Origin of the sequence: Nocardiopsis sp. EMB25 (assembly GCF_026797795.1) — a bacterium.
GTDB classification, from domain to species: Bacteria; Actinomycetota; Actinomycetes; order Streptosporangiales; family Streptosporangiaceae; genus Nocardiopsis; species Nocardiopsis lucentensis.
In genome coordinates, this window is sequence record NZ_JAMTDN010000001.1 from 5905398 (window position 1) to 5962937 (window position 57540).

Here is a 57540-nt window from a genome sequence, read left to right on the forward strand (position 1 = left end):
GTGCGGTTAGCGTGGAGGGGACCCGCAGAGAGGACCTTCATGATCGCGATCATCGGCGCCGGAAAAATGGGCGAGGCGCTCCTCGCCGGGATGCTGGCCACCGGCCACGCGCCGGAGGACGTCCTGGTCACCGAGCCGCGCGTAGAGCACGCCGACGAGCTTCGCCAGCGGTACGGGGTCGAGGTGGTCCCCTCGGCGGACGCCGCCAAGCGCGCCGACACGCTGCTGCTCGCCCTCAAACCGCAGGACATGGTGGACCTGCTGGAGGAGCTCTCTCCCCACCTGTCCCCGGACCGCCTCGTCATCTCCGTCGCGGCCGGGCTCACCACCTCCGTGATGGAGAGCCACCTGCCCGTCGGGGTTCCCGTGGTGCGCGCCATGCCGAACACCCCCGCGCTCATGGGCCGTGGCATGACCGCCATCGCGGGCGGCGCCAACACCGATCAAGCACACCTGGCCCGCGCCGAGGACCTGCTGGGCGCCGTCGGCGAGGTGATCCGCGTCGGTGAGCAGCACATGGACACCGTGACGGCGATCTCCGGGAGCGGACCGGCCTACTTCTACTTCATCGCCGAGACGATGGTCGAGGCGGGGGTGGCGATGGGTATGCCGCGCGCCACCGCGCAGAAGCTCGTCGAGCAGACGATGACCGGGGCCGCCGCCATGCTCACGGACTCCGGTGAGCACCCCGTGGTCCTGCGCGAGGCCGTGACCTCGCCGGGCGGGACCACGGCGGCCGCTCTGCGCGAACTGGAGCGCCACGGCGTGCGCACCGCGTTCACCGACGCCATCGAGGCCGCCCGCGACCGCAGCCGGGCGCTGTCCGGGAGCTGACCCAGAGTCACGATTGGCCGGGTCCGGCCGGGGTTCCAGGGGTAGGACGTCCCCATGCGCGGATAGTGTCGGGATAAGGGGACATCGGTCCCCGTCTCGGTCCCGTGCGCGGGACGTCCCATCCCCTCCCGATCCCAGGGCCCCATGACTTCACCACCTCCTCCCTCCGACCCCTCCCAGCAGCCTCCCGGACAACCTCAGCCCGGCCAGCCGCCGTACCCGGGTCAGCAGCCCCCGTCGGGTCCGCAGCAGCCCCAGCCCGGCCAGCCGCCCCAGCCGGGGCCGCCTCCGCAGCAGGGGCCGCCGCAGCCGCCCGGCGGAGGCTTCGCGCCCGCTCCGGGCGGACCGCCCTCAGGCCCCCAGTTCAGCTCGCCGCCCCCCGGGGCCGTCGGCGCGGCCGGGATGGGCGGTCCCCCGCCCGGTGGGATGCCCCCCGGTGGGATGCCGCCCGGTGGGATGCCCCCCGGGCAGTTCGGTGCTCCGCCGCCCCGGCCGCCCCGGATGGGGCTGTTCGCCTCTCCCACGGCGCTGCGGGCAGCGCTGCTCAACCTCTCCGGGGTCGGCGCCGGATACCTCTACCTGCGGCAGTGGATCTTCTTCGGGGTCGCGCTGGTCGTCACCATCGGTCTCCTGGTCGGTGCCGCCCTCCACGGAGCCGCCGACCACCTGCTGATCTGGGTGCCCGTCCTCCTGGTGTGGTTCCTGGCCGCGGGTGTCCACGGCCTGTTCGCCGGACGCTCCCACGACGAGCGCGCCACGGCCGCGGGCGGCGAGCCCGCGAGGAGGCTCGCCCCCGTGCTGACCGCCGTCGGTCTGGTGGTCGCGGTGGTCGCGGCGCTGGCCGGTGTGTGGCAGGCGGGCGAGTGGCGGCTGCGTGTGGCCGACGCCGCCCACGCCCGGGGCGACTGCGACGGGGCCGTCAGCATCTACGAGCAGGTCGAGGGCGGTTTCCAGCTCTCCATGTCGCCGTCCCTGATGGACCGCGCGCGCTCCGGCGTCGAGGCGTGCGGGATCCTCACCCGGGCCCAGGGACAGGTGTCGTCCGAGGACTACGACCAGGCCCTCGACACCTACAACAGCTACTTCGCGCACCCGGCCTCCCGGTGGGAGGACACCGACGGCGAGGTGGCCGACATCCACCTCTCGCACGCCGCGAGTCTGGCGAACGCGGCCGCCGAGGCCTACACCGGAGAGATCACCGACGAGATCCGGAACGACTTCCAGCGGGCCCACGAGATCTACAGCGTCATCCCCGTCGACTACGAGGGGACCGAGGCGGCCGGGCGGGTGCCCGACGCCATGGTCGACCTGTACGAACTGGGCACCTCGGACTACGCCGAGGAGCTCTGGTGCGACGCGTTCGACCAGATCGGGGTCTTCGCCGACCTCGACTGGTCCCTCGCGCCCGCGGTCGCCGAGCGGATCGACGCCGAGGCCCCCGAGGCCGCGCGCCAGTGCGGTTGGGCCGAGGTCGACGGCGGGGACGCCGACCGCGCGGAGGAGATGACCGACTTCCTCGCCGCGGAGTACCCCGACCACGAGGCCGACGACGTCGAGGACCTGGTCCGCCACGTGGGCGCCGCGCAGGTCGAGGCGGAGATGGACCTCCTGCGCGCCGGCGGGGAGAGCACGCTCGAGGTGCAGTCCACCGGCAGCGCGGGCGGTGGTCAGGCCGTCCTGAACTTCACCAACGACAGCGCCTACGACATGCGTCTTCTCTACGTCGGCCCGGACGGTGTCCATGACGACATCACCGCGGCCGGATGTGAGGACTGCGAGGACTACAGCTCGCCGCCGTCCGGCAACTCGTGCTTCGACCGCGGCGGGGAGGCCGTACGGGTCGAGCTGGAGCCGGGTGAGTACCGGGTCCTGCTCGTCCTGGTGGGCAAGACCCGGCCGATGCACGGCACGGTGAACCTCAGCGGCGGCAACGAGTACCAGAGCTGCTTCTACCTCGTGGAGTGACGCGTCGGTGGCCCGGGGCGGACCGAGCGTCCGTCCCGGGCCGTCCCGTACGCGGATAATGTCGGGGAAGGGGATGTCGCTCCCCCTTCCGGTTCCGTGCGCGCCGGACGTCCCATCCCCCGACCCCAGATCCCCCATGACTTCACCACCTCCTCCCTCCGACCCGTCCCCGCAACCGGAACCGGATGAGCGGCCCCCGCAGGATCCGCGGCCGCCCCGGATGGGGATGTTCGCCTCTCCCACGGCGCTGCGGGCCGCGCTGCTCAACCTCTCCGGGTTCGGCGCCGGATACCTCTACCTGCGGCGGCGGGTCCTCTTCGGTGCCACGCTCGCCGTCACGGTCGGCCTCCTGGTCGGTGCCGCCCTCCACGGAGCCGCCGACCACCCGCTGATCTGGGTGCCCGTCCTTCTGGTCTGGTTCCTGGCCGCGGGCGTCCACGGCCTGTTCGCCGGACGCTCCCACGACGAGCGCGCCACGGTGACCGGAGGCCAGCCGCCCAGGAAGCGGGGCCCCGTGCTGTTGGCCGTCGGTCTGCTGCTCGCCGTGGTGGCGGGTCTGGCCGGTGTGTGGCAGGCGGGCGAGTGGCGGCTGCGTGTGGCCGACGCCGCCCACGCCCGGGGCGACTGCGGCGAGGCCCTCGGCACCTACGAGCGGATCGAGGGCGGTTTCCAGCTCTCCATGTCGCCGTCCCTGATGGACCGCGCGCGCTCGGGCGCCGAGGCGTGCCGGATCCTCGACCGTGCCCAGGGCGAGGTGGCGGCGGAGGAGTACGACCAGGCGGTGGACAGCTACGGCGGCTACTTCGCGCACCCGGCCTCCCGGTGGGAGGACGCCGACGGCGAGGTGGCCGACATGCACCTCTCCTACGCGGGAACCCTGGCGAACGCCGCGGCCGAGGGCTACAACGGCAGGGCCACCGGCGACTTCTACGTCGGTCTCCGGCGGGCCCACGAGATCTACGGCCTCATCCCCGTCGACTACGAGGGGAGTGAGGCCGTCGGGCGGGTCCCCGACGCCATGATGGAGCTCTACGAGCTGGGGACCTCCGACTACGCGAAGGAGCGCTGGTGCCCAGCCTTCGACCAGATCGGGGTCTTCGCCGACCTCGACTGGTCCCTCGCGCCCGCGGTCGCCGAGCGGATCGACTTCGAGGTCCCGGACTCGGCCCGCCGGTGCGGTTGGGCCGAGGTCGACGGCGGGGACGCCGACGGCGCGGAGGAGATGGCCGACTTCCTCGCCGCGGAGTACCCGGACCACGAGGCCGACGACGTTGAAGACCTGGTCCGCCACGTGGGCGCCGCGCACATCCAGGAGGAGATGGATCTCCTGCGCGACGGCGGGGAGACCGAGTTCGACACGCGGGCCACCGGCGGCGCGGGCGGTGACGTGGCCGTCCTGAACTTCACCAACGACACCCGCTACGACATGCGCTTCCTCTACGTCGGCCCGGACGGTGTCCACGGTGACATCACCACACCCGGGTGCGACGACTGCGAGGACTACAGCTCGCCGCCCTTCCTCAGCTCGTGCCTCACGCGCGGAGGGGAGGCCATGCGGTTGGAACTGGAGCCGGGTGAGTACCGGATGCTGCTCACCATGGTGGGCGAGACCCGGCCGATGCACGGCACGGTGAACCTCAGCGGCGGCAACGAGTACCAGGAGTGCTATTTCGTCGGGGGGTAACGCGTCGGCGGTCCGGGGCGGACCGGGTGCCCGCCCCGGACCGCCCCGGACGCCCTCCCGGCGCCGGGTCCTGTCGCGCCCGCCTCCGACCCCGGGGTCCCGCTGCCGAACGGCGGTGCGTACTGTGTGCAGTGGAGCACGCGCACCTGGAACGGGGGTCACGGCATGGGAGGGCGCACGTCCTGTTCGCTCCGACTGGCGTGGGACGACGGACTGACCGCCTACGACTTCGGACCGCAGCACCCGATGGCGCCGGTCCGCGTCGAGCTGACCATGGCGCTCAGCCGTGAGCTGGGGGTCCTGGACGCTCCCGGTGTGAGCCTCCTGGACGTGGAGCCCGCCTCCGACGAACTCCTGTCGCTGGTGCACGATCCGGCCTACATCCAGGCGGTGAAGCGGGCCGGGAAGACCCTGGAGCCCGACGACGCCCACATGCTCGGCACCCCCGACAACCCGGTCTTCCCCGACATGCACGACGCCGCCGCGCTCATCTCCGGCGCGTCCGTCGCCGCCGCGCGGGCGGTGTGGAGCGGTGAGACCGCGCACGCCGCCAACATCGCGGGCGGGCTCCACCACGCCATGCGCGGCCACGCCTGGGGCTTTTGCGTGTACAACGACCCGGCGCTGGCCATCGCCTGGATGCTGGAGCAGGGGGCGAAGCGCATCGCCTACGTCGACGTCGACGTCCACCACGGCGACGGCGTGCAGCGCGCCTTCTACGACGACCCCCGCGTCCTCACCATCAGCCTCCACGAGTCGCCGACCACGCTCTTCCCCGGCACCGGCCAGGCCGCCGAGACGGGTGGACCGGGCGCCGAGGGCTACGCGGTCAACGTCGCCCTCCCGGCCGGGACCGGGGACACCGGGTGGCACCGCGCCTTCGACGCGGTCGTGCCCCCGCTGCTGCACGAGTTCCAGCCCGAGATCCTCGTCACCCAGCAGGGCTGCGACACCCATGCCCTGGATCCCCTGGCCAACCTCACGCTCAGCCTCGACGGGCAGCGCCGCGCCTACACCGAGCTGCACAAGCTCGCCCAGAAGACCGCCGGCGGCCGGTGGCTGCTCTTCGGCGGCGGTGGATACGGTCTCGTGCACGTCGTGCCGCGCGCCTGGACCCACCTGTTGGCCGAGGCCGCCGGGATGCCGGTCGACCCCGACGCCGAGACGCCGCAGAGCTGGCGCGACTTCGTGCGGCGGCGGACGGGGGAGCAGGCCCCGCTCTACATGACGGACGGGCGCGAGGTGGACTTCGCCCGGTTCGAGGACGGCTACGACCCCGGGGACCCGGTCGACCGGGCGATCAACGCGACGCGCACCGCCGTTTTCCCGAGCCACGGAATCGACCCCAGTCTCTGACCTCCCCGGACTCTTCGGGCGTTTCTCCGCGTGCCTGTGCAGGTGTACGTACACGGTGGAAATCACCAGGTTTGGGCGTGGCGCGCGTTCAGTGGGTAGGAAGAGGTTGAATACCGGGCGAACGGGAGCAGGCGTCGTGGTGGCCGCACAGTGTGGCGCATGCTTGCCGCGCATTCGAGGAAGGGGAACGCCGGTGACGCCGCCGACACGCGCTGAACTCATCACGTATCTGGTTCGCAAGGGAATCGCCGGGCACGTCGACACCCCGCGCCAGAACAACCTTCGGCACTACCGGCGACTCGTGGACGGCGATCCCTACCACCGGTTCGGTCTGACCTTCTCCCACGACTGGACCTACTCCGAGGTCCTCGCGCTCATGAGCAAGCGGTGCGGCGTGGTCGGGGACGAGGAGTACGTGTGGGGCATCGACACCATCGACCCGGACCTGACCGTCGACGCGCTGGAGGGGATCGCCGACCGCCTCGCCCTGGCCGCCGAACGCCGCGAATCGGTCATGTTCGCCACCGGACACCCCCTCAAACTGCGTGAGATGTACGCCGCGTGGAAAACCGCGCTGGCCGAGCACGGGTGCCCGGTCGTGACCGCTGCGGGCGGGTACACCTACGAGGTGCCCGCGGAACGCCCCCCGAGCAGCCGGATCGTGGTCTGGGAAGACGATGTCGCGATTGTCACGGACGGCCACCACCCCCGTCACAGCCATCACCCCTTCGCCATGCGTGCCATCCTCGGGGACCTTGAGAACCGGGGTGAGGCGTGGCCGCAGTTGGTCATCGCCGACCACGGTTTCGCGGGGGCGGCAGGGGAGGCCGGGGTGCCCGCGATGGGCTTCGCCGACAGCAACGACCCCGCCCTGTTCCTCGCGGAGCACGAGGGAAAACTACTGGTCACCGTGCCTTTGGACGACGGATATCCGCCCGAGGACTACGTGCCTCTGCGCGATTACGTTCTCGCTCGGGCGGGACTCATGTGATCAGGGTCGACCATTTATACCCAGCGCTAAACCTCTTTGGGGGCGCCGGGGAGGCATGTCGTCGAAGACAGGACAAACGCCCTTTCGCTCCGGCGAACTCCGCCCTACTCTGAAAACGGACGTGTCAGTAGTGACGGTATGACACACCGGCGTGGCGGTGGGACGGGCGCATACCGGGGTCGCCCCTCCGTGAGCTTCCGCGCCGGGCCGAAGGGTAGACAATGCTCACGTCCGGGAATGAGGGCGTCGGAAGATGAACGGGAGCAAGCCGCCTCTCGATGAGGTCAGGTTTTTGACCGTGGCGGAGGTCGCCACGATCATGCGTGTGTCCAAGATGACGGTTTACCGAATGGTGCACTCGGGGGTTCTCCCCGCGATTCGCGTGGGACGTTCCTACCGGGTCCCCGAGCGTGCCGTGCACGACTATCTCCGTGAGGCCTTCGTCGAGGCCGGCTGACGGCGGAGCGGCCGACCGGGGCGGGGCCGTGGGCCCGGCCCTCGGTCTGCTGACCGGGTGATCGCCGGAAGGGGCGGCGCGTCCCCACCACCGCCCCTTCAGGGCCCTCTCCTGCGCTGGGCGAACATCGGTTCCGTCGGGGCGCCGAGGCGGGGTGCCGGGTAGCTACTACACTTTGTCGTTGTTGTAGTCCGCCCTGCTCAGCCCCCTCCGTGAGGATCCTCGATGCCCAGTGCCAGAGTCGGCGCGCGGCCGTGCGTGCCGCGTCTCGCCGTGACCGCGATCGCCGCCGCGCTCGTCCTCACCGGCTGCGCCGGGGGGACCGAGATCCAGAACACCGACGACGCGCGCTTCATCTCCGGTGACGGCAGCGCCACCGCGTTCGACCCGGGGGAGAGGCTGGAGGCGCCCGACGTCACGGGCACCACCCTGGACGGCGAGGAGATCTCGCTGAGCGACTACGAGGGCGGCATCCTCGTCCTCAACGTGTGGGCCAGCTGGTGCGGGCCCTGCCGGGCCGAGCAGCCCGTCCTCGACGAGGTGCACACCGAGTACGCCGACCTGGGCGTGGACTTCCTCGGTGTGAACATGAAGGACGACGACACCGCCGCCCAGTCCTACACCTCCGCCCAGGAGGTGCCCTACCCCAGCCTGTTCGACCCGCCGGGCGAGGTCCCGCAGGCCTTCCGCGACACCGTCCCGCCCCGGTCCATCCCCACCACCATCGTGATCGACCCCGACGGCCGCATCGCCGCCCGCGTCATCGGCCCCACCACCTACGGGCAGTTGACCGAGCTGCTCAACCCGGTGGTGGTCGAGTTCGACCTCGGCGACCCCGAGCAGCGTCCGCGCGTCGCCGAACAGGAGGCGCGGGCCGAGGCGACGGCTGGGGAGAGCGCGCCGCCGGACGCCGACGCGGAGCCCTCCGAGGACACGGACTCCGGTGACGGGGCCGAGGACGGCTCCGACGGGGACACCGACTGATGGACACGATCGGTACCACCGTCCTCAGCGGATCACTCCTCCTGGCCGCGCCCCTGGCCCTGGCCGCCGGGCTCGTGTCCTTCCTCTCCCCGTGTGTGCTGCCCCTGGTCCCGGGCTACCTGTCCTACGTCACGGGCATGAGCGGCACCGCCGTGCGCGAGCGGCGAGCCGCGCCCGGCGGAGGAACGGCCACGGCCGCCGACGTCGACACCGAGCTGGCCTCGCGCCGCTGGACGATGGTCACGGGCAGCGCCCTGTTCATCGCCGGGTTCACACTGGTGTTCGTGGCGGTCGGCGGGTTCGTCGGCTGGCTGGGTGACGCCTTCCTGGAGTACACCGACGTCATCACCCGGGTTCTGGGCGCGCTCACCGTCGTCCTCGGGCTGGCCTTCATGGGCCTCGTCCCCGGACTCGGCCGCGAGTTCCGGTTCCACCGCCTGCCCCGCGCGGGCCTGGCCGGCGCGCCGCTGCTCGGGGTGCTGTTCGGACTCGGTTGGACGCCGTGCATCGGACCGACGCTGGCCGCGGTGCAGTCGCTGGCCTTCGTCGAGGGCGGCGCGGGGCGCGGCATGCTCCTCTCCCTGCTCTACTGCGTCGGGTTGGGACTACCGTTCATCCTGGCCTCGCTGCTCTACCGCAAGGCGCTGGGCGCGTTCGCCTGGCTCACCCGCCACACCCGGGCGGTCACCGTGATCGGGGGTGTCATGCTCGTTCTGGTCGGCCTGGCGATGGTCACCGGCCTCTGGAACGAGCTGACCACCACCATGCAAGGGTGGACCGCCGGATACCAGACGGTGATCTGATGACCCAGACCGAGACCGGAACCCCACCCGCGGAGTCCGCGGACGAGCCCGCCGCGGCCCAGCCGAAGGGCATCGGCGTCGTCGGATGGCTGCGCTGGACCTGGCGGACCCTGACCTCGATGCGCACCGCGCTGATCCTGCTGTTCCTGCTCGCGGTCGGCGCCATCCCCGGATCGATCCTGCCGCAGAACGTGGTCAGCGTCGACGAGGTCAACACCTACGTCCGGGAGCACCCCGACCTGGCCCCGTGGCTGGACCGGTTCTCCCTGTTCGACGTCTTCTCCTCGCCCTGGTACGCGGCGATCTATCTGCTCCTGTTCGTCTCCCTGGCGGGCTGCGTCCTGCCGCGCGCCGTCGCGCACGCCCGCGCGCTGCGGGCCCGCCCGGTGCGCACCCCGCGCCACCTGGGCCGGATGCCGTACGCGGCGCGGTTCTCGACGGACGCGGACCCGGACACCGTCCTGGAGCAGGCGCGGAAGGTTCTGCGCGGCTACCGTGTCGAACGGTACGGCGACTCCCTCTCCAGCGAGACCGGCTACCTGCGCGAGGCCGGGAACGTGCTGTTCCACCTGGCGCTGCTGGGGCTCCTGCTGGCGTTGGCCGCGGGCGCGTTCTTCGGGTACCGGGGCAACGTGCTCATGGTCGAGGGGACCGGCTTCGCCAACACGCTGCCCTCCTACGACGCCATCTATCCGGGGCACTGGACCGACACCGACGACCTTCAGCCCTTCACGCTCGAACTCGACGACTTCGAGGCGACCTTCATCGAGGAGGGCGGCCTGCGCGGACAGGCCTCCTCCTACGTGGCGGACATGGTCTACCGGGAGTCGCCCGACGCCGGGGAGGGGCGGCACCGGCTGGAGGTCAACCACCCGCTGACCGTCGACGGGGTGCAGATCTACCTGCTCGGCCACGGGTACGCGCCGGAGTTCGTGGTCCGCGACGCGGACGGCGACGTGGTCTTCGACCAGGCGGTGCCGTTCCTGTACCGCGAGACCGCCACCTTCACGTCCGACGGCGTGATCAAGGTCCCCGACACCGGTGGCGAACAGCTGGGCTTCGTCGGCGTCTTCCTGCCGACGGCCGCCGAGACCGACACCGGGGAGCTGGTCTCGACCTTCCCCGGGGCGGAGAACCCGCGGGTGACCCTGGAGGGCTACCAGGGCGACCTGGGGCTGATCGAACCGCAGTCGGTCTACCGGTTGAGCACCGAGGGAATGGAGGAGCTCGGCTCCTCGCCCGTGATGGAGGTCGGTGACACCTGGGAGCTCCCGGACGGGGCCGGGTCCGTCACCTTCTCCGGGGTCAGCGAGTACGTCAGCCTTCAGACCAACCGGGACGGGTCCCGGCCCTTCGCGCTGGGGGCGGCCGCGACGGCGGTCGGCGGGCTGCTCATCACCCTGTTCGTCCGTCCGCGCCGCGTGTGGGTGCGCGCCACGGAGGACGCGGCCGGCCGCACCACCGTCGAGGTGGCCGGGCTCGGCAAGACCGAGGTGGCCGGGGACAACGCCGAGTTCCATGAACTCACCACCAGGCTCGCCGACCGGCTCCGTGACGGGTCCGCCGGGACGATGCCGCCCAACACACCATCCGACCCAGTCGACGAACGGAGTGACCGGTGACGTATGCCGGAGTGTCGAACGAGGCGATGGCGTCAGCCAGCGACACGCTGATCATCGGGATGATCCTCGCGTACGCGGCGGCGCTGTTCCTCTTCGCGATCGAGGCCGCCTACGGGCGCCGCACCAAGTTGAGGGCCGGCCGGCTCATGCCGGTGGCCGCCGGGGCCGGGACGGACTCCGACCAGGCCGACGACGGCATCGAGGTCCAGGTCCGCACACGTGAGGGGGAGGCACGGGCCTCCCAGAGCGTCCTCGGCCGGATCGCCCTCGGGGTGACGACGCTCGGCTTCGTGATGAGCGTCGCCCAGGTGGTCACGCGCGGCCTGGCCGCGCAGCGGTGGCCGTGGGGCAACATGTTCGAGTTCGTCGTCGCCCTGTGCCTGGTCGCCGTGGCCGGACTGCTGTTCGCGTCCTTCCGCTACCAGGCGCGGTTCCTGGGGGCGTTCGTCCTCGTCCCCGTGCTGCTGTTGCTGGGGATCGGTGTGCGGTGGCTGTACGTGGACCCGGGACCGCTCATCCCGGCGCTCCACTCGTACTGGGTGCCGATCCACATCACCGCCCTGATCATCGCGGGTGGTTCGTTCATGGTCTCCGGTGTCGCGGGCATCACCTACCTGGTGTCCGACCGGACCGAGGCGCGGCGGGCGCGTGGCGAGGAGGTCACGGGCGTGGCCGGTCGGCTGCCCAGCCCGGAGCTGCTCGACCGCCTCTCGCACCGGTTCATCCTGTTCGCGTTCCCGCTGTGGACCTTCGGCATCATCGCGGGCGCGATCTGGGCGGACGAGGCGTGGGGCCGTTTCTGGGGATGGGACCCCAAGGAGGTGTGGTCGTTCATCTCGTGGGTGATCTACGCGGCCTACCTGCACGCCCGGGCCACCGGCGGCTGGCGGGGCCGGAAGGCGACCTGGATCAACGTGATCGGCTTCGCGACCGTGATGTTCAACTTCTTCGCGGTGAACTACGTGTTCAGCGGACTGCACTCCTACGCGTGACCGGCCGCCGGGCCCGGCGCCGGAACGACGGTGGGGCCGCACCCCCTCGCGGGTGCGGCCCCACCGTCGTGTGAACCGTGCGGTCGTTCATTCGTCCGGATCGATGCGGCGGTTGAGCCGTCGCAGGAACTCGGGATCGTCGTCGGGCCCGAGCGGATGCGGGCTGTCGGAGGGCTTGGCGAAGTCGGACGGGTCGAGGTCGTCAGCGGCGGACCCGGCCTGAGCCGGAGAGGGCGCGCCACCGTGCGCCGGGGTCGACTGGCGAGGTCGCCCCAGGAAGAGCCACAGAATCGCACCAACGGGCATGAACACCGCGATGACGACCAACCACAGGAACTTCGGTAGGTTACGCACATCCTGGGCTGACGTGGTGAGCGCGTCGCAGAACGCGTACACCCACAGAACGATCGTCGCGAGAGTGATCAGGCCACCGAGCCACACCATGCTTCCAGCCTACTCTTGCTGTCGACTCCTCACAGCTGGACACCGACACGGGATTCGGGAGTCCGTACGGGGGTGCCGCGGACCGTGGAGGTGAGCGTCGCGTCCCCGCCCCTCGGAAGACGGGGGCTCCCTCAGCGCGCGCTCTCGCTCGGTTCGCCGAGCAGGAGCGCGCGTACCTCGGACTCCCGGAAGCGGCGGTGGCCGCCGGGGGTGCGGATGCTGCTGATTCGCCCGGAGGCGGCCCAGCGGGTGACGGTCTTGGGATCAACCCGGAAGAGTGAGGCCACTTCCCCGGGGGTCAACAGGCGTTCGCTTGCTCGTTCCACCTTCACATTCCCCCAATCGTGCCCGCCTCGGACTGCGGGGGCGGCGGGCGTTTGATCCCCTAGTGTGCACGAGTTGGTCCGTTTCCTCCCTAGTTTTCGGAGAAATTGCGTTGTTGGGGGGAGGAGTACGGGATATGTGACCGGAACGTGATGTTCGGCCCTTGCTGTCGGGATTGGAAACATCCCATGACCATCCGGGCCCATGGCTGGACCGTCCCGGCCACCCCTGGAGAGACGACACACGCAGCCCTGGTGCGGGCCTCCTCGTGCACGCCCTTAACCTGGAGGTCAGGGCTTCTGGGGCGTCACCCGATCGGCACACGTGCGGGCGGTACGACCGCCCGGAACGCTCCCGGCCCGTCGGGGGCCGGGCGCAATCGCGCGCTGATGGGTGTTGCGACCAATCTAGTCCAGGTAATCGTCTGTTGTGAGGCTTTTCCATGCGTAGCTGGCTGACCTATACCGCTGCCCGCCTCGGGCTGTTCGCCGCGGCCTTCGGGATCGTCTATCTGTTCGGCGCGCGGTCGTGGATCGCGCTGATGCTCGCATGGCTCATCAGCGGACTCATCTCCTACGTCCTGCTGTCGAAGCTGCGGGACCAGATGTCCGCCGCCACGATCGAGCGCCTGAACAAGCGCCGCGACCCGGGGGTGGGCGAGCGGCTGTCGACCGGCGCCGCGCGGGAGGACGACGCCGAGGCCGACCGGGACTGGGAGCGGACGGACGGTCAGCCGCGCGCGTCGGCCGGGGACGCCTGACCCCGCCTCCCGGCCGTCCACGCGCGGGCGGCCGCCTCAGGCGGGCGGGAACATGCCGAGGCGGGCGCGGTACTCGCCGCCCAGCCGCTCGGTGTCGCTGCCGACATAGAGGCCGTCCGGGGTGGCGTGCAGGGCCTCCACGCCGTGGCCCCGGTCGCGGCCGGGGTTCCAGGCCAAGGCACGGCCGGTCTCAGGGTCGACCGCCGCGATCCCCTCGCGCTCGACCGAACCGGGCCCGGCGTTGTGCGCCCCCTTCTCGTTGTCCATCCAGCGCTGGTGTCCGCCGACGTAGACCGCCGCGTCCGTGACCTCCACCGAGTAGACCGCGTCGCCTCCGGTCTTGTTGAACCAGGTGGGAGTGGCGTCCGGAGTGTCGGTGACCTCGAAGCGGACGGCGGCCTTGCACAGTCCGGGCTTGATCCTGGGGCCGCCGGCGGTCACGACGGCGAAGTAGGCGCCGTCGGGGGAGAAGGACATCTGCCGCATGTACGTGTGCATGAGGGAGTAGTCGCAGTCGGGTTCGAAGGCCGAGGTGGACCACGGGGTCAGGGCGCCGCTCGCGGTGTCGATCATGGCGATCTGGTGGCGCTCCTCGCCGTCGACCCTCGTGAAGGTGCCGTTGATGAGGAGTCGCCCGCCATCGGGGCTCAGCGCGAGTTCCTGGAGGCGGGACCCGCCGCGCCGGGGGTGGGAGATCCGAGGGGCGAAGCCGGGGTCGACCGTTCCGGTGCGGGCGTCGATCCGGGCCAGACCGAGGCGCTCCGTGTCGTTCAGGCCGCCGAAGGCGCCGCCGACGTAGACGTCCGTTCCGTCCGTGGCGAGGCGGTTGACCTCACCGTTGTCGAGCCGGGCGGTGAACGCGGGAACGGTGCTGCCGTCGTCGAGCGATATCCGGGCCAGCCCCCGCCTCCACTGACCGTTGACGGAACGGAATTCCCCACCGATGATCACGGAGTCGTCGGGGCCTTCGACCACCGAGTTGACGGTCCCGCCCACGTCGGGGGCGAAGGACTCGATGACCTGGCCGGTGCCGTGCTCGAAGGCGAACAGGTTGCGCACGTCATGGGTGTCGCCGCGATCGTTGTCGGCGACGCGGTTGAAGTCCCCGGCCACCACGACGACGTCGCCGATGCGCAGGATCTCCTTGACGCGCCCGTCCAGGACGTGCGGGGTCCAGGGGACGGGCCGCTCGCCGACGACCCCCTCGGTCGTCGCCGAGGCGGCCGGTGTCGACAGGGCGGCCCCGGCGGGGAACATGAGCAGCGCGCTCATCGCCAGCGCGGTGAATCGGGTGGGCTTCACGGAGGACTCTCCTCGGTCGTGGGCGGCGGCCGGGGCCGGTGTGCCACGGAAATGGGCGCAGCCACATTGTGGCAAAGAGTAGTTCCCAAATCACACATGGTGACATTCGTAGTGTCACATGTGCCCGAGTTCCTTCGGATACGGGCGGGAATCCGACGCGGGCGTTCAGCCGCGACGGGAGAAGGCCCCGGCGCGGAAGTTGCGTGGCGGGGCCGCGTCCGCGTCCGGGCTCGGTTCGCTTCGCTGTGCGGCCGTGATCGCCTGGCCCAGGCGGTTGAGGGACGATTCCAGGGTGACCAGGTCCGCCTTGACGCGCCGGTGCATCGACGCGGAGGCGCGGACGAGCCGTGGGTGGACGCCGGGCCGGACCTGCGGTTCCCCAGCGGCTTCCGGGATCGCGCGTTCGGCGGCGGTCCCCTGCTCGGACTCGGGGAGCATGGCCTGCTCCTCGCCTGGTTCCACAACGTCGAACTTCACGTCCGCCCCGTCTCCTTTCCGCGCGGTGGGGTCTTGCCCCCACACGTCAGACGACCCCCGCGCGCGTTCGGTTCACCGTTGTCCGCGGGGTCCTCCCCCGGCGGCGGACGTCCCGGACCTCACCTCGTGTGACGTCTGACGCCGGCCGCGCGGGGAGGGCTCCAGAACGACGGGGATCGCGACGGCGGCTCTCGCGCGGGGTAGGCGGGGACAGCGGTGACGGGGGCGGTGCGCCCCCGGAACGCGACGCGTGGGAGCGGATCCGGGGGAGGGGCCCGGTGGCCGGGGCGGCCCCCTTAGGCTGGTCCCATGACCCGCGCCAAGCTCGACAAGAAGCCCCAGGACGTCGCGGCGATGTTCGACGGCATCGCCTCCAGGTACGACCTCGTCAACGACGTCATCTCCCTCGGCCAGGACCGCGTCTGGCGGCGCGCCGTGGTGAACGCGGTGGACGCCCACAGCGGCGAACTGGTCCTGGACCTGGCCGCGGGCACCGGCACCTCCTCGGAGTCCTTCGTGCGCAAGGGCGCGCGGGTCATCGCCTGCGACTTCTCCCTGGGGATGCTGCGCGCGGGGGTCGAGCGGCGCGGCGGCGCCTCGCGCGGCGGGGTCACGTTCGTGGCGGGCGACGCTCTGCGGCTGCCGTTCGCCGACGAGACCTTCGACGCGGTGACCATCTCCTTCGGGCTGCGCAACGTCAACGACGTCGACCAGGCCCTGCGCGAGCTCCTGCGGGTGACCAAGGTCGGCGGGCGGCTGGTGATCTGCGAGTTCAGCCACATTCCGGTCGAGGCGGTGGACCGGATCTACTCCACCTACCTCATGGGGGCGCTGCCGAGGATCGCCGGTGCCGTGTCCGGCCGCAGCGAGGCCTACGACTACCTGTCGGAGTCGATCATGGCGTGGCCGACCCAGCCCGACCTGGCGCGCACCCTACAGGACGCGGGATGGTCCCGGGTCGCGTGGCGCAACCTGACCCTCGGCACGGTCGCCCTGCACCGGGGCTTCCGGGAGAAGTAAAATCAGACATTAGTAACTCTTGACCACATAGGTCACACATAACTCAATAACTGGCAAACCCTGAGGAACTTCCTGTTCTTCAGGGTTTTTCGTGTTGCTGGATGGGTTCGTGTGATGCCGGAAACCGCACCTGAGCTGCGTGTCTGTCAGAGAGTGGCGGTTTTCTGGGGTTGGTGTCACTGTCTGTTGCTGTATGTCCCCTTTATTGCCAGAGGGTTCCGAATACCCCCTCAGGGCTCGCCTATGGACCCTCGGAGGGTCTAGACTGCGGAAAAGTGTCCTTGTGAAGCACTTCACAAGGGCGCGAGGTGTATCCCACAAGCCACAAACCGGACATCCCGGCAGGCAGGGCCACCTCACAACAGACCCCGTGAGCGGGTCGGACCCCGCACAGGCCCGCCACGGTGCACCGCGCGAGTAGTCGAGGACCCACCGTGAGCGAGACAGCCACCTCCTCCCCCAGACGCCGGGAGCGGATCGAGTACGACGCCGACGTGATCATCGTCGGCGCCGGACCCTCGGGCTCCACCACCGCGTACTACCTGGCTCAGGCCGGACTGGACGTCCTCCTGCTGGAGAAGACCTCCTTCCCCCGCGAGAAGGTCTGCGGTGACGGGCTCACACCCCGCGCGGTCAAGCAGCTCACCGCCATGGGGATCACCTTCGAGGACGAGGGCTGGGTCAGGAACCACGGCCTGCGCATCATCGGCGCCGGGGTCCGCCTCGACCTCCCCTGGCCGGACCTCGCCGCCTACCCGGGTTTCGGACTCGTCCGCACCCGCTTCGACTTCGACCAGATCCTGGTCAACCGCGCGGTCGCCGCCGGGGCCAAGCTTCTGGAGCGCACCACCGTCACCGGCCCGCTCATGGACGAGCGCAGCAACCGCATCGTGGGAGTGCACGCCAAGGACGCCGACCGCGAACCCGTCACGTTCCGGGCCCCGCTCGTCGTCGCCGCCGACGGCAACTCCTCCCGCCTGTCCGTGGCCATGGGCATCCGCAAACGCGACGACCGCCCCATGGGCGTGGCCGTGCGCACCTACTTCGAGAGCCCCCGCCACGACGACGACTACCTCGAGTCCTGGCTGGAGCTGTGGGACCGCACCGGTGACCGCGACGTCCTCCTGCCCGGCTACGGCTGGGTCTTCGGCGTCGGCGACGGCACCTGCAACGTCGGCCTCGGCATCCTCAACTCCACGTCCTCCTTCCAGGACGTGGACTACCGCAGGCTCCTGCGCCGGTGGACCGACAGCATGCCTGAGGGCTGGGGCTTCACGGAGGACAACCAGAAGGGCGCCGTCCGCGGCGCCGCGCTCCCGATGGGCTTCAACCGCGTGCCCCACTACTCCCGCGGCCTCATGCTCGTCGGTGACGCGGGCGGCATGGTCAACCCCTTCAACGGCGAGGGCATCGCCTACGCCATGGAGGCCGGAAGCATCGCCGCCGACGTGATCACGCAGGCGCACGGGCGCCCCACGCAGCAGACCCGCGAACGGGCCCTCCTGCGCTACCCCCAGGTGCTCGCCGACACCTACGGCGGTTACTACACGCTCGGGCGCTACTTCGTGAGGATGCTCGGCCAGCCCGAGTTCATGAAGTACGCGACCCGCTACGGCCTGCGTCAGCGCACTCTCATGAAGTTCGCGCTGAAGATGCTCGCCAATCTCACCGAACCCACCCAGGGGGACGCCATGGACCGGGTCATCAACGGTCTGTCGCGCATCGCGCCCGCCGCGTAGGGCCGGGACCGGAAGCCACACACAAGCCAGCCCCCCGTCCGCGCGCGGGGGGAATCCCGGGACGAAGGATGGGCCCCCGCTAGTGAAAGCAATCACAAGCATGTTCCACGACCTCCCCGACCAGCCAGAAGGAGGGTGACCGATGGAGCTCTACACACCGATCTTCGTGCTCGGCGGGATCGGCGCCGCGTTCGTCGTGGTGTCGATGGTGGCGGGGGCGGTCATGGGCCCCAAACGCTACAACCGGGCCAAGATGCAGGCCTACGAGTGCGGTATCGAACCCACCCCCCAGCCCGCCGGGGGCGGACGCTTCACCGTCAAGTACTACATGACGGCCATGATGTTCATCGTCTTCGACATCGAGATCATCTTCCTCATCCCCTGGGCCGTGCACTTCGACGCCCTGGGCTGGTTCGGACTGGTCGCGATCGTCCTCTTCCTGGTGAACGTCTCCATCGCCTACGCCTACGAGTGGCGTCGCGGAGGCCTCGAATGGGACTGATTCCGACGACGGCCCGCCCGTCCCGCACCCGGCCAACCCACGGTCCCGAGGAGGTCCGTCACTGATGGGACTCGAGGAGAAACTGCCGAGCGGCATCGCGCTCACCACGGTCGAACAGGTCGTCGGCCTGGCCCGCAAGAGCTCGATGTGGCCCGCGACGTTCGGACTCGCCTGCTGCGCCATCGAGATGATGTCCGTCGGCGGTCCCCACTACGACCTCGCCCGTTTCGGCATGGAGAAGTTCGGCGCCACGCCCCGCCAGGCCGACCTCATGATCGTCGCCGGCCGGGTCAGCCAGAAGATGGCGCCCGTCCTGCGTCAGATCTACGACCAGATGCCCGAGCCCAAGTGGGTCATCGCGATGGGCGTGTGCGCCTCCAGCGGCGGCATGTTCAACAACTACGCGATCGTCCAGGGCGTGGACCACATCGTCCCGGTCGACATCTACCTGCCGGGCTGCCCGCCCCGGCCGGAGATGCTCCTGGACGCCGTGCTCAAGCTGCACGACAAGGTGCAGAACACCAAGCTCGGCGCCCACCGGGAGCAGGAGATCACCGAGACCGAGGAGCGGATGCTGCGCCGTTCGCTGCCGCTGGTGAGCAAGGACTGAGGATGAGCACCGAGAACGAGGCCAACCACAACGGTGACGGCGCGGAGGCCGCGGAGAACCTCCCCGACCGCCGGGGCAGCGAGCGCCTGGCCGCGCCCGTCGTCCGCACCGGCATGTTCGGCGCCACCACCACCGGGGACACCTCCGGCTACGGCGGCCTGCGGGTGCGGGGGAGCGCTCCCGCCGCCAGCTCCCGGCCGTTCACCGACCCGGAGGATGCGCGCACCGCCGACTTCGACCGGGTCGCCGACGACCTGGAGGCCGCCCTGGGCGAGGGGGCGGGGGCCGTGGAGCGGATCGTCGTCGACCGCGGGGAGATCACCTTCCACGTGCGCCGCGACGCCCTGGTCGAGGTCGTCCGGGCCCTGCGCGACGACCCCGCGCTGCGCTACGAGCTCTGCACCGGGGTGTCCGGTGTGCACTTCCCCGAGGACACGGACCGGGAGCTGCACGCCGTCTACCACCTCCGGTCGATCACCCACAACAGCCAGATCCGTGTCGAGACCACCTGCCCCGACGCCGATCCCCACGTCCCCTCGATCGTGTCGGTCTACCCGACCAACGACTGGCACGAGCGCGAGGCCTGGGACTTCTTCGGGATCGTCTTCGACGGGCACCCCGCGCTCACCCGGATCCAGATGCCCGACGACTGGCACGGCCACCCCCAGCGCAAGGACTACCCGCTGGGCGGCGTCCCGGTCGAGTACCGGGGCGCCACCGTGCCCCCGCCGGACGAACGGAGGGCCTACAAGTGAGCCCGCGGACCACCACACCACGGTTCGGCCAGAAGGGAGGCCCGGCGTGACCGTCACCGAGGACTACATCGACGCCTCCGGCGGGGACTGGGACGAGGTCATCGAGAGGGCGCAGGCCACGAGCGCCGAACGCCTCGTCGTCAACATGGGGCCCCAGCATCCCTCCACACACGGCGTCCTCCGCCTGATCCTCACCCTCGACGGTGAGACCTGCACCGAGGCACGCGTCGGTATCGGCTACCTGCACACCGGTATCGAGAAGAACATGGAATACCGGACGTGGACCCAGGGGACCACGTTCGTGACCCGCATGGACTACCTGACGCCGCTGTTCAACGAGACGGCGTACTGCCTGGCCGTCGAACGGCTGCTCGACGTCACCGACCGGATCCCCGAGCGGGCCGAGGTCATCCGCGTCCTGGTCATGGAGCTCAACCGGATCGCGTCGCACTTCGTCGCGATGGCCACGTTCGGCATGGAGCTCGGCGCGACCACGGTCATGACCAACGGCTTCCGCGAGCGCGAGATGGTCCTGGACATCCTGGAGCTCATCACGGGTCTGCGGATGAACCACGCCTACGTGCGCCCCGGCGGTGTGGCCCAGGACCTGCCGCCCGGCGCGGTCGGCAAGATCCGCGAGCTCCTCAAGGAGATGCCCAAGCGCATCCAGACCATGCGCAAGCTCCTCGACGAGAATCCCGTCTACCTCGCCCGCACGAGGGACGTGGCCTACCTCAACCTCCCCGGCTGCATGGCGCTGGGCGTCACCGGACCGCTGCTGCGCGCCTCCGGACTGGCCTGGGACCTGCGCAAGGCCAAGCCCTACTGCGGTTACGAGAACTACGAGTTCGACGTCCCCGTCTCCGACGGCGGCGACGTCTACGCGCGCTACCGCGTCCGCATGGCCGAGATGACCGAGAGCCTCAAGATCATCGAGCAGTGCCTGGACAAGCTCCAGCCCGGTCCGGTGATGATCGAGGACGCCAAGATCGGCTGGCCCGCCAAGCTGGCGCTCGGCCCGGACGGGATGGGCAACTCGCCCGACCACATCGCGCACATCATGAGCGGCTCCATGGAGGCGCTCATCCACCACTTCAAGCTGGTCACCGAGGGCTTCCGGGTGCCCGCGGGCCAGGCGTACGCGGCCGTCGAGAGCGCCAAGGGCGAACTCGGGTGCCACGCGGTCAGCGACGGGGGCACCCGCCCCTACCGCGTGCACTTTCGCGACCCCTCGTTCACGCACCTCCAGGCCGTCGCCGCCATGTGCGAGGGCGGCACGGTGGCGGACGTCATCGCGGCCGTGGCCAGTATCGACCCGGTGATGGGAGGCGTGGACCGGTGACCGAGCACAGCACACCCGACGCCGGGGGCACCGCTCCCGACCGGTTCCCCGACGAGGTCGTCGCGCGACTGGAACAGGACGCCAAGGAGCTGATCAGCCGCTACCCGAAGGAGCGGTCCGCGCTCCTGCCGCTGCTGCACCTGGTGCAGGCCGAGGAGGGCCACGTCAGCCGGGCCGGGATGCGCTTCTGCGCCGACCAGCTCGGCATCACGCTGGCCGAGGTCAACGCGGTGGCCACCTTCTACACGATGTACCGCCGCCGGCCCGGCGGCGACTACCAGGTGGGTGTGTGCACCAACACCCTGTGCGCGGTGATGGGCGGGGACGAGATCTTCGCGACCCTCAAGGAGCACCTGGGCGTGGGCAACGCCGAGACCACCGAGGACGGCCGGGTCACGCTGGAGCACGTCGAGTGCAACGCGGCCTGCGACTTCGCGCCGGTCGTGATGGTCAACTGGGAGTTCTTCGACAACCAGACGCCCGAGAGCGCCACACAGCTGGTCGACGACCTGCGGCTGGGCAAGGACGTCGCGCCCACACGCGGCCCGTCGAGCCTGTGCACCTGGAAGCAGGCCTCACGCGTGCTGGCCGGGTTCGACGACGGCCGCGGAGGCGAGGGCGTCCAGGCGGCGGCCCCGTCCCTGGCCGGGCTGAAACTCGCCCGGCAGCGGGGATGGACGGCTCCCGACCCGGCGAACCTCCCCGCCCCGAACCAGGGTGAGGAGGAAGCCAAGTGACCACCCTGACCCCGATCCTGTCCGAGCACTGGGACCGACCGGACTCCTTCACCCTCGACGGTTACCGGGCCACCGGCGGTTACGCGGCCCTGCGCAAGGCGCTGGCCATGGAGCCCGACGCCATCGTCGACGCGGTCAAGCAGTCCGGGCTGCGCGGGCGCGGCGGCGCCGGGTTCCCCACCGGTATGAAGTGGGGCTTCCTCCCGCCGGACAACCCCAACCCGCGCTACCTGGTCGTCAACGCCGACGAGTCCGAGCCGGGCACCTGCAAGGACATCCCGCTGATGCTCGCCAACCCGCACGCGTTGGTCGAGGGCGTCGCGATCGCCTCCTACGCGATCAAATCCAGCCAGGCCTTCATCTACGTGCGCGGCGAGGTCGTCCACGTCATCCGACGCCTGCGCCGGGCCGTCGCCGAGGCCTACGACGCCGGACTGCTCGGCACGAACATCCTGGGCACCGGCTTCGACCTCGACGTGGTCGTCCACGCGGGCGCGGGCGCCTACATCTGCGGTGAGGAGACGGCGCTGCTCGACTCCCTGGAGGGCTACCGGGGCCAGCCCCGGCTCAAGCCGCCCTTCCCCGCCGTCGCCGGGCTCTACGCCTCGCCGACCGTGGTGAACAACGTCGAGTCCATCGCCAGCGTTCCGAGCATCGTCGCCAACGGCGCCGAGTGGTTCACCTCCATGGGCACGGAGAAGTCCGCCGGGTTCGGCTTCTTCTCCCTGTCCGGGCACGTGAGCAACCCCGGACAGTACGAGGCGCCGCTCGGGATCACCCTGCGCGAACTCCTCGACATGGCGGGCGGCGTCCGTCCCGGGCACCGGCTCAAGTTCTGGACGCCCGGCGGCTCGTCCACGCCGATCTTCACCGACGAGCACCTCGACACACCGCTCGACTTCGAGTCGGTGGGCGCCGCCGGGTCCATGCTCGGCACCCGCGCCCTCCAGATCTTCGACGAGACCACGTGCGTCGTCCGCGCGGTCGGCCGGTGGATCGCCTTCTACGCCCACGAGTCCTGCGGCAAGTGCACGCCCTGCCGGGAGGGCAACTTCTGGATGGTCCAGGTGCTGGACCGGCTGGAGAACGGCCAGGGTACCGAGGAGGACCTCGACAAGCTCCTCGACATCTGCGACAACCTGCTCGGCCGGTCCTTCTGCGCCCTCGGCGACGGCGCCACCAGCCCGGTCACCTCCTCCATCAAGTACTTCCGCCAGGAGTACATCGACCACGTGGAGAAGGGCGGCTGCCCCTTCGACCACTCCAGGGCCACCCTCTGGGGGGACCGGCCGACCTCGACCACCACGGAACGGGGAGGGAACCAGTGACCGTCACGTCCAACTCCTCCGGCGGGGCGGCGCCCGCACCGCCCCCGGAGGACCTGATCACCGTCACCATCGACGGGTTCCGGATCCAGGTGCCCAAGGGCACGCTGGTCATCCGCGCCGCGGAGCTGCTCGGGATCCAGATCCCCCGGTTCTGCGACCACCCGCTGCTCGACCCGGTCGGCGCCTGCCGCCAGTGCCTGGTGGAGATCCCCGACATGGGCAACGGTCGGGGGATGCCCAAGCCGCAGGCCTCCTGCACCATCACCGTCATGGACGGCATGGTGGTCAACACCCAGCTGACCTCCGAGGTGGCGGAGAAGGCCCAGCGCGGGATCATGGAGTTCCTCCTGATCAACCACCCGCTGGACTGCCCGGTCTGCGACAAGGGCGGCGAGTGCCCCCTCCAGAACCAGGCCATGTCCAACGGGCGCGGGGAGACGCGCTTCGTCGACGTCAAGCGCACCTTCCCCAAGCCGATCGCGCTGTCCAGCCAGGTGCTGCTCGACCGGGAGCGCTGCATCCAGTGCGCCCGCTGCACCCGCTTCGCCGCCCAGATCGCCGGGGACCCGCTCATCGAGCTCATGGAGCGCGGCGCGCAGGAGCAGGTCGGCATCGCCGAGGGAGAGGCGTTCGACTCCTACTTCTCCGGCAACACCGTGCAGATCTGCCCGGTCGGCGCGCTCACCGGCGCCGCCTACCGGTTCCGGTCCCGCCCCTTCGACCTGGTGTCCACGCCCAGCGTGTGCGAGCACTGCGCGGGCGGCTGCGCCCAGCGCACCGACCACCGGCGCGGCAAGGTCACCCGACGCCTGGCCGGGGACGACCCGCAGGTCAACGAGGAGTGGAACTGCGACAAGGGCCGGTGGGCGTTCACCTACGCCACCCGGGCCGACCGCCTCACCCGCCCCCTCGTCCGCGACGAGGAGTCCCGCGCACTGGAGTTCGCCTCCTGGCCCGAAGCGGTCGACATCGCCGCCCGGGGCCTGGCCGCCGCGCGCGGCCGGGTCGGCGTCCTGACCGGCGGGCGGCTCACCTACGAGGACGCCTACGCCTACGCCAAGTTCGCCCGGGTCGCCCTGGGCACCAACGACGTCGACGCCCGGGCCCGCGCCCACTCCGACGAGGAGGCCGACTTCCTGGCCGCCCACGTCGCGGGCGCCCCGATCGGGGTCGACTTCACCGCCCTGGAGAAGGCCCCCGCCGTGCTCCTGGCCGGGATCGAGCCCGAGGACGAGTCCCCGAGCATGTTCCTCCGGCTGCGCAAGGGCGCCCGGAAGAACAAGGTCGCGGTCTTCTCCGTCGCCCCGCACGCCAGTCTCGGCCTGACCAAGACCGGCGGGCGGCTCGTCCGCGCGGTCCCCGGCGACGAGGGGCGCGTGCTCAACGCCCTGGAGACCGAGGACTCCGACGCCGCGACCGCCCTGCGCCAGGAGGGCGCGGTGATCGTCGCCGGTGAGCGGCTCGCCGCCGTCCCCGGCGCCCTGACCGCCGCCGCCGACCTGGCCGGGCGGACCGGGGCCCGTCTGGTGTGGGTGCCCCGCCGTGCGGGCGAGCGCGGCGCGGTCGACGCCGGAGCCCTGCCGGGCCTGCTGCCCGGGGGACGCCCGGTCACCGACCCGGCCGCCCGAGCCGAGGTGGCCCGGGCCTGGAACGTGGGCTCCCTGCCGGAGACCCCGGGCCGCGACACCGCCCGGATCATCGAGGCGGCCGCGGCCGGAGAGCTCGACGCCCTGCTCATCGCCGGGGTGGAGCTCGACGACCTGCCCGACCCCGACGCCGCCCGCGCCGCACTGGCCCGGGTGCCGTTCGTCGTCAGTCTCGAGCTTCGGGCCAGCGACGTCACCGACCGCGCCGACGTGGTGCTTCCCGTGGCCGCCGTCGCGGAGAAGTCCGGCACCTTCGTCAACTGGGAGGGCCGCCACCGGCCCTTCGGCGACGCGCTCAAGGTGCCCGGAGCCCTCTCCGACCTGCGGGTGCTCGCGGCGATCGCCGACGGCATGGACGTCCACCTCGGCCTGCCCGACGCCGCGACCGCCTACCGCGAGCTGCTCGAACTCGGCCTGTGGAGCGGCGAGCGCTCCGACGGCCCGTCGGTCCGCCCCGTACCGCCTCCCGAACCAGGGGCGGGGCAGGCGGTCCTGTCGACCTGGCGCCAGCTTCTCGGCACCGGCCGGATGGAGGACGGCGAGCCGTTCCTCGCCGGGACCGCCCGGGCGCCCCGCGCCTACCTGTCCAAGGCCACGGCCGACGAGGTCGGCGTCCCCGACGGCGGAGCGCTCCGCGTCACGGGAACCCGCGGCTCCGTGACCGTTCCCGCGATCGTCACCGACATCGCCGACCGGGTCGTCTGGCTGCCCGCCAACGCCCACGGCTGCGACGTCCCGCGTGATCTCGCGGGTGGCGCGGGCGAGACGGTCATCCTGGCCACCGCCAACGACTCCGGGAGGAACCAGTGACCTCCGCCGCCCTCGACCCGCGCGCGGTCCAGCTGGCCTCGGAGGCCAGTCTGGACGCGTTCGGCCAGGACCCCTGGTGGATCACCACGATCAAGGCCCTGGCGATCTTCGTCTTCCTCATGCTGTGCGTGCTGATGATGATCATGGCCGACCGCAAGGTCATGGGTCGGATGCAGCAGCGCCACGGCCCCAACCGGATGGGGCCCTTCGGGCTGCTCCAGTCCCTGTTCGACGGGATCAAGCTCTCCCTCAAGGAGGACCTGATCCCGCGCGGGGTGGACCGGTTCGTCTACATCGCCGCGCCGATGATCGCGGCCGTGCCCGCCTTCATCGCCTTCTCCGTCATCCCGATCGGTCCCGAGGTGAACCTGTTCGGCGTCCTCACGCCGCTCCAGCTCACCGACCTGCCGATCGCCGCCCTGGTGGTCCTGGCCACCGCGGCCCTGGGCGTGTACGGGTTCGTGCTCGGCGGCTGGGCCTCGCAGTCCCCCTACGCCCTGCTCGGTGGTCTGCGGGCGTCGGCGCAGGTGATCAGCTATGAGATCGCCATGGGCATGTCCTTCGTGGCGGTCTTCATCATGTCCGGGACGCTCACCACGTCCGGGATCGTCGAGTCCCAACGCGGCCTGTGGTTCGCGGTGCTGCTCCTGCCGTCGTTCCTGGTCTACCTGGTGACGATGGTCGGCGAGACCAACCGCCTCCCGTTCGACCTCGCCGAGGGCGAGGGCGAGATCGTCGGCGGCTTCATGACCGAGTACGGGTCCATGAAGTTCACGATGTTCTTCCTCGCCGAGTACGTGAACATGTGCACGGTCGCGGCGGTGTCCGTGACGCTCTTCCTCGGCGGCTGGCTCGCCCCGCCCGGGGTCGAGGCCGTCCTGCCCGGCGCCAACGAGGGCTGGTGGCCCGCCCTGTGGTGGCTGCTCAAGTTCGTGTGCGTGATGTTCCTGTTCATCTGGGCGCGCGGCAGCCTGCCCCGGGTCCGCTACGACCAGCTGATGAAGTTCGGCTGGAAGGTGCTCATCCCGGTCCAGCTCGTGTGGATCACCGCGGTCGCCGTCGTGCGGATGCTCGTCCTCGAGGGCGCCTCCCCGGTGGTCGTCGGCGTCGTCGTGGCGGCGTTCACCGCGGCCACGCTCGCCGCCTTCTGGGCCTGGGTGCGCTACGCGCGCCGGGAGCGCGCGATCGCGGCCCGGGAGCGGGCGGAGAACGCGCGCCGTTCCCACGAGGACCCGTCCTTCGGCGGGTTCCCGGTTCCCCCGAGCACCGCCGCGCACTACGGCACCAGCGTGCTCGCCGAACCCCCGCGGACGGCCACGGCCGCCGCCGGACGCAACGACAAGCGTGAGGAGGTCAGCGGTGCTTGAGTGGCTCAACCCGGTCAAGGGTTTCGGCGTCACCTTCCACACCATGTTCACCAAGGTGCCGACGGTCGAGTACCCGGAGGTCAAGCGCCCCACGGCGCCACGCTTCCACGGTCGGCACCAGCTGAACAGGTGGGCCGACGGCCTGGAGAAGTGCATCGGGTGCGAACTGTGCGCCTGGGCCTGCCCGGCCGACGCCATCTACGTGGAGGCCGGTGACAACAGCGAGGACGAGCGGTACTCGCCCGGTGAGCGGTACGGGCGCGTCTACCAGATCAACTACCTGCGCTGCATCCTGTGCGGGCTGTGCGTGGAGGCCTGCCCGACCCGCGCGCTGACCATGACCAACGAGTACGAGCTGGCCGACGACAGCAGGCAGAGCCTGATCTGGACGAAGGAACAGCTGCTCGCCCCGCTGAAGGAGGGCATGGAGGCCCCGCCGCACCCGATGCGGCTCGGCGAGACCGAGGAGGACTACTACGCGACCGGTCGCGGCCAGCACGGGTCGCAGGAGACGACGGAGGCGGTACGTTGACCCCCGCCACCGTCGCCGCCTCGTCGGCTCCCGCGCTCGCGGCCCCCATCGGCGGCGGGGAGGCCGGCGCCTTCTGGGTCCTGGGCACCCTGGTCGTCCTGGGCGCCCTGGGCGTGGTCTTCTCCCGCAAGGCCGTCCACTCGGCCATGTCGATGGCCCTGGCCATGGTCGGCCTGGCCGTCTTCTACGGCATCAACGAGGCGCCGTTCCTCATGGTCGTCCAGATCGTCGTCTACACCGGCGCGGTCCTGATGCTGTTCCTGTTCGTGCTCATGCTCATCGGCGTCAGCTCGGCCGACTCGCTCACCGAGACGCTCGGCGGACAGCGGGTCCTGACCGCCGTCGTCGCGCTGTGCTTCGTCGGTGCCCTGGCCACCGGGATCACCCGCATCGTCGTGGGCGACCCGGTCGGCATCGCCGGGGGAGCGGCCGTCGCCGGGGGCAGCATCCCGTGGATCGCCAATGAGCTGCTGCTGCGCTACGTGGTCGCCTTCGAGGCCACCGGGGCGCTGCTCATCACCGCGGTTCTGGGCGCACTGGTCCTGGCGCACACCGCCCGGACGAAGAAGCGCCGCACCCAGCGGGAGATCTCCGAGGACCGGATCCGCGGCGACCACCCCACGCCGCTGCCCGGCCCCGGGACCTACGCCCGGCACAACGCGATCGACATGCCCGCGCTGCTGCCGGACGGCACGGTCTCCCAGCTCTCCCTCAACCCCGTCCTCGCCGCGCGCGACCCGGAGCTCCAGTCGGGCGTGCCGAGCGACGTCCGGGCGGGGCGTCCGCCGCTCCCGGGAGGGGCGTCGGACTCGGCCCACTCCAAGGAGGGTGAGCCGACGGAGAACCGCGCCAACGGTTCCGCGCCCGCCTCCGGCGGCTCGGCCGGTCCCGAGGACGAGGCGGACGGCGACCACAACGGCAACGGGCAGGAGGTCGAGTCCTCGTGGACCCGATGAACTACATCGTCCTGGCGGCGCTGATCTTCACCATCGGCGCCGTCGGAGTGCTCGTCAGGCGCAACGCGATCATCGTCTTCATGTGCGTGGAGCTCATGCTCAACGCCTGCAACCTGGCGTTCGTCGCGTTCGCCCGGATGCACGGGGACATCGAAGGGCAGGTCATCGCCTTCTTCGTGATGGTCGTCGCCGCCGCCGAGGTGGTCGTCGGACTGGCGATCATCATGCAGATCTTCCGAACCCGCAGGTCGGCGTCGCTCGATGACGCCAACCTGCTCAAGCACTAGAAGGCGACGTGGCAGTGACATCTCACGCATACCTCGCCGCCGAACCCGCGGTGGCGGCCGCCGCCGACAGCTCGGTGCTGTCGTACGCCTGGCTGCTGATCGCCCTGCCCCTGGCGGGTGCGGCGATCCTCCTGCTGGGCGGGCGGCGCACCAACGCCTGGGGGCACTGGCTGGCCGTGGCCCTGCCGGTGGCGTCCTTCGCCTGGGCGGTCCTCATCCTGTTCGACCTGCTCGGCCGGGCCGCCGACGCCCGGGCCGTCTCGGTCCCGGTGTACGAGTGGTTCGCCACGGGTGGCGTCTCCGCGCGGGTCAACCTGCTGGTCGACCCCCTGTCGATCACATTCGTCCTACTGATCACGTTCGTCGGCTCGCTGATCCACATCTACTCGGTCGGCTACATGGCCGAGGATCCCGACCGGCGGCGGTTCTTCGCCTACCTCAACCTGTTCGTGTCCGCCATGCTCGTGCTGGTGCTCGCGGACAACTTCGTGCTGCTCTTCCTCGGCTGGGAGGGCGTGGGCCTGGCGTCCTACCTGCTCATCGGGTTCTGGCAGTACAAGCCGAGCGCGGCCACCGCGGCCAAGAAGGCGTTCCTGATCAACCGGGTCGGCGACATCGGCCTGCTCGTGGCGATCATGATCATGTACACCACCCTGGGCGCGGTCGGCTTCAGCGACGTGTTCGCCCAGGTGCCCGGGGTGAGCGACGGTCTGCTGCTCGCGATCGGCCTCCTGCTGCTGCTGGGCGCGTGCGGCAAGTCCGCGCAGCTTCCGCTCCAGGCGTGGCTGCTCGACGCGATGGAGGGCCCGACCCCGGTGTCGGCGCTCATCCACGCGGCGACCATGGTCACCGCCGGTGTGTACCTGGTGGTGCGCGCCGGTCCGATCTTCGAGGGCGCGCCCGTCGCCCAGACCGCCGTCGCGGTGGTCGGCGCCGCGACGATGATCGCGGGCGGGATCATCGCCTCGGCCAAGGACGACATCAAGAAGTCCCTGGCCGGGTCGACGATGAGCCAGATCGGGATGATGGTCCTGGCCGCGGGGCTCGGCCCGGTCGGCTACGTGGCCGCCATCGCCCACCTGGTCACGCACGGCTTCTTCAAGGCCGGGCTGTTCCTGGGCGCCGGGTCGGTCATGCACGCCATGAACGACGGCGTGGACATGCGCCGGTACGGCGGCCTCGCCAGGCTCATGCCGGTCACCTTCGCCACGTTCGGCCTGGGCTACCTCGCCATCATCGGCGTCCCGTTCCTGTCCGGCTGGTGGACCAAGGAGAGCATCATCTCCGCCGCCTTCGACCTGGGCGGGACGGAGGGCATGGTGCTCGGCACGGCGGTCATCGTCGGCGCCGGCCTCACCGCCTTCTACATGTCGCGGATGGTCTTCATGACCTTCCTCGGAGAGAAGAGGTGGGACGAGGGTGTGCACCCGCACGAGTCCCCGGGCGTGATGACCGCGCCGATGGTCGTGCTGGCGATCGGTTCCACCGCGCTGGGCGCGTTCCTGATGTTCGGCGACCGGTTCGCGGGCTTCCTCGCCCCGGCCGTGGCCGCCGAGCCGCACCACTTCGACGTGGCGCACGCCTTCACCTCGCCCTACGGTCTGGCGGCCCTGGGCGTCCTGGTGCTCGGCGTGGCGGCGGCCTGGGCGGTGTACCTGCGCACACCGGTCGCGCGGACCGCTCCCGCCGGGAACTTCGTCACCGTCGCGGCCAGCAAGGAGCTGTACGGCAACGAGATCAACGAGGGGCTGTTCATGAGGCCCGGACAGGTCCTCACCAAGGCCATGGTCGTGGTCGAGGACAAGGTCATCGACGCGGCGGTGGACGGGCTCGGCATGGGCGTGCGCGACTCCTCCAGGGAGCTGGGCCGGTCCCAGACCGGGTTCGCCCGCACGTACGCGCTCACCATGCTCTTCGGCGCCGTGATCGTCGCCGCGACGCTGGTTGTGAGGTTGTAGACACATGATCCCCTGGCTCACCATCGCGATCGCGCTCCCCGCGGTCGGCGCGGTCGTCCTGTGGGCGACCCCGCGCGGCTCGGCCGAGGCCGCCAAACGGATCGCCCTGGGCTTCTCCCTGGGCACGCTGCTCGTGGTCGCGGCGATGGCGTTGCGTTTCGACGTCTCCGCGGCGGGGCGCCTCCAGTTCGAGGAGGTGTACCCGTGGATCCCCTACTTCGGGGTCCACTACGCGGTCGGCGTCGACGGCGTCGCGCTCGCGCTCATCCTGATGTCGGCGGTGCTCGTGCCGCTGGTCGTCCTGGCCGCCTGGAACGAACACGACGACCGGGAGGACGGCGGGCGCGCCTACCTCGCCCTCGTCCTGGTACTGGAGGCGATGATGGTCGGCGTCTTCGCCGCCACCGACGTCTTCCTGTTCTACGTCTTCTTCGAGGCGATGCTCATCCCGGTCTACTTCATGATCGGGCGGTACGGACGCGGCGGCGAGCGGTCGCGCGCGGCCGTGAAGTTCCTGCTGTACAGCCTCGCGGGCGGCCTGATCATGCTGGTCGCGGTGATCGGCGTGTACGTGTACGGCGACACCTTCCTGTGGACCGACCTGGTCGCGGACGGCAGTCCGCTGCGCGCGGTCTCGCCCGAGGTCGCGCGGTGGCTCTTCCTCGGCTTCTTCATCGCCTTCGCGATCAAGGCGCCGATGTGGCCCGTGCACACCTGGCTGCCGTCGGCGGCCGGGGCCTCGCGGCCCGGCACGGCGGTCCTGCTGGTCGGCGTGCTGGACAAGGTCGGCACCTACGGGATGCTCCGGTACTGCCTGGAGCTGTTCCCCGGGGCGACCTCGTGGTTCGTGTGGCCGGTGGTCGGACTGAGCCTGGTGAGCATCGTCTACGGCGCGGTCCTCGCCATCGGCCAGACCGACATGATGCGACTGGTCGCCTACACGTCCGTGTCCCACTTCGGCTTCATCACCCTGGGCATCTTCGCCCTGACCCAGGAGGGGCAGGCGGGCGCGACCCTGTACATGGTCAACCACGGATTCGCGACGGGCGCGCTGTTCCTCATCGTGGGCTTCCTCATCGCCCGCCGCGGCTCGGCGCTCATCGCCGACTACGGCGGCGTGCAGAAGATCGCCCCGAAGCTGGCCGGGACCTTCCTGGTCGTGGGCCTGGCCGGGCTCGCGCTGCCCGGGCTCGCCCCGTTCGTCAGCGAGTTCCTGGTGTTCGTCGGGGTGTACGAGTTCAACGCGGTCCCGGCGGTCCTGGCCACGGCCGGCGTCGTCCTGGCCGCGCTCTACATCCTGTGGATGTACCAGCGCACCATGACCGGCCCGGTCCCGGAGAAGCTGTCCGGGCTGCGCGACCTGTCCGGCCGTGAGGCCTGGGCGATCAGCCCGCTGGTCGCCCTCATCATCGCGTTCGGCGTCTACCCGCAGCCGCTGCTGGACGTGATCAACCCCGCCGTCGAACGCACCGTCGACGAGGACGCCTCCGAGGTCGGCGCGGTCGCCGACGGCGGCGCACAGGAAGGAGACGAGGAGTGATCCCCCTCATCCCCGCCGAGGCGGTGGAGCCGACGCTCCCCGGACTCACCGAGGCGGCACCGGAACTGGACTGGTGGCTGTTCGCGCCGCTGCTGACCGTGTTCGCGGCGGGCGTGCTCGCCGTGCTGTTCGAGGCGTTCGTGCCGAACGGGCGGCGCCGGGGGCTCCAGCTCGGGCTCGCCGTCGCCGCCCTGCTCGCCACGTTCGTCCTGCTGCTCGTCCAGATGGGCACCGTCCCGGAGGAGGGCGCGCTGCTGGCGGCCGGGGTGCTGGCCGTGGACCGGACGGTCCTGTTCTTCCAGGGCACGATCACGGTCCTGGCACTGGTCAGCCTCATGCTGATCGCCGAGCGCAGGCACGGCCGCGACGCCTTCGCGGCGCAGGCGGCCACGGTGCCCGGCAGCGAGGAGGAGCGCGCCCACATCATGGCGGGCTCCCAGCACACCGAGGTCTACCCGCTGGTGCTGTTCGCGGTGCTGGGGATGCTCATGTTCCCGGCGTCCAACGACTTCCTCACCATGTTCATCGCCCTGGAGGTGATGAGCCTGCCGCTGTACCTGATGTGCGGGCTGGCCCGCCGTCGCCGCCTCTTCTCGCAGGAGGCCGCGGTCAAGTACTTCCTGCTGGGCGCGTTCGCGTCGGCGTTCTTCCTGTTCGGCATCGCGATGGTCTACGGGTACGCGGGCTCGGTGAACTTCGCCGACGTGCGCGCCGCCGTCGAGAGCGGGGGCGCGGCGATCTTCGAGGGCGGCGACGGCGAGCCGCTGCTGCTCATGGGGATCGGTCTGGTCGCGGTCGGCCTGCTGTTCAAGGTCGGCGCGGTGCCCTTCCACAACTGGAAGCCGGACGTCTACCAGGGCGCCCCGACGCCGATCACCGCGCTCATGGCCTCGTGCACGCTGGTCGCCGCGTTCGGCGCGCTGCTGCGGGTGTTCTTCGTCCCGTTCGGCGGTTCGGCGGACGTGTGGGAACCCATGCTGTGGACGGTGGCCATTCTCACGATGGTCGCCGCGGCGGTCATCGCGGTGACACAGCGCGACGTCAAGCGGCTGCTCGCCTACTCGTCGGTGGTCCACGCCGGGTTCGTGCTCACCGCGGTCGTCGCCAACAGCGTCGAGGGGCTCGCGGGCGCCATGTTCTACCTGGCCGCCTACGGGTTCACCACGTTGGGCGCCTTCGCGGTGGTGACGCTGGTGCGCACCCGCGACGGCGGACAGGAACTCGGCGACCTCGACCGCTGGGCGGGGCTGGGGCGGCGCTCCCCGGCACTGGCCGGGTCGTTGGGCCTGTTCCTGCTCGCCTTCGCGGGGATCCCGCTCACGAGCGGGTTCATCGGCAAGTTCGCCGTGTTCGAGGCCGCCCTGGCCGCGGGCGCGGCGCCGCTCGTGGTCGTGGGTGTCCTCAGCAGCGCCGTCACCGCGTTCTTCTACGTCCGCATCATCGTCGTGATGTTCTTCCGGGACCCGGAGGGCGAGGGGCCGACCGTCGCTCCGGCCGGGGTGCTCACGGGCGGGGTGATCGCCCTGGGGGTGGCCGCCACGTTGCTGCTGGGCGTCCTCCCGGGGCCGCTGCTGGAGAATCTCCTGCCGGCCACGGAACCGGGTTCGCAGCCCGCCTCGGTGACGGTGTACCAGGTCACAGCGGATATCGGCACCGAGTGATCGGCTACCCGGGTGTGGCTTTGGCTCTTCAATCCGGGTCGGATACCGTGGCAAGTCGGATCATGTTCATGTGCTGAGCGCGCGGTGGGGTCCTCCTCGGAGGACCGCCCGCGCGCCCTCTCGACAGGTGGAGCTTTACGGTGAGCGGTGCTGTCCCGAGCGGGTTTCTCGCTCTGCCGAGAGTCGACCCCACACTCGCCCGGGAGATCCAGGCCGGCCTCGACGAGGTCGAGGACCTGCTCAGGTCCACGGTGGAGTCCAGCAACCCCATGCTGACGGAGGCCGCCTCCCACCTGATCACCGCGGGGGGCAAGCGGTTCCGCGCCACGCTCGTACTGCTCGCCGCCCGCTTCGGGGACCCGTCGGTGCCCGACCTCATCCCGGCCGCCGCCGTGGTGGAGCTGACCCACATGGCGACGCTGTACCACGACGACGTCATGGACGAGGCCGAACTGCGGCGCGGCGAGCCCAGCGCCAACCAGCGCTGGGGCAACAACATCGCCATCCTCACCGGCGACTACGTGTTCGCCAAGGCCTCGGAGCTGCTCGCCGACCTGGGCGCCGAGGCGGTCCGGTTGCAGGCGGTCACGTTCGGACGCCTCGTCCAGGGGCAGATCCTGGAGACGTCCGGTCCGCCGGAGGGCACCGATCCGCTGGACCACTACCTCCAGGTGATCAGTGACAAGACCGCGTCGCTCATCGCGTCCTCGGCCGAGTTCGGCGGCATGTTCGGCAAGGTCGACCCGGAGACCGTGGGTACGCTCACCCGCGCCAGCGACGCGATCGGGATGGCCTTCCAGATCTCCGACGACCTGCTCGACGTCGCCAGTGAGACCGCCGACTCCGGAAAGACCCCCGGAACGGACCTGAGGGAGGGTGTGCTCACCCTGCCGATGTTCTACGCGCTGCGCTCGACCGCACCGGAGGACGAGCGGCTGCGGTCGCTGCTGGGCCGCCCGCTGGGCGACGAGGAGGCCGAGGAGGCCCTCACCCTGCTGCGCCGGCACCCGGCGATGGGCGAGGCCGAGGCGACGCTGCGCCGCTGGGCCGATCTGGCGCGGTCCGAGCTGGCCACGCTGCCCGAGGGGCCGGCCCGCGACGCCTTCGAGTCCCTGTGCGACTACGTGGTGCGTCGCTCCGGCTGAGCAGCGCCTCTCTCGTCCTCCGCCTCGCTTCGGTCCGCCCGTCGCCCGGGCCGGACACGGAACGCGCGACGGCCCCGCCGCCCGGACCGGGCGGCGGGGCCGTCGTCGTCTCCGGGGAAGGTCAGGCCACGACCGGAAGGGCCTCGTGGCCGGGCAGTTCGGTGAAGGTCGGGTGGTGGGTGAGGCCGTCGTCCTGGGCGGGGGCCTGGGCGGGGCCGCCGCCCTCGATCGAGACCAGGTCGCTGGTGTCGAGGTCCTCCAGCACGGAGGGACCCTGGCTCAGCGCGTCGACCAGGTCCTCGGCGGTCCGGGTGTCGACGCCCTCGGCCACGCGGGGCAGCCCGCCCTCGGTCACCTCGGGCAGAGACCCGGTCAGGTCGTCCAGCCCACTCCCGGCGGGGGCGCTCTGGGCGACGGTCATGGTCAGGGGCTCCTCCATGTTGCGCTGGCCCACCAGACCGAGGACCTCACCCTCACCGAGGTTGACGTAGTTGTCGTCGGTGACCGGGTTGGACTCCACGAGGTCCTGGGCCTGCTTCGGGGTCTCCAGTCCGAAGACGTAGGCCATGTCCCAGATGTTCGGGACGGCGGGGGCGGCCGAACTCTGGTGGACGGTGCCGGTGTCCCCGGCCAGCGGCAGGTCCGCCACATCGCTGAGGGCCAGCGAGTTGTCGCCGGTCAGGTCGGTCAGGTTCGTGGCCTCGGGCAGCCCGGAGCCCTCGGCGAGCGGCAGCTGGGCTCCCTCGGTCAGGCCGGACAGCTCGGAGGGGTGGGCCAGGCGGGTCAGCTCGGAGGGCGCGGGGACGTCCAGTTCGTCCTTGAGGCCGTGCGCGGCCTGGACGGTGTGCGGCAGCACCTGGCCCGCGGACCCCTCGACCCGACCGCCCGCGTCGCTCGCCGTGTCCTCGACCAGTCCGCCGAGGTCCTCCAGGGAGTCCCCGGCGCCCGTGGCGGACTCGGTCACGGTGTCACCGGCCGAGTGGCCGATCGTGTGGTGCGGGTCGCCGTCGAGGCCGGTGGCGTCCTGAGTCTCGGCGACGGCCTCGCCCACGGCCGGGAGCGGGCTGGCGACGTCGGCCACGGGGGTGACCAGGCGGCCGGACTCGGGCAGCGGAGCGGACAGGTCGGGGGCGGGCTTGTTCGGGTCCTTCGCGGTCCGCTGGAGCTCCTGCAGCGCGGAGTCGGCGATCGGCACGGCGCCTTCGGGGGCCAGGCCGCGCATCGTCGGGGCGACGCCCTCGACGAGGGCCCGCTCGACGATGGGGGCGATCTCGTGGGTGGGGGACTCCAGCGCGTCGGCCCCGGCGATGCCCGCGCCCAAGGCGACGAAACCGGCCGTCCCGGCGGCGAGGACGAGGGTTCGTGCTGAGGTCCGCTTGACCTGCGTCATGGTTAACCTTCCAAAGCTCTGGTTCGTGGATACGGGGCGGCCGGTCGCGCGACGGGGGCGCGTGGGCCGGAGCCGGAGGAGCTGTGGACCACCGGCTGACGTGAATCACGTGAGCGAGCGCACGGGACTCAGGTCAGCTCCCAGAACGTGGGTGGGCGCGTGGGCCCGGGCTGGGATCGGTCCGGGGCACGGCGGGCGTGCCCGGGGACCGTCCCTAGTCGGGGGAGACCGTGGGGTCGTCGGCGGGGTCGACGGGCACGGCGTGGAGCCGGGCGTCGGCGGGGCGGGCGGGCACGGAGGCCGGGGCCGCCAGGGGCGTGGAGGTGAGGTACCCGGCGACGCCGGGGACGGGGAAGGAGCCGCCCGAGGTCGGCGCGGACCCCGCGGCCAGGTGGCCGCCGAGGCGCTCGGTGTCGCGCGGGTGCGTGACGGGGGCCTCCGCGGTGAGGTGCGGGGCGTGGTCGGCGGCCACCTCGGTGACGGGATGCCGCTGGGCGGGACCGGGAACGGGTACGGGCGCCGTCTCGGTGCCCTCGGCGTCCGGGACGGGGGGCTTCGCGCCCTCCTCGGCGGGGGCGGACTCCTCACGCGGGGCGCGTGCGGGGCTCTCCTCCGGGGCGGTGGTGAGCTCGGGCAGGAGGTCGGCCGCGGGCGCGTCCCACCGGTCGGGGCGGATCTCCTCGACGACGTGGCGGGCCCCGACACCCACCCCGCCGACGGCGCGGGCCGGCTCGGACAGGCCCTCCGCGGCCTCGGCGGTCCGCTCGGCGCGGTCCTCCAAACCCTGGTGGACGGTGCCGAGGGTGGCGGTGACCGGGTCGGTGACCTGGACGACCTCGCTCAGCCGCACGGTGTCGGACAAGGGCCGGGCGTCGTCGAGGGCGAGCCCGTCGGCGTGGGCCGGGGACGCGCCGAGCAGCCACAGCGTGGCGAGGAAGGCGCCGGCGAGCAGTGGCAACCACAGAAGCGAGGGCGCCAGCGCGCACGCGACCGAGACGGCGCGCGCCGCGCGTCCGCTTCGGCTGGTGGCAGGCATGGAGGGCCCTCCGCGACGGGTGCTGTGATCGGGACGGGGAGGCCCCGCCCGCGACCTGACGTTAGCACAGAGTCACCGAGGGTAGTTTCGGTTTGCCGGAACCAGGGAAACGGGATCAGTCGGCCGGCATGGTGGGTTCAGGGTCCCGTGCGCGGCCCTTCCGGCGGGCGGACCGGGCCGTGCGGATCTGGTCGTAGACGAACACCAGCACCGCCAGCCACACGAAGCCGAAACCGAGCCACCGGCTCGGCGGCATCTCCTCGTTCTGGATGAGCCAGCCGATGAGGAAGATCATCGAGGGCGCGATGTACTGGAGCATGCCGATGACGTTCAGCGGCACCCGCCGGGCGGCCACGCCGAACAGCAGCAGGGGGAGGGCGGTGACGAAGCCGCCGCCGACCAGCAGCGCCGTATGGCCGGGGGAGACGGAGAACATCGTGCCGTCCCCGGTCAGCTCCAGGTAGACGACGTAGCCGAGGGCGGGCGGGAACATGATGAGGGTCTCGACGGTGAGACTCTGCATGCCGTCGAGGTCGACGTACTTCTTGACCGCGCCGTAGGCCGCGAAGGACGACGCCATGAGCAGGGACAACCACGGGGCGGCGCCGTAGGCGACGGTCATGACCACGACGGCCAGGGCGCCCAGGCCGACCGCGACCCACTGGGTGGTGCGCAGGCGTTCGGAGAAGACGAGCACACCGAGGCAGACCGCCATCAACGGGTTGATGAAGTAGGCGAGCGAGGCCTGGAGGGTCTCCTGGATGGACACCGAGTAGATGAACCCCCACCAGTTGATCCCGATGAGGACGGCCCCGGCCGCGACCGGGAGGAGTCGGCGCGGGCTGCGCAGGAGGGGGAGCAACCAGCCCCAGCCGCGTCGGGCGAGGAGGAGGAAGACGCACATCGCGAGGAGGGACCACACCATGCGGTGGGCGAGGACCTCGCTGGGTTCGGAGGCGGAGAGGAAGGGCCAGTAGAGGGCCGCGAAGCCCCACAGGAGGAAGGCGCTCGCACCGATGGCGACGCCGCGGTTGGATTCGGGCACGACCCCCATCGTAGGACGAACCCATCTCCGTGTCCCGGGGGATTCTCCGACTGTGGACGGACCCGTGCGGTGCCGCCCCGCCGCGACTACCCTGGACGCATGTTCGGTTCGAAGACGACCATGGTCGATCCGGCGCGCGCCCTGCCCGGCCGGGACACCCCGATGCCGGTGCCCGCGCGGCACACCGTCCTGGGCACGCCGCTCACGCCGCCCTACCCGGAGGGGTACGAGGTCGCCGACGTGGCGATGGGCTGCTTCTGGGGCGCCGAACGGACGTTCTGGCGCCTGGGCGCGGAGCGGGGGGTGTTCACCACCGCCGTGGGTTACGCGGGCGGGTACACGCCCAACCCCACCTATGAGGAGGTGTGCTCGGGGCTGACCGGCCACACCGAGATGGTGCGCGTGGTCTTCGACCCCGAGCGGATCACCTACGCCGAGGTCCTCAAGGTGTTCTGGGAGGGCCACGACCCCACCCAGGGCATGCGCCAGGGCAACGACGTGGGCACGCAGTACCGGTCGGCGATCCTGTACCACGACGACGCCCAGCGCGCCGCGGCCGAGGCCACCCGGGACGCCTTCCAGCCGGTCCTCACCCGGGCCGGGTACGGGCCGATCACCACGCAGATCGCGCCGCTGCGGGCGTTCTACTTCGCCGAGGACTACCATCAGCAGTACCTGTCCGACGCCAAGAACCCCGGCGGCTACTGCGGGATCGGCGGAACGGGCGCGTCGTGTCCGATCGGCGTGGCCGGGGCGGAGTCCTGACCGAGCTGGAACTGCTGTGGGCCGAGCACCTCTCGGCCCCCTTCCCGGACCTCGGGTCGGTCGGGCGCGTGACGGACACCGAACTCCCGTACCTCGACGCCGCGGTGGCCGGTTTCGTCTCGTCCTACCTGGCCGACGGCCTCCTCGACGCGGCGGCCGTGGCCGGGATGGACCGGTGCCGCCACGAACTCCGGGCTGCCGTGGCCGCCCTCCGGGGAGAGGCGGCCGTCTCCTTCGGTCGCCTGCTGCGCATGACCGACCTCATCCTCGGGGACGACTGACGCGTGCGGTTACCTGGCGACGACGGCGGCGGCGAACAGGACGGTGGCCGAGACCAGCAGCGCTCCCGGAGCGCCGACCGACCCGGCCACCCCCGCGGCGGCCGCGGGGATGGCGACCTGACCGAGCCGGTTCCCCCAGATACGCAGGGCCAGCGCCGATCCGCGCGCCCCCGGCGGGGCGGTCGTGGCGACCTCCGCCATGGTCAGGGGCTGGCCCAGGCCGAGCAGGAAACCGCCGGCCGTCAGCACCGCCCCGAGCAGCACCGGACCGCCCCCGGGCACGGCCACCAGCGCCATCGACACCCCGGCCACCGCCGTGCTCGCCACGATCAGGTTCCCGCGCGACCAGCGCCCCAGCAGCCAGGGCAGGCACAGGCGCGAGACCAGGGAGGCCCCGGCGCGCAGGCTCAGCAGCACGCCCACGTACATGGGCGAGATGCCCCGGCTCTCGGCGATCAGCGGCAGGTAGGCCGTGAGGATGTCCACCGCGGAGAGCAGGGACAGGCTGGCCAGGAGCGCCGCGGTCATCCGGCGTCCCCGCAGGATCTGGCGCGTCCCGACGGCCGGGGCGCGATCCTGGTCGGCGTGCGCCGGGGAACGCAGCGACAGCAGGGGGAGGATCCCCACGGCTCCCAGCACCGCCATGGCGCAGGCGACCCACAGCGCGGTCGAGGTGGCCGGGAGGAGGCCCGGCCCGGAGGCGTCGGCGAGGACTGCTCCGGAGATCAGCGGACCGGCGAGCTGGCCCAGGGAGGCGGCGGCGGTGTACCAGCCGAAGTCGCGGTCCATGTGTTCCGGGGGTGAGAACCGGGCGACCAGCCCCTGCCCGGCGATCATGCACAGCAGGTGGCCCGCACCGACCACGGTGCTGGCGAGGGCGAGGGTGACCAGCCCGGTCGCGGCGGCCAGGAACAGGCTTCCCGCCGCCAGGACCACCGCGCCCAGACCCACGATCCAGGCCGTCCGCCGCGCGCGGTCGGTCGCCCGGCCCAGCGGGACGGCCATGAGGAGCGGGAGGAGCGCGTAGGCCGCGGTGACCAGCCCGACCGCGACGGCGTCCCCGCCCACGGCGATGGTCCGGTAGGAGATCAGCGGCCGGGCCAGGTTGAGGGCGGTGTGCGCGAACACCACGCTCACCAGGAGGAACCACAGCCAGCGCCGCCCCGTTGGCCCCGCTTCCCCCATGACACGCTCCCTCCGCCGTCCCCGCCCGCCGGGGACGGCAGAGGATCATCCCATGTCGTCACGGCGCCTCTTCGAGGCACCCCTTCCTTGCCGGGGCGAGACCCGGCGACCTCCTCGGGAGGCTCCGGCGCCACGGAGTGCCCCGCCCCCGCCACGGTCTCCTCCCGTCCCCCGGACGCGGCGGCGATGTCGCGGCCCGAGACCGGTTGCGGGTAGGCGTGGTTCTCCGCCCCGGCGACGGCCGGCACGGGCACCGGGCGGTCGGCGAGCTCCTCGTGGACACGGGTGCGGTGGATGACCTGGTGGGCGCAGTCCCCGATCGACGGCCCCAGCGCGACTGTCCTCTCCCGCCGGCGCTCGACCACCGGTCCGCCCGCGGCGAGCGTGGCGTCACCGAACACGATGTGCATCAGTGTGTCCACCCGCGGCGCTCCGCCGTGCTCTCCGAGCGCGGCCACGGTGCGCACCGGGTCGGGATGCCGGGCTGCCAGGCGGGGGGCACGAAACCGCCCATGGAGTCGCCCACCTCGCCGTGTGCCCGGGACGGTTTCCAGCGGCACGAGTCGCGCACCTGTGCCGGGACGAACCCGTCGTCGTACGGTGGAGGTAATCCGTCTGTGCCCGGGCCGCGCGGGCGCCCGGGCCGGTTCTCGGACTGGAGGTGGGCGTGATGTCCACGCACACGCGCGGCTGGTTCTGCGCGGCCGCCATGGCCGCCGCCCCTGTGCTCTTGCTGGCACTGCTCCTGTACCACCCCGTCCTGGCGGGGGTGACCGTGACCCCGGAGGCCGTGACGGGAGCTCTGGAAGCCGATCCGGCGCGGTGGGCCGCGGTACACATGCTGGCGGTCGGGCTCTTGGCCCTGTTCGTCCTGGCCTTCCAGGGGCTGCGCGGCCTTCTGCGGGACGCGGGCGAGCAGCGGTGGAGTTCACTGGCGTTCCCGCTGGTCGTCGTGGCCAACGTCGGCATCGCCGCGCTGGCCGGAATGCAGGTGGCCGTCGCGGCGGCGATCCCGACGGGCGCGGGAACCCTGGCACTGGTGCGGGCTGTGCAGCCGTGGTACCTGACACTGGCGGTGGTCGCCGCCGTCGCCTTCCTGCTCGGTGCGCTGGCGTTCGCGGCGGGCGTCGTCCGAGCCGGGTTCATGGGTCGGACGACGACGGCGGTGGTGGCGGTCGCCCTGGTCGTGGCGGGTCTGGCCGCGGTGACTCCGATCTTCGCCGCCTCTTACGTGCTCGTTGTCGCCGCGTTCGTGGCGTTCTGGCCGCTGGCCTGGACGACCGTGCGGACCGAAGCGACGGCGCAGGCCGGACCGGAGCCAGGGGAGTCGGAGAAGCCCATCGCACCCCGACCCCGCGCCGCCGAGAGACACAAGGGAACACTCCGGAGCCTTGGGCGGCGCGGCTCGCACGCACAGCACTGACGCGGGGCCACGTGGCCGACGGTGTCCGCCACAGGACGACGGGGGGTCGGCGCACATGAGGCACCCCGGCCCCGGGTCTGGCGTGGGAATCACTTCCGACGGCGAGAAATCCCCGGTGGCCGTGTCGTCGGGCAAGGGTGACCTCGCTCAGGTCACCCGGACCGCCGACACCAACGAGCGCCCAGGTGTGACCGCGCTGATCACCGCCTGCGAGGCCAGCCAACGCCCCGGCGCGGAGGGGGCCGTCCTCCTGCACACCGTCCAGGACGTCTACCTCGACCGGAGTATCACCCTGCCGAGGACGTCATGGGCGGCGGACGATGGCCGGAGGTTAAAGGCTGGGCAAACGCGCTGGTGGAGCAGGAGGGGAAACGGGTGCGCGGCGTAGGTTGGGCGCATGATCAGCAGGATGCACTCGACCACCGTCCTCGTCGGCGACCAGGAGGAAGCGCTGCGCTTCTACGTCGGCGTGCTCGGCTGGGAGAAGCGCGAGGACAACACCATGGGTCCGATGCGGTGGCTGACCGTGGCGCCGCGCGGGGCGGAGACCGCGCTGGTGCTGGGGCAGCCGGAGGTCTACGGCCAGGAGCCGCCCGGGGCCGCGACGCAGCTGTGCGGCATCTCCCTCCTCACCGACGACGTCGACGCCGACTACGAGGCGCTGACGGCCAAGGGCGTGAACGTCAAGCAGCCGCCCGAGACGATGCCGTGGGGCGACCGGGCGACCTGGTTCACCGACCCCTTCGGCAACGAGTTCTTCCTCGTCCAGAGGGCTGACGGGTAGGCGCGCGGATGACGACCGCGCCCACCTGTCGAGTTCGGGCCGAGACTTGACCCTCTGATGCCCGGGAGGGGCGGGCCGGCCGGGCAGGTCCCAGGGGACGGCTCCGTGCCGTCGGACGAGGGGAGGGCGTGATGACCGCTGAGGGGCCTCCGGAACGGAGGAACGTGCTCGGACGGATCCCCGTCCGGGTCTGGGTGGCCCTGGTCATCCTGATCGGCGTCGTCGTCTTCGTGGCGCAGAACCGGCAGTCGACCGAGATCCACTTCCTCATGGTCTCCGTGGCCGCGCCCCTGTGGGCCACCCTGACGGGCGCCGTCGTGGCCGGTCTGCTGCTCGGTCTGCTCCTGATGCCGTCGATCCGCCGGAGGCGGCGGCGCTGAGGCCCGGGCCGCCTCCCGACCCCGCCGTCGGCGGTCAGCGGCGCGCCCGGCCGACGCCGATCACCACGACGGGGTACTCCTCCATGACGCGCTCCTCTTTATCGGCTGGCATCCATGGGGGAACTGCATAGATCGATGTCGATGAAAGAAACATCGATGATGGTCGATATAGATCATCGTTGATAATGGGGACATGACCACCACGACACCGGCGCGGGCGGCCGCCGAGCCCCTGCGCTCCGAGGACGCCGAGACCTACGCCTCCTGGTTCGCCTGCCTGGCCGAGCCCGCGCGCGTGCGCCTGCTGCACGCCGTGGCCGCCGCGCCCGCCCCGATCAGCGTCGGCGCGCTGGCCGACGCGGTGGGTCTGCGTCAGCCCACCGTCTCCCACCACCTGCGCAAGCTCGCCGACGTGGGATTCGTGACCCTGGCCAAGGTCGGCACGTCCACGCACGTGGCGGTCAACCCGGCCTGCTGCACCGGTCTGCCGCACGCCGCCGACGCCGTGATGGGCCTGTTGTCCTCCCGACCCTGTTGCCCCACCGACCTGCCCGAGGACGTGACCGTCCGGGCGATGGCTGCCGGCGACGTCGACGACGTGCTGCGGATCTACGCGGAGGGCATCGCCACCGGGCACGCCACCTTCGAGACCGAGGTGCCCGACGCGCGCGACCTGGACGCCCGGTGGCTGCCCGGCCACCGCTGGGTCGCCGAGTCCGACGGGCGCGTCGTCGGATGGGCGGCGGCCTCGCCGGTCTCCGACCGGAAGGCGTACTCCGGGGTCGCGGAGACCTCCGTCTACGTGGCCGAGAGGGCGCGCGGGCGCGGGGTCGGCAAGGCGCTGATCCACCGCCAGGTCACCGAGGCCGACGCGGGCGGGCTCTGGACGCTTCAGTCCTCGATCTTCCCGGAGAACAAGACGGGTCTGGCCCTGCACCACTCGGCGGGCTTCCGCACGCTGGGAGTGCGTGAGCGGATCGCCCGCCACCACGGGGTGTGGCGCGACACCGTGCTGCTGGAGCGGCGCCGACCCGACGAGGAGCTGGACGCGGCGCGTTCGTCCGCGTGCGCCTGCGCTCCCGCCGACACGGAGGGCTGAGGGCTGGCGGCGAGGGTTCCCGACCTCGGTCACCTAGCCCACGGGTGACCCGGTCCGGGCGCGTCCGGAGGGGGTGAGACGATGGGACGGAGATGTCCGAGAGCCAGCCGTGCCGCCCGTTGCGCGCCGGGGTGTTCACCCTGGTGTGCGCGAGCCTGTCCGCGCACGGGCACGCACTGAGCTCCGGGCACGACGTCCCCCTCGCCGGTCTCCTGCTCGGCGTGGTCGTGGTCATGGCCATGGCCTGGGCCGCCGCCAAACGCCGCCACGGCCCGTTGGTCCTGGCCGGTTGGATGCTGTGGGGCCAGTTCGCCCTGCACCTGGCGTTCAGCTACACCCAGCTCTGGGGCGGCGGTCACGGCACGCACCTGGCCGCTGCCGACAACCCCTCCCTCGCGGCCGACGCCGCGGCCTACTCGGCCAACGTCGCGGAGGCCGCGTCGGGCGGGTCGCTGTCGACGTGGCAGATGCTCGCCATGCACGTGATGGCGGCCCTGCTCAGCGCGTGGTGGCTGCATCGCGGGGAGAACTCCCTCTTCGCCTTCCTGCGCTTCATGGCGCTCACCCTCTTCCCGCTCCTGATCGCCCTCGGGCGGGTGCGGGTCCTCCCCGAGCCCGCGATCGGCCGGGGACCGTGGAACGACGAGGGACGTTCCCAACCCCTCCTTCCCTACCTCCGGTACGCCCGGATCCTGCGGGGGCCTCCCCCGGCTCCGCGCACCGCCTGAGCGTCCGGCGCCCCCGACCACAGCACACGGCCTCCGTCCGCGCTGCCACCCGGCACCGCGCGGAGCGTCGTGCGCCGTGCCCCGCGTCCCCGACGCGGTCGCTCCCGAGGCTCCGGCCGTGCGCCGCCACGCACCGGTGGTCCGCCACCGCAACGCCAGAGCCATCCCCCGCGCCCGCGGTCGCCGCGGCGGACGGCCCCGCCGTCCGCCGGTCCGCCGACCGCGCGTGGTGACCGAAGGAGCACCCGTGACCGCGTTCGTCGAGACCCGACCCCCCCTACCCTTGGAAGGACACGTGTCCTCCCGGCCCGCCCCGTCCCCGGACGGGCGCACGGAGCGGGAGGAGCTGACCCTCCTGGCCCTGCGGGCCAAGGAGGGCGGCATGGAGGAGATGAACTCCCTCTTCTCGTTGACCCGTGACCACGTCGCGCGTTTCATCGCGCGCCGCGTGGACCCCTCCTGGGTCGACGATCTGACCCAGGAGACCTTCTCCCGGGCCATGCACGGTCTGGCCCGCTACGAGGGCCGGGCTCCGGTGCGTTCGTGGCTGCTGTCCGTGGCCCGGCACACCGTCGCCGACCGCTACCGCTCGCACAGCCGCGTCCCGCGCCACGAGTCCACGGACGACTGGTCGCGGGTCGGGCCGGGGGCCGCCCCCGGGCGGTTCGACGAGTACCTGGCCCTCCTCGACCTGTTGAGGGCGCTGCCCGAGGATCGCCGGAGGGCCTTCGTCCTCACGCAGATCGAGGGGGTCCCCTACGCCGAGGCGGCCCGGAGCATCGGCGTGCCCATCGGCACGGTCCGGTCCCGGGTGGCACGCGGGCGCCGCGACCTGCTGCGCCTGCTGCGCGAGGCCACCTGACCCCGACGCCCCGGGGCGCGCCGGCGTGCGCGCCCCGGACCGGACCGACGACCCCGCGCGGGACCCGCGCGCGGCCCCACCACCAAGGAGACAGATGACACCCCGGCCCCTCCGGCCCGCACACTGGCGGGCCACCGCGGCGGCGGCCCTCCTCGCCCTCACCACCGCCTGCTCCACGGGAGCCTCCGTGTCGGACGCCGAGTACTACCTCGACCTGTCCGACGAACCGATGCCCGCCTCCACCGCGGAGCTGACCACGGTCGACGGCGATCCCTGGACCTTCGCCGACGTCGCCGACGACCGCCTCACCCTGCTCTTCTTCGGCTACACCAGCTGCCCCGACGTGTGCCCGATGACCATGGCCGACATCAACCTGGCCCTGGACGAGGCGGGCGACACCGCACAGGACTTCGACGTCGTCATGGTCTCGACCGATCCCGCCCGGGACACCGACGAGCAGCTGCGCTCCTGGCTGGACCGCTTCGACCCGGAGTTCCAGGGCGTGCGCGGCGACATCGCCACCACGGTCGAGGCCGCCGCCGACTACGGCATCGCCATCGAGGCGCCCGAGGAGACCGACGGCGGGTACCTGGTCACCCACGGCGGGCGGATCGTCGTCCTGCTGCCCGACGGACGGGCGGCGGGCATGTTCGACGAGGGCACCGAGTCCGCCCGGATCGCCGAGCTCCTGCCGGCGCTCAGGGACGACCTGCTGTGAGTGAGACCGCGCGCGAGCCAGGGAACGACGCCCGGAGCGGGGGCTCGCCGGAGCCCGGGAACGAGGTCCGGGGCGGGGGTCGCCGCGTCTCCCGGCGCGGTCTGCTGTCCGCCGCGGGCGCGGCGGGGCTCACCGGGCTCGGCGCGGGTGCCGTGGGCGGGTACGCCTCCGCCGCCGCGCTCGGAGCCGGTACGGACGAGGGGTCCGCGCTCGCCTCCGTGCGTGCGCGGAGCGGCCCCGAGGCGGGGCGGCCTCCGGCTCTGCGCGTCCCCACGCCCGCGCACGTCCAGGTGCTCGCCGTGGACGTGCGGGGAGAGGAGGCGGCGGACGTGCGCGCGTCCGCCCGGGAGGTGTTGGACGTCTGGCACGGGGAGGCGGCCGCCCTGCACGAGCGGGGGCTGGCCGCGGTCGACGAGGGCGCGCCCTCCGAGGGACTGCGCCCCGCCTCCCTGGGCGTCACCGTCGGCCTGGGCGGGTCGCTTCTGGACCGGGCGGGACTGGCCGACCGGCGCCCTCCCCACCTGGAGGACCTGCCGGAGTTCGGAGCCGACGACCTCGAACCCGCCTGGTGCGGCGGTGACCTGATGCTGCACGTGGGTGCGGAGGACCCGGTGGTGGTCAGCTCGGCCGTCGAGTACCTGCTGCGCCGCGCCGGGGACCGGGTCCGTGTGCGCTGGGCCCTGCCCGGGTTCCAGCGCTCACCGGTGACCGCCGAGGACCACACCGCCACTCCGCGCAACCTCATGGGCAGCGTCGACGGCACGGTCAACCCGGAACCGACCGAGCCCCTGTTCGACTCCCAGGTCCTGGCCGCGCACCCCGAGGGGGCGCTGGCGTGGATGGACGGCGGCTCCTACGTCGTGGTGCGGCGCATCCGGATGCTGCTCGACGACTGGTTCGCACTGGAGACCGGCGAACGGGAGGCGGTGATCGGCCGCCGCCTGTCGGACGGCGCACCGCTGGGCGGCGAGGGCGAGGACGACCGACCCGACCTGGCCGCCCGTGACGACGACGGGGAACCGGTCATCCCGCGCCGCGCGCACGTCCGGCTCGCCAGCCCGGAGAGCACCCTGGGCGCGCGGATGCTGCGCAGGGGGTTCAACTTCGACCTGGGGTGGGACACCGGGGGGCGCCGACAGGCGGGCCTGCTCTTCACCGCCTGGCAGGCCGATCCGAGGTCGGGCTTCACGGCCGTGCAGACCAGCCTCGACGAGGGCGCGGACGCGCTGAACGAGTTCATCCGGCACGAGGGGAGCGCCGTGTTCGCGGTTCCGCCCGTGCCCGAGAGCGGATCCGGTCTGGCCGGAACGCTGTTGTAGGGCCGACGACCGGTCGGGAACCGGGGCGGGGGCTTCGACGACTCCGTATCCGAGCGTCGGAGAGCACCGGCTCCTGGCCGACACCGCACACGAGGGGGAACGAGGACGTATGTCGAGTGAAGGGGCCGACGTGAGACGTCGCCTGCCGGGTGCCGTCGCCGCGGCGACGGCCGCTCTCCTGGCCGTCACGGCCTGCGGGGGGACGGAGGAGCCCGCCGCGTCGGAGGCCGCGGTCGGCAGCCACGAGACCGAACGGGGCACCGCCGGTGCGGGGGACCTGCGGATCTCCGGCGCCTGGATGCCCGAACCCGCCAACCCGGAGGTGGGCGCGGTCTACCTGCGCGTGGAGAACGGCGCCGAGGCCGACGACGCGATCACGGAGGTGGCCGCCGACGCCTCCGACGACGCGGGCCTGTACACCACCGAGACCACCGACTCCGGCGCCTCGATGATGCGCGCCGTCGAGGAGATCCCCGTCCCCGGCGGCGGCGCGACGGAGCTGATGGCCGGTGGCTACCACGTGATGGTGGGCGACCTGCCCGAACCGCTCGAGGTCGGGGACGAGGTCACCCTCACCCTGACCTTCGCCAGTGAACACGAGGTGGAGGTCGCCGTCCCCGTCCAGCCGATGACCGCCGGGGACGGCGGGGAGGACGCTCACGAGGGACATCACTGAGCCGGGGCGTGTTCCGCGGAACACGCCCCGAGCACCGCCCGCCCGGGGCGCCCGTGTGTCCGGCTCCGCCGTCCGCGCGGCCGGGCGCTGGTATCCGCACCGATCCCGTGATGTCAGGATTCGGGAACTCCGCGCGGTGTCCCGACGACTCCTGTCGGGAAGGAACCGTCCAGCGGAAGGCGGGTGCGGTGTGCCACCACCGGGAGCCAGTATCCGGATCGAGTCGCTGACCTGCGACCACGGGTCGGTCAGGGCCGTGCGCGAGGTCGATCTCGACATCCGGGCGGGGAGCCGGGTCGCCCTGGTCGGCACGAACGGCTCGGGCAAGTCCACCCTGGTCCGCGCGGTCCTCGGACTGCACCGCCCCACCTGCGGCACCGTCGCCGTCGACGGACACGTCGCCCGCACCTCCCGGGACTGGGCACGGCGCAGACGCGAGTGCGCGTGGATCCCGCAGCGCCAGTCGGCCGGGTCCTTCCCCCTCCTCGTCCGCGAACTCCTCGACGGAGGCGGACACGGCACGGAGTCCGCCCGCACCGCCGCCGCCGACCTCGGCGTCGGCCACCTCCTGGACCGGCCGGTCGCCACCCTCTCCGGCGGGCAGCTCCAGCGCGTGCACCTGGCGCGCGTGATCGGTCGCGTCGGCGCCGGCGCCGGCGTGGTCCTGGCCGACGAGCCGACCGCCGCCCTCGACTTCGACGCCCGACGCGACGCGGCCCGCCATCTGCTCTCCCTGGGCGTCACCACCCTGGTCGTCACCCACGATCCCGACCTGGCGGCCGACTGCGACCGGAGGCTGGAGATGGCGGCGGGCCGACTCCGGGAGGTCGCGTGATCGACGCGGACACCCTGGCCGCCCTCCTGGTCATGCCCGCCGTCCAACGCGCCGCCCTGGGCCTGTTCCTGGGCGCGGTCGGGCTCCCCCTGGTCGGGGTGGTCATCGTCGGGTTGGACATCATGCCGGTCCGCTTCGCGATGATGCACGTCGCCCTGCTGGGGATCGCCGTCGGCCTGCTCACCGGGGCCGATCCGACCCTGTGCGCGCTGGTGGCCTGCGCCTGCGCCGGGGCGGCGGTCAGCCCCCTGGCCGACCGGCCGGGCGGGCTCTCCGGCGGCATGGGTCTGCTGATGAGCCTGGCCATGGCGGCGGCGCTCCTGCTCATCGCGGTCTCCGGAGCCAACGCCGCCAGCGCCTTCGCCCTGCTGTGGGGCTCCATCCTGTCGGTGCGCACCGTCGACCTGGTCATCCTCGGCTGCCTGGCCGTGCTCGTCCCCGGGCTCGTCGTCCTCTTCCGCCGCCAGCTCGCCCTGCTCCTGCACGACCGCGAGCTCGCGCTGGTCAGCGGTGTGCGCGTCCGGTGGTTCACCCTCGTCCTGCTGGTGATCGTCGCCGTCGCCGTGGCCGGGGCGATCCGGCTGACCGGCGCGCTGCTGGTCGACGCGCTCACCATCCTGCCCGCACTGGCCGCGCGCCGACTGGGCTCCTCCCTGACCTCGATCGCGGTCTGGGCCGTGGTGTGCGGCCTGGTCAGCACGATCGTCGGCTTCGCCCTCGCGCTCCTCCTCGACCTTCCCCCCGGACCGGTTCTGGTCCTGACGGCCGGGCTCCTCGCCGTGGTCGCCCACCTCCTCCCCGAAAGGACACGCCGCGCATGGCACCGCACCCCGCACTCCTTCGACCCCTCGCACTGAGTTCCGCCGCGCTGCTGTTCACCGGCTGCGCGGCGGGCGCGGACACGGGCGAGGGCGCGGACGGCTCCGACGGCGCCTCCGCCGAGGGGCCCGCGATCGTGGCCACCACGACCTGGCAGGGGGCGTTCGCGACCGCGGCCGGGGCCGGGGACGTCACGGTGATCGTGCCCGCCGACGTCCAGCACGCTCCCGAGTACGAGCCCGCCCCCTCCGACCTGGCGGCCGTGGCCGAGGCGGACTACGTGCTCTACAGCCCCTTCGAGCCGTTCGCCCAGCAGATCACGGACGCGGCGGGCGGCGACGCGGAGACGGTCGAGGTGGAACTGGACAACTCTCCGGACACCATCGCCGCCGAGGTCACCCGCCTGGGCGAGCTGTTCGGCACCTCCGACGCCGCCGAGGCGTGGCTGTCGACCTTCGACGAGGAGCGCGAGCGGATCGCCGAGGACCTCGCCGGGCGGTGGCCGGACGGGGAGGCGCCGCGCGCCGTCGCGCAGGTCTACGCCACCTGGGCCGCCGAGCTCGCCGGGGCGGAACTGGTCGAGACCTACGGGCCCGAGCAGCTGGGCGCCTCCGACGTGGCCGGTCTGGCCGGCGCCGAGCCCGCGTTCGTGTTCGAGAACACGCACATGTCGGCGGGCCGGGTGCTGCCCGACTCCGACACGCTCCAGATCGGGGTGGTCAACTACCCGGGCGAGGACCTGGACCTGGTCGCGCTGTACGAGACCAACGCGCACACCATCGCCGAGGCGTTCGCGGGCCGCGAGGCCGAGCCCGGAGCCGGGGGCCGCGGTGGTCACGAGGGCCACGGCGACGGTGGTGACCACGGGGACCGTGGAGACCACGGCGGCGGGGACTCCGGGGAGTAGGTCCGGCCGGTCCCGTCGGAGGCGCCCCGCCCCACCGGCGGTGTTCCCCACGGCGGCGCACCCGCCGGCGGGGTCGGCGGATGCGCGCGGTCAGCCGACGAGGGCGCGCAGGGCGTCGCGGTCCACCTTGCCCGCGGCGGTCAGGGGCAGCCGGTCGACCCGCAGGATCCGCTCCGGACACTTGAACGCGTCCAGCCCGCCCTCCCTGAGGTAGGCGGCCAGCGCCGCGACGTCCGGCGGCTCCGTGCCGTCGCGCGGCACCAGGGCCGCGACCAGCCGCTCACCCATGAGGGGGTCCGGGATCCCGAAACAGCAGGCGTCCGCCACGACCGGGTGGGCGCGCACGGCGGCCTCCACCTCGACCGGGCTGATGTTGGCGCCGCCCCGGATCACCACGTCCTTGAGCCGTCCGACCACCCGCAGCAGGCCGCGGTCGTCCAGGACGCCCAGGTCTCCGGTGCGCACCCATCCGTCGGCGGTGCGGTGGTGCTCGTCGCCCCCCTCCCCGCCGATGTGGCACAGCGGGGTCATCGGGCCCAGGGCGACGATCTCGCCGGTCGCGCCCGCGGCCACGTCCCGCCCGTCGGCGTCCACCACGCGGATGGACGCGACTCCGGGGTCGGGTCGTCCCGCCGGACGGCCGGGGCCGGACTCGTCGCACGGGTCGCCGTCCAACCCGGTGTGGCAGTTGACGCCGTCCGCGGACCCGTAGAGGTTGACCACGGGACCGCCGAAGACCTTGCGCGCCCGCCGCGCCGTGTCGGGTTCCAGCGGCGCTCCGCCCAGCACCAGGACCGCGCCGTCTCCGGGGCGGGGGCAGCGGTCCAGGTCGAGCATCATGCGGATCATCGTGGGCACGCCGAGCACGTGGGTCGGCCCGTGCTCGCCGATCGTCGCCAGGGCGCGTTCCGCGTCGAAGTGGTCGTTGAGCAGCAGGGTTCCGCCGTGCCGGGCCAGGACCACCGAGGTGGCGTTGCTGCCGAAGGCCGAGCCGAGCGGGACCAGGAAGTGCGCTCTGAAGGGATCGGTGCCCAGTCGCAGGGAGGCCATGAAGTTGCCGCGACCGCCCGCGAGCGCGTCGTGGGAGTAGGCGACCATCGTGGGCCGGGCCTCCGAACCGGACGAGACCAGGATCCGGGCGGCCGAGGAGGCGTCCACCTCCGGCAGGTCGGACTCCTGCGCCGGGGCTCCGGTCGCTGACGGGAACCGTCCCCGGACGTCCACGCCCACCACCCAGCGCAGGTCGGGCAGTCGGGGGCGCAGCCCCTCGGCGGTCCGCACGGGGGAGCGGCCCCGGTGCTCGGTGGCGGCCACGAGGATCACCGCGCCGGAGCCGCGCAGCAGGGCCTCGACCTCCGAGGCGCCGCGCCCCACCGGGAAGGGCAGCGCCACGGCGCCGACCGCCGCGACCGCCAGTTCGGTGGCCACCGCGGCCGCCTGGCCGGGAAGCTGGACGGCCACGACCTCGCCGGGTCGGACGCCGAGGTCCATCAGGGCCCCGGCCACGCACAGGACCTCGCGGCGCAGGGCCGCGTACGTCACCCGTCCGTGGTCGTCCACGACGGCGTCCCGGTCGGGGTGGGCCAGGGCGATGTTGCGGAACAGCCGGTAGACGCCCGTGCCGAGGTAGTGGCCCTCGTCCCGCCACCGTGCGCGCAGGCGCGCGGGGACCAGGTCGGGGAAGGGGGAGCCCGGGGTGCGGGGCGTCATGAGATCCTCCACGGGGAATCGACCGTCAGGAGTCCGTCGGCGGCGCGGGAGAGCAGCGGGCCCAGACGCGGGTCGTGTTCGAGGCCGGGCAGGTCGGTGGTGACCGCGTGGCCGTCCACGTCGGGGGCCTCGGCGCGGGGGCGGCCGCGCAGCAGGTCGGCCGCCGCGCGCAGGGAGCTCTCCACGGCCACCGCCGAACCCAGGCGCTCGCGGGTCAGCAGGGCGGCGGTGACGGCCTGGGCCCCGAGGAAGCCGCCCAGGACGTCGAGCACGGTCATCAGGGAGGCGACCGTCGTCCGCCCGGGGGCCGCGGCCGGGGCGGTGAGCCCCTCGTGCGCCTGGACCATGAAGTCCGTCCCCGGGGGCAGCCCGTCGGCGGGTCCGCCCCAGCCGGAGGTGTAGGCGTACACCAGGCGCGGGTTGGCGCGGGCCAGCGCGGTGGCGTCCAGACCGAGCCGCTCGGCGTTGCCGGGGGCCCAGTTGTGCAGGAAGACGTCGGCGTCGCGTGTGAGGTCACGCAGGTCGCGGCGGCCCCGGTCGCTCTTGATGTCCACCTCCACGGCGTCCTTGCCCCGGTTGAGCGCCGACCACCGCGCGGAGAGCCCACCGCACGTCGGCGGCATACCGCGCAGGGGGTCGCCGCCGGGCGGCTCGACCCGCACGACCGTCGCGCCGAGCGACCGGAGCAGGTGGGCGGCCAGCGGTGCCTGGATACGACGGCCCGCCTCCAGGACGCGAAGACCGGTGAGGGGGAGGACGCAGGAGTCCGCCCCGGGCGCGGGGCCGGAGGGGCGCGCGGGAGGGGCGGCGGGCACGGGACGCAGCGTCCAGGGCGGTCGCCTCCCGCTCGTCCCCGGTGGGCGCCGGGCCGCGTCCGTGAGCCGGACGAGACCGACCCCGCTGCGCTCGGCGGTGGCGCGGACGTCCGCCCAGGAGCACGAGGCCGCGGCCGACCGCAGTTCCCCGGGGAGCGGGGCGCGGGCCGTCGCGTAGCGGAACTGGAAGGGGGTCCAGCCCGCGCTGATCGCGCGCCTGGGGGCGTCCAGTCCGGTCCAGAAACGGCCCCAGAGTTCGGGGACGAGGGCCTCGATCTCGAAGTCCACGCCGTCCGCGCTGGTGAACGTGGCGGTGCCCGGGGCCGGGGAGACGGCCTCGCCCTCGTCGGCGGCCGCGGCGGCCAGGTACTGGGAGACGGTGAGCAGGGCACACGCCTCCGCGCTGGTGTGGGCGGTCGCGCGACGGCCGGAGCGCAGGCGCAGGAGCTCGGCGGCCAGGAGGCCCGTGACGTGGGCGGTGGCGGCGACCGTGCCGACGTAGGCGAGGGGCAGGGGCTCGGGAGCGCCGTGCCGGCGGCCGTGGACGGCCATGAGTCCGGTGCGGGCCTGGAGGTCGCTCTCGCCGTCGGTGTGCGCGGGCCAGTCCAGGACGGCGCCGGAGCCGTGGGGGAGCCGGAGGCGGGAGGCGGCGGGAACGCCGGCGTCCGGGGCGTCCGGCACGTCGGCGCCGAGGGAACGGAGTTGGCGCGCGGTGTGGCGGTACGGATCGCCGCCTCCGTCGCAGGCCGGTCGTGTTCCCGCCAGGGGCGGGGGGAGGAGGGGAACAGTGGAGGTCATGGGTGTGCCTCGCGAATTCTGTCCGAAGGAGGTGGTGTGGGGGAGGTGCGGGGGAACTCGTCGATCGTCCGCTTCGACCTTTCTGTCGCACAAGCAGTCGCCGTCCGGGGACGGATGGTTCCCGTGCGGCGGGGAGAGGAGGAGGCGGTGGCGGTGCGAACGGATGCTCCGGACGAGGGGCGGACACTGGTCGGGCGGGTGCGCGACTTCGTGGTGCGTGAGGTCGAACCCTGGGAGGACGTCCTGGACGGGGGCGGTGACCGGGCACGGGCGCGCCGTGCGGAGCTGCGGGAGGGCGCGGCGCGGGAGGGGCTGTGGGCACTGCCGTTGCCCCGGGAACTCGGTGGAGGAGGCCTGGGGCTGGCCGGGTACGCGCCCGTGGCCGAGGCCGAGGGGCGCAGCGACCACGGGCCGTCCGTCCTCGGGTCGGCGGCGCTGCTGGACGTGCGGACCCTCGACGCGTACGCGGCGCCCGCCCTGCGCGAGCGCTACCTGGAGGGGTTGGTCTCGGGGCGGCTGCGGGCGTGCTTCGCGATGACCGAACCGGGGGCGCGCGGGTCGGATCCGGCCGCGATCGCGACCACCGCGAGTCCGGCTCCGCGAGGTTTCCGGGTGCGCGGGGCGAAGTGGTTCGTGACCGGGGCCCGCGAGGCGGACCTGGTCGTCGTGGTGGCGCGCACGGGACCGCCCGGCCCGCGCGGTCGTGACGGGCTGACCGTACTGGCGGTGCCCGCCGACGCGCCCGGTGTGCGCGTGGTGCGGGAGTTGCCGGTGTGGGGTGTGGGCGGGCAGTACGAGATCGCCTTCGACGACGTACCCGTCGACGCCGACCACGTGCTGGGCGGGGTCGGCGAGGGGCTGCGCGTGGCGGGAGCCCGGGTGGGGCTCGGTCGGGCCCTGCGGAGCCTGCGGTGGCTCGGGCAGGCCGAGCGCGCGTTCGAGCTGCTGCTCGACCGCGCTCGCGACACCGAGCGGGGCAGTCCCGCGCTGGGGGAGTACCAGCTGGTGCAGGGGCTGGTGTTCGAGTCGCACCTGGCCCTGGCCTCCGCGCGGTCCCTGGTGCGGTCGGCCGTGGCGGCGGTGGCGGACCCCGGGAACGATCCGGGGCGCACGGCGGTCGCCACGGCGAAGGTGGCGGCCGCGCGGGCGCTGTCGACCGTGGCCGACGCCGCCGCGCAGGTGTACGGGGCGGAGGGGCTGGGGCCGGACACGGCACTGCCTCGTCTGCAGCGGGTGGCGCGCCAGGCGCGGGTGTTGGACGGGCCGGACGAGCTGCACGTGTCGGCGGTGGCCCGGCGCCTGCTACGGGGCTGAGGGGGCGGACGGGCTCAGCGGTACGTGTTGGGGAGGGCGGCTTCCGTTGGGGCACAACGCACGCGATGCGACGTGCGGGTGGGTCGTGCCGCGTACGCCGGAAGGGTCGGATACGCCGCTTGGGTGCCCACCGTAGGGCTGACACGGGAGGTGAGCGCGTGTCGAGGGGTGGCCGCCCGGACTCCTGAGCGGCGGGGCGGGCGCTGTGAGGTTGGGCTTGATGCCCCAGGTGGCGGCTGCGGCGTGCGGTCGACGTGAGGTCTGCGAGTCAGACGAGGTCCGCGGATGCGGTATCCGTCGCCGACGCCCGGGCTCGCGGTGTTCGGAGTGGTGTCGAAGGTGGCGGGTGTGTTCGGTGGGGAGCACGGCGTGCGGTGGGTCTGTCGTGCTATGCGCGTCCCGCATGGCGGCCGTGGCACGGGGCCGTCGCGGGGCCGGAAGACGCTCATGGACATCCTCACGGTCAGACGAGGTCCGCGGGGACGGTGCCCAGCACCATCGCCGCCGCCAGCGCGAGGAAGAAGTTCCCCCACACGGACTCGATCCCGGTGACCAGCCCGTCGGCGGTCTCGTAGGACCCCCGGCCGAGGCCGTGCGTGCCCAGGTGGTCGCGCTCCAACGCCCCCACGATCGCGTGCGCCCGCGCCCGTGCGGCCGCGGCCCGGGGCCCGGCCCCCGTGTCCGTGCCCCGGACGGCCGCGACGTGCGGTGCGGGGGCCGGTGCCGGGACACCCGTGGCCCGGCGGGTACGGGCCGAGGAGGTCGTACCCGGTTCCCAGACAGGGGCGGCGCCGAACACGGGGCCGTCGGTCGGAGCGCCCGCATCACGCTCGGTTCCGTTGTGGCGCGCGGAGTCCGGGTCCGGGGCCGCGGCCGTGTCGTCGGTCGGGGTGTCCGTACTCCCGGCCCGGGGCGTCGTTCCGTGGAGGTCGGGAAGGGACCGCCGCTGGACGGAGGCGTCCGCGTGGACGGGCGGCGCGGCCTCCAGCGCATGCGCCAACCGCAGCAGCGCGGCCGCCTCGATCGCCGCCGCCCCCGTGTCCACCGGGCCCTCGGCGTCCTCGGTGTCGGCCGGGGGCACCAGCGGCGCGCCCGCGTCCAGCACCGCCCCCATCTCCGGGTCGTCGGGCGGCACGAGCCCCAGCCGCACCGCGTCCGCGAACGCCGTCAGCAACCAGGCCCTCCCCCGTGACCAGAACCGCGTCGGCGCCGTGCCGCGGACCACCCGGTCCCGGCCCAACCGCCGCACGGGCACCACCGCCGACCCGTCCCAGCACAGCCGCAGATGCCGGACCAGGTGCTCCGCCCCGGCCGCCACGACCGACTCCGACACCCCCGGCGCCGCACACATCAACGGCGCCACACCAGGCGCACCGTCCACACGGACCAGGTCGCCCGGGCCCCCGAAGGCGTCACCCCACGGGACCACCCCGGCCTCGCGGGCGAACCGCCCGCCCAAGGACCGCGCGGCCCGGCCCGCCGCCTCCTCCAACGGGTCCAAGCCGCCCGGAACGGCGAACCGCGAGAGCGCGAGCGGGTACCAGAACACCAGTCCGCGCGTGGCCGTGTCCGCCTCGGCCCACACCGCCAGCCCCTCACTCGCCCCCCGGGCGGCCGCCACGTGTGCCGACCCGGGACGCTCCAGGGCCCGCAGCCACAGCAGCCCCGCCCAGAGCCCCCCGGTCCACGACCCGCGCCGACTCGTGACCCACGCGTCGCCG

General features: G+C 72.4%; 56 protein-coding genes (1 of these 56 cut by a window edge). 44 read left to right on the forward strand and 12 right to left on the reverse strand.

Annotated features, from left to right (window positions below; genetic code table 11):
- Window positions 1-39: 39 nt before the first annotated feature.
- The 10 genes from proC to ccsB all read left to right on the forward strand — a co-directional run bounded on the left by proC (window position 40) and on the right by ccsB (window position 11688).
- Window positions 40-834: a pyrroline-5-carboxylate reductase gene (gene proC, locus KIK06_RS26265; protein ID WP_017601083.1), complete on the forward strand. Its 795-nt coding sequence runs from the start codon at window positions 40-42 to the stop codon at window positions 832-834.
- 456 nt (window positions 835-1290) lie between these two features.
- On the forward strand, window positions 1291-2799 hold the full coding sequence (locus KIK06_RS26270) for a DUF1109 domain-containing protein (protein ID WP_268645527.1): 1509 nt from the start codon (window positions 1291-1293) through the stop codon (window positions 2797-2799).
- Between the two features lie 220 nt (window positions 2800-3019).
- Complete coding sequence (locus KIK06_RS26275; RefSeq protein ID WP_268646196.1) at window positions 3020-4483, forward strand: DUF1109 domain-containing protein; 1464 nt, start codon at window positions 3020-3022, stop codon at window positions 4481-4483.
- Window positions 4484-4678: 195 nt separating this feature from the next.
- Entirely contained in the window at window positions 4679-5839 is a 1161-nt protein-coding gene (locus tag KIK06_RS26280; protein WP_026128039.1) for an acetoin utilization protein AcuC, read from the forward strand.
- 193 nt (window positions 5840-6032) lie between these two features.
- Entirely contained in the window at window positions 6033-6830 is a 798-nt protein-coding gene (locus KIK06_RS26285) for a phosphatase (RefSeq protein ID WP_268645528.1), read from the forward strand.
- 253 nt (window positions 6831-7083) lie between these two features.
- Window positions 7084-7287 (forward strand): helix-turn-helix domain-containing protein, encoded by a 204-nt coding sequence (locus KIK06_RS26290; protein WP_017601078.1) that lies wholly within the window; start codon window positions 7084-7086, stop codon window positions 7285-7287.
- Window positions 7288-7512: 225 nt separating this feature from the next.
- Window positions 7513-8271, forward strand: a complete 759-nt coding sequence (locus KIK06_RS26295) for a TlpA family protein disulfide reductase (protein WP_152486432.1) — start codon at window positions 7513-7515, stop codon at window positions 8269-8271.
- Window positions 8271-9074 (forward strand): cytochrome c biogenesis CcdA family protein, encoded by an 804-nt coding sequence (locus tag KIK06_RS26300; protein ID WP_268645529.1) that lies wholly within the window; start codon window positions 8271-8273, stop codon window positions 9072-9074. The genes KIK06_RS26295 and KIK06_RS26300 overlap by 1 nt, the downstream gene beginning before the upstream one ends.
- Window positions 9074-10696 (forward strand): cytochrome c biogenesis protein ResB, encoded by a 1623-nt coding sequence (resB, locus tag KIK06_RS26305; protein WP_268645530.1) that lies wholly within the window; start codon window positions 9074-9076, stop codon window positions 10694-10696. Before KIK06_RS26300 ends, resB begins: the two co-directional genes overlap by 1 nt.
- Window positions 10697-10722: 26 nt before the next feature.
- A complete protein-coding gene (gene ccsB / locus KIK06_RS26310) occupies window positions 10723-11688 on the forward strand; it encodes a c-type cytochrome biogenesis protein CcsB (protein WP_193789788.1) in 966 nt (321 codons plus the stop codon).
- A gap of 87 nt (window positions 11689-11775) precedes the next feature.
- Here the strand turns inward: ccsB and KIK06_RS26315 are convergent, their stop codons facing one another.
- Window positions 11776-12132, reverse strand: a complete 357-nt coding sequence (locus KIK06_RS26315; protein WP_017601073.1) for a PLD nuclease N-terminal domain-containing protein — start codon at window positions 12130-12132, stop codon at window positions 11776-11778.
- Window positions 12133-12263: 131 nt separating this feature from the next.
- Window positions 12264-12464, reverse strand: coding sequence for a BldC family transcriptional regulator (locus KIK06_RS26320; protein ID WP_026128038.1), 201 nt, complete (start codon window positions 12462-12464; stop codon window positions 12264-12266).
- 434 nt (window positions 12465-12898) lie between these two features.
- Here KIK06_RS26320 and KIK06_RS26325 point away from each other — a divergent pair, with 434 nt between their 5' ends.
- Window positions 12899-13216 carry a DUF4229 domain-containing protein gene (locus KIK06_RS26325; RefSeq protein ID WP_268645531.1) on the forward strand — a complete coding sequence of 106 codons (318 nt, stop codon included), beginning with the start codon at window positions 12899-12901 and terminating at the stop codon, window positions 13214-13216.
- A gap of 36 nt (window positions 13217-13252) precedes the next feature.
- Here the strand turns inward: KIK06_RS26325 and KIK06_RS26330 are convergent, their stop codons facing one another.
- Together KIK06_RS26330 and KIK06_RS26335 are read right to left on the reverse strand one after the other, a co-directional pair.
- Window positions 13253-14518 (reverse strand): hypothetical protein, encoded by a 1266-nt coding sequence (locus KIK06_RS26330; RefSeq protein ID WP_268645532.1) that lies wholly within the window; start codon window positions 14516-14518, stop codon window positions 13253-13255.
- Between the two features lie 165 nt (window positions 14519-14683).
- Entirely contained in the window at window positions 14684-14995 is a 312-nt protein-coding gene (locus KIK06_RS26335; protein WP_268645533.1) for a hypothetical protein, read from the reverse strand.
- Between the two features lie 309 nt (window positions 14996-15304).
- Between KIK06_RS26335 and KIK06_RS26340 the strand changes: the two genes are divergently transcribed.
- The 17 genes from KIK06_RS26340 to KIK06_RS26420 all read left to right on the forward strand — a co-directional run bounded on the left by KIK06_RS26340 (window position 15305) and on the right by KIK06_RS26420 (window position 34930).
- A complete protein-coding gene (locus KIK06_RS26340; protein WP_268645534.1) occupies window positions 15305-16015 on the forward strand; it encodes a demethylmenaquinone methyltransferase in 711 nt (236 codons plus the stop codon).
- A 434-nt stretch (window positions 16016-16449) separates the two neighbouring features.
- Window positions 16450-17754, forward strand: a complete 1305-nt coding sequence (locus KIK06_RS26345; RefSeq protein ID WP_268645535.1) for a geranylgeranyl reductase family protein — start codon at window positions 16450-16452, stop codon at window positions 17752-17754.
- Between the two features lie 142 nt (window positions 17755-17896).
- Entirely contained in the window at window positions 17897-18256 is a 360-nt protein-coding gene (locus KIK06_RS26350) for an NADH-quinone oxidoreductase subunit A (protein ID WP_017601065.1), read from the forward strand.
- 64 nt (window positions 18257-18320) lie between these two features.
- Window positions 18321-18866, forward strand: coding sequence for a NuoB/complex I 20 kDa subunit family protein (locus KIK06_RS26355; protein ID WP_017601064.1), 546 nt, complete (start codon window positions 18321-18323; stop codon window positions 18864-18866).
- Window positions 18867-18868: 2 nt separating this feature from the next.
- Complete coding sequence (locus KIK06_RS26360; RefSeq protein ID WP_268645536.1) at window positions 18869-19621, forward strand: NADH-quinone oxidoreductase subunit C; 753 nt, start codon at window positions 18869-18871, stop codon at window positions 19619-19621.
- Between the two features lie 46 nt (window positions 19622-19667).
- Window positions 19668-20963 (forward strand): NADH-quinone oxidoreductase subunit D, encoded by a 1296-nt coding sequence (locus KIK06_RS26365; protein ID WP_017601062.1) that lies wholly within the window; start codon window positions 19668-19670, stop codon window positions 20961-20963.
- The gene (gene nuoE / locus KIK06_RS26370) at window positions 20960-21700 is read left to right on the forward strand and encodes an NADH-quinone oxidoreductase subunit NuoE (RefSeq protein WP_017601061.1); all 741 of its coding nucleotides are present in this window, start codon (window positions 20960-20962) and stop codon (window positions 21698-21700) included. Before KIK06_RS26365 ends, nuoE begins: the two co-directional genes overlap by 4 nt.
- Window positions 21697-23028 carry an NADH-quinone oxidoreductase subunit NuoF gene (gene nuoF, locus KIK06_RS26375; RefSeq protein ID WP_268645537.1) on the forward strand — a complete coding sequence of 444 codons (1332 nt, stop codon included), beginning with the start codon at window positions 21697-21699 and terminating at the stop codon, window positions 23026-23028. Before nuoE ends, nuoF begins: the two co-directional genes overlap by 4 nt.
- The gene (locus KIK06_RS26380; protein WP_268645538.1) at window positions 23025-25484 is read left to right on the forward strand and encodes an NADH-quinone oxidoreductase subunit G; all 2460 of its coding nucleotides are present in this window, start codon (window positions 23025-23027) and stop codon (window positions 25482-25484) included. Before nuoF ends, KIK06_RS26380 begins: the two co-directional genes overlap by 4 nt.
- Window positions 25481-26851, forward strand: a complete 1371-nt coding sequence (gene nuoH / locus KIK06_RS26385; protein WP_017601058.1) for an NADH-quinone oxidoreductase subunit NuoH — start codon at window positions 25481-25483, stop codon at window positions 26849-26851. The genes KIK06_RS26380 and nuoH overlap by 4 nt, the downstream gene beginning before the upstream one ends.
- A complete protein-coding gene (gene nuoI, locus KIK06_RS26390; protein WP_268645539.1) occupies window positions 26844-27383 on the forward strand; it encodes an NADH-quinone oxidoreductase subunit NuoI in 540 nt (179 codons plus the stop codon). The genes nuoH and nuoI overlap by 8 nt, the downstream gene beginning before the upstream one ends.
- On the forward strand, window positions 27380-28339 hold the full coding sequence (locus KIK06_RS26395; RefSeq protein ID WP_017601056.1) for an NADH-quinone oxidoreductase subunit J: 960 nt from the start codon (window positions 27380-27382) through the stop codon (window positions 28337-28339). The genes nuoI and KIK06_RS26395 overlap by 4 nt, the downstream gene beginning before the upstream one ends.
- Window positions 28327-28626, forward strand: coding sequence for an NADH-quinone oxidoreductase subunit NuoK (gene nuoK / locus KIK06_RS26400; protein WP_017601055.1), 300 nt, complete (start codon window positions 28327-28329; stop codon window positions 28624-28626). The genes KIK06_RS26395 and nuoK overlap by 13 nt, the downstream gene beginning before the upstream one ends.
- A gap of 14 nt (window positions 28627-28640) precedes the next feature.
- Window positions 28641-30584 carry an NADH-quinone oxidoreductase subunit L gene (gene nuoL, locus KIK06_RS26405; RefSeq protein ID WP_268645540.1) on the forward strand — a complete coding sequence of 648 codons (1944 nt, stop codon included), beginning with the start codon at window positions 28641-28643 and terminating at the stop codon, window positions 30582-30584.
- A 4-nt stretch (window positions 30585-30588) separates the two neighbouring features.
- Entirely contained in the window at window positions 30589-32124 is a 1536-nt protein-coding gene (locus tag KIK06_RS26410; RefSeq protein ID WP_268645541.1) for an NADH-quinone oxidoreductase subunit M, read from the forward strand.
- Entirely contained in the window at window positions 32121-33785 is a 1665-nt protein-coding gene (gene nuoN / locus KIK06_RS26415; RefSeq protein WP_017601052.1) for an NADH-quinone oxidoreductase subunit NuoN, read from the forward strand. Before KIK06_RS26410 ends, nuoN begins: the two co-directional genes overlap by 4 nt.
- 140 nt (window positions 33786-33925) lie before the next feature.
- A complete protein-coding gene (locus KIK06_RS26420) occupies window positions 33926-34930 on the forward strand; it encodes a polyprenyl synthetase family protein (protein ID WP_017601051.1) in 1005 nt (334 codons plus the stop codon).
- A 121-nt stretch (window positions 34931-35051) separates the two neighbouring features.
- Here KIK06_RS26420 and KIK06_RS26425 read toward each other — a convergent pair whose 3' ends face one another.
- The 3 genes from KIK06_RS26425 to rarD form a co-directional block, all read right to left on the reverse strand.
- Entirely contained in the window at window positions 35052-36320 is a 1269-nt protein-coding gene (locus KIK06_RS26425; protein ID WP_017601050.1) for a hypothetical protein, read from the reverse strand.
- 214 nt (window positions 36321-36534) lie between these two features.
- Window positions 36535-37356, reverse strand: a complete 822-nt coding sequence (locus tag KIK06_RS26430) for a hypothetical protein (protein WP_268645542.1) — start codon at window positions 37354-37356, stop codon at window positions 36535-36537.
- 115 nt (window positions 37357-37471) lie between these two features.
- Window positions 37472-38401, reverse strand: coding sequence for an EamA family transporter RarD (rarD, locus tag KIK06_RS26435; RefSeq protein WP_268645543.1), 930 nt, complete (start codon window positions 38399-38401; stop codon window positions 37472-37474).
- A 99-nt stretch (window positions 38402-38500) separates the two neighbouring features.
- Between rarD and msrA the strand changes: the two genes are divergently transcribed.
- On the forward strand, window positions 38501-39166 hold the full coding sequence (gene msrA / locus KIK06_RS26440; RefSeq protein ID WP_268645544.1) for a peptide-methionine (S)-S-oxide reductase MsrA: 666 nt from the start codon (window positions 38501-38503) through the stop codon (window positions 39164-39166).
- Window positions 39133-39447 (forward strand): hypothetical protein, encoded by a 315-nt coding sequence (locus KIK06_RS26445; protein ID WP_268645545.1) that lies wholly within the window; start codon window positions 39133-39135, stop codon window positions 39445-39447. The genes msrA and KIK06_RS26445 overlap by 34 nt, the downstream gene beginning before the upstream one ends.
- A 9-nt stretch (window positions 39448-39456) precedes the next feature.
- Here KIK06_RS26445 and KIK06_RS26450 read toward each other — a convergent pair whose 3' ends face one another.
- Both KIK06_RS26450 and KIK06_RS26455 read right to left on the reverse strand, forming a co-directional pair.
- On the reverse strand, window positions 39457-40632 hold the full coding sequence (locus KIK06_RS26450) for an MFS transporter (protein ID WP_268645546.1): 1176 nt from the start codon (window positions 40630-40632) through the stop codon (window positions 39457-39459).
- Window positions 40581-41099: a hypothetical protein gene (locus KIK06_RS26455; RefSeq protein ID WP_268645547.1), complete on the reverse strand. Its 519-nt coding sequence runs from the start codon at window positions 41097-41099 to the stop codon at window positions 40581-40583. The genes KIK06_RS26450 and KIK06_RS26455 overlap by 52 nt, the downstream gene beginning before the upstream one ends.
- Before the next feature lie 203 nt (window positions 41100-41302).
- Here KIK06_RS26455 and KIK06_RS26460 point away from each other — a divergent pair, with 203 nt between their 5' ends.
- The 13 genes from KIK06_RS26460 to KIK06_RS26520 all read left to right on the forward strand — a co-directional run bounded on the left by KIK06_RS26460 (window position 41303) and on the right by KIK06_RS26520 (window position 51182).
- A complete protein-coding gene (locus KIK06_RS26460) occupies window positions 41303-42055 on the forward strand; it encodes a hypothetical protein (protein ID WP_268645548.1) in 753 nt (250 codons plus the stop codon).
- Between the two features lie 82 nt (window positions 42056-42137).
- Complete coding sequence (locus tag KIK06_RS26465) at window positions 42138-42443, forward strand: hypothetical protein (RefSeq protein ID WP_268645549.1); 306 nt, start codon at window positions 42138-42140, stop codon at window positions 42441-42443.
- A gap of 9 nt (window positions 42444-42452) precedes the next feature.
- On the forward strand, window positions 42453-42839 hold the full coding sequence (locus KIK06_RS26470; protein WP_017601042.1) for a VOC family protein: 387 nt from the start codon (window positions 42453-42455) through the stop codon (window positions 42837-42839).
- A 131-nt stretch (window positions 42840-42970) separates the two neighbouring features.
- Window positions 42971-43219 (forward strand): lipopolysaccharide assembly protein LapA domain-containing protein, encoded by a 249-nt coding sequence (locus KIK06_RS26475; RefSeq protein ID WP_268645550.1) that lies wholly within the window; start codon window positions 42971-42973, stop codon window positions 43217-43219.
- Window positions 43220-43412: 193 nt separating this feature from the next.
- A complete protein-coding gene (locus KIK06_RS26480; RefSeq protein WP_268645551.1) occupies window positions 43413-44318 on the forward strand; it encodes a helix-turn-helix domain-containing GNAT family N-acetyltransferase in 906 nt (301 codons plus the stop codon).
- Window positions 44319-44410: 92 nt separating this feature from the next.
- A complete protein-coding gene (locus KIK06_RS26485) occupies window positions 44411-45046 on the forward strand; it encodes a hypothetical protein (protein WP_268645552.1) in 636 nt (211 codons plus the stop codon).
- 247 nt (window positions 45047-45293) lie between these two features.
- On the forward strand, window positions 45294-45908 hold the full coding sequence (locus tag KIK06_RS26490; protein WP_268645553.1) for a sigma-70 family RNA polymerase sigma factor: 615 nt from the start codon (window positions 45294-45296) through the stop codon (window positions 45906-45908).
- A 94-nt stretch (window positions 45909-46002) separates the two neighbouring features.
- On the forward strand, window positions 46003-46626 hold the full coding sequence (locus tag KIK06_RS26495) for an SCO family protein (protein WP_268645554.1): 624 nt from the start codon (window positions 46003-46005) through the stop codon (window positions 46624-46626).
- Window positions 46623-47945, forward strand: coding sequence for a Dyp-type peroxidase (locus KIK06_RS26500; protein ID WP_442789802.1), 1323 nt, complete (start codon window positions 46623-46625; stop codon window positions 47943-47945). Before KIK06_RS26495 ends, KIK06_RS26500 begins: the two co-directional genes overlap by 4 nt.
- A 130-nt stretch (window positions 47946-48075) precedes the next feature.
- Window positions 48076-48621, forward strand: a complete 546-nt coding sequence (locus KIK06_RS26505) for a copper chaperone PCu(A)C (RefSeq protein WP_268645555.1) — start codon at window positions 48076-48078, stop codon at window positions 48619-48621.
- Between the two features lie 190 nt (window positions 48622-48811).
- A complete protein-coding gene (locus KIK06_RS26510) occupies window positions 48812-49456 on the forward strand; it encodes an ABC transporter ATP-binding protein (RefSeq protein WP_268645556.1) in 645 nt (214 codons plus the stop codon).
- Window positions 49453-50313, forward strand: a complete 861-nt coding sequence (locus KIK06_RS26515; protein WP_268645557.1) for a metal ABC transporter permease — start codon at window positions 49453-49455, stop codon at window positions 50311-50313. The genes KIK06_RS26510 and KIK06_RS26515 overlap by 4 nt, the downstream gene beginning before the upstream one ends.
- Window positions 50274-51182 (forward strand): metal ABC transporter solute-binding protein, Zn/Mn family, encoded by a 909-nt coding sequence (locus KIK06_RS26520; RefSeq protein WP_268645558.1) that lies wholly within the window; start codon window positions 50274-50276, stop codon window positions 51180-51182. Before KIK06_RS26515 ends, KIK06_RS26520 begins: the two co-directional genes overlap by 40 nt.
- A gap of 90 nt (window positions 51183-51272) precedes the next feature.
- On the opposite strand, the gene KIK06_RS26525 is transcribed toward KIK06_RS26520, so the two are convergent.
- Window positions 51273-52892: a class I adenylate-forming enzyme family protein gene (locus KIK06_RS26525; RefSeq protein ID WP_268645559.1), complete on the reverse strand. Its 1620-nt coding sequence runs from the start codon at window positions 52890-52892 to the stop codon at window positions 51273-51275.
- Window positions 52889-54505 carry a CoA transferase gene (locus tag KIK06_RS26530; protein WP_268645560.1) on the reverse strand — a complete coding sequence of 539 codons (1617 nt, stop codon included), beginning with the start codon at window positions 54503-54505 and terminating at the stop codon, window positions 52889-52891. Before KIK06_RS26530 ends, KIK06_RS26525 begins: the two co-directional genes overlap by 4 nt.
- 147 nt (window positions 54506-54652) lie before the next feature.
- On the opposite strand from KIK06_RS26530, the gene KIK06_RS26535 reads away from it, so the two are divergent.
- Window positions 54653-55819 (forward strand): acyl-CoA dehydrogenase family protein, encoded by a 1167-nt coding sequence (locus KIK06_RS26535; RefSeq protein WP_268645561.1) that lies wholly within the window; start codon window positions 54653-54655, stop codon window positions 55817-55819.
- 463 nt (window positions 55820-56282) lie between these two features.
- On the opposite strand, the gene KIK06_RS26540 is transcribed toward KIK06_RS26535, so the two are convergent.
- Window positions 56283-57540 carry the 3' portion of a hypothetical protein gene (locus KIK06_RS26540; RefSeq protein WP_268645562.1) on the reverse strand. It continues 161 nt past the right edge of the window, so the window shows 1258 of its 1419 coding nt (coding positions 162-1419); the start codon falls outside the window, past its right edge — the gene reads right to left on this strand; its stop codon occupies window positions 56283-56285.

Bases quoted from the DNA above. Each gene is read 5' to 3' on its own strand.
- proC (WP_017601083.1), top strand. From the start codon at position 40: ATGATCGCGATCATCGGCGCCGGAAAAATGGGCGAGGCGCTCCTCGCC.
- KIK06_RS26270 (WP_268645527.1), top strand. From the start codon at position 1,291: ATGCCCCCCGGGCAGTTCGGTGCTCCGCCGCCCCGGCCGCCCCGGATG.
- KIK06_RS26275 (WP_268646196.1), top strand. From the start codon at position 3,020: ATGGGGATGTTCGCCTCTCCCACGGCGCTGCGGGCCGCGCTGCTCAAC.
- KIK06_RS26290 (WP_017601078.1), top strand. From the start codon at position 7,084: ATGAACGGGAGCAAGCCGCCTCTCGATGAGGTCAGGTTTTTGACCGTG.
- KIK06_RS26295 (WP_152486432.1), top strand. From the start codon at position 7,513: ATGCCCAGTGCCAGAGTCGGCGCGCGGCCGTGCGTGCCGCGTCTCGCC.
- KIK06_RS26300 (WP_268645529.1), top strand. From the start codon at position 8,271: ATGGACACGATCGGTACCACCGTCCTCAGCGGATCACTCCTCCTGGCC.
- resB (WP_268645530.1), top strand. From the start codon at position 9,074: ATGACCCAGACCGAGACCGGAACCCCACCCGCGGAGTCCGCGGACGAG.
- ccsB (WP_193789788.1), top strand. From the start codon at position 10,723: ATGGCGTCAGCCAGCGACACGCTGATCATCGGGATGATCCTCGCGTAC.
- KIK06_RS26315 (WP_017601073.1), bottom strand. From the start codon at position 12,132: ATGGTGTGGCTCGGTGGCCTGATCACTCTCGCGACGATCGTTCTGTGG.
- KIK06_RS26325 (WP_268645531.1), top strand. From the start codon at position 12,899: ATGCGTAGCTGGCTGACCTATACCGCTGCCCGCCTCGGGCTGTTCGCC.
- KIK06_RS26340 (WP_268645534.1), top strand. From the start codon at position 15,305: ATGACCCGCGCCAAGCTCGACAAGAAGCCCCAGGACGTCGCGGCGATG.
- KIK06_RS26350 (WP_017601065.1), top strand. From the start codon at position 17,897: ATGGAGCTCTACACACCGATCTTCGTGCTCGGCGGGATCGGCGCCGCG.
- KIK06_RS26355 (WP_017601064.1), top strand. From the start codon at position 18,321: ATGGGACTCGAGGAGAAACTGCCGAGCGGCATCGCGCTCACCACGGTC.
- KIK06_RS26360 (WP_268645536.1), top strand. From the start codon at position 18,869: ATGAGCACCGAGAACGAGGCCAACCACAACGGTGACGGCGCGGAGGCC.
- KIK06_RS26410 (WP_268645541.1), top strand. From the start codon at position 30,589: ATGATCCCCTGGCTCACCATCGCGATCGCGCTCCCCGCGGTCGGCGCG.
- KIK06_RS26425 (WP_017601050.1), bottom strand. From the start codon at position 36,320: ATGACGCAGGTCAAGCGGACCTCAGCACGAACCCTCGTCCTCGCCGCC.
- KIK06_RS26430 (WP_268645542.1), bottom strand. From the start codon at position 37,356: ATGCCTGCCACCAGCCGAAGCGGACGCGCGGCGCGCGCCGTCTCGGTC.
- msrA (WP_268645544.1), top strand. From the start codon at position 38,501: ATGTTCGGTTCGAAGACGACCATGGTCGATCCGGCGCGCGCCCTGCCC.
- KIK06_RS26450 (WP_268645546.1), bottom strand. From the start codon at position 40,632: ATGGGGGAAGCGGGGCCAACGGGGCGGCGCTGGCTGTGGTTCCTCCTG.
- KIK06_RS26460 (WP_268645548.1), top strand. From the start codon at position 41,303: ATGTCCACGCACACGCGCGGCTGGTTCTGCGCGGCCGCCATGGCCGCC.
- KIK06_RS26470 (WP_017601042.1), top strand. From the start codon at position 42,453: ATGATCAGCAGGATGCACTCGACCACCGTCCTCGTCGGCGACCAGGAG.
- KIK06_RS26475 (WP_268645550.1), top strand. From the start codon at position 42,971: ATGACCGCTGAGGGGCCTCCGGAACGGAGGAACGTGCTCGGACGGATC.
- KIK06_RS26480 (WP_268645551.1), top strand. From the start codon at position 43,413: ATGACCACCACGACACCGGCGCGGGCGGCCGCCGAGCCCCTGCGCTCC.
- KIK06_RS26485 (WP_268645552.1), top strand. From the start codon at position 44,411: ATGTCCGAGAGCCAGCCGTGCCGCCCGTTGCGCGCCGGGGTGTTCACC.
- KIK06_RS26495 (WP_268645554.1), top strand. From the start codon at position 46,003: ATGACACCCCGGCCCCTCCGGCCCGCACACTGGCGGGCCACCGCGGCG.
- KIK06_RS26520 (WP_268645558.1), top strand. From the start codon at position 50,274: ATGGCACCGCACCCCGCACTCCTTCGACCCCTCGCACTGAGTTCCGCC.
- KIK06_RS26525 (WP_268645559.1), bottom strand. From the start codon at position 52,892: ATGACGCCCCGCACCCCGGGCTCCCCCTTCCCCGACCTGGTCCCCGCG.
- KIK06_RS26530 (WP_268645560.1), bottom strand. From the start codon at position 54,505: ATGACCTCCACTGTTCCCCTCCTCCCCCCGCCCCTGGCGGGAACACGA.